39 protein-coding genes (1 of these 39 running past the window's edge) are annotated in these 44,387 nt (G+C 68.4%); 8 read left to right on the forward strand and 31 right to left on the reverse strand.

The window, feature by feature from the left end; translation table 11 throughout:
* Both hrpB and ABE546_RS09165 read left to right on the forward strand, forming a co-directional pair.
* Nucleotides 1-1,815: the 3' portion of an ATP-dependent helicase HrpB gene (gene hrpB, locus ABE546_RS09160; RefSeq protein WP_346463406.1), read on the forward strand. It extends 690 nt beyond the left edge of the window; 1,815 of the gene's 2,505 nt are visible here — the last part of the coding sequence; its start codon lies beyond the left edge, outside the window; its stop codon occupies nt 1,813-1,815.
* 182 nt (nt 1,816-1,997) lie between these two features.
* Nucleotides 1,998-2,387: a hypothetical protein gene (locus ABE546_RS09165; RefSeq protein ID WP_102788673.1), complete on the forward strand. Its 390-nt coding sequence runs from the start codon at nt 1,998-2,000 to the stop codon at nt 2,385-2,387.
* A gap of 59 nt (nt 2,388-2,446) precedes the next feature.
* Here ABE546_RS09165 and ABE546_RS09170 read toward each other — a convergent pair whose 3' ends face one another.
* Both ABE546_RS09170 and ABE546_RS09175 read right to left on the reverse strand, forming a co-directional pair.
* On the reverse strand, nt 2,447-2,986 hold the full coding sequence (locus ABE546_RS09170; protein WP_102788674.1) for a pseudouridine synthase: 540 nt from the start codon (nt 2,984-2,986) through the stop codon (nt 2,447-2,449).
* Between the two features lie 139 nt (nt 2,987-3,125).
* Nucleotides 3,126-3,935, reverse strand: coding sequence for a methyltransferase (locus ABE546_RS09175; RefSeq protein ID WP_346463445.1), 810 nt, complete (start codon nt 3,933-3,935; stop codon nt 3,126-3,128).
* 225 nt (nt 3,936-4,160) lie between these two features.
* On the opposite strand from ABE546_RS09175, the gene ABE546_RS09180 reads away from it, so the two are divergent.
* A complete protein-coding gene (locus ABE546_RS09180) occupies nt 4,161-5,120 on the forward strand; it encodes an aldo/keto reductase (RefSeq protein WP_346463408.1) in 960 nt (319 codons plus the stop codon).
* A gap of 93 nt (nt 5,121-5,213) precedes the next feature.
* Here the strand turns inward: ABE546_RS09180 and ABE546_RS09185 are convergent, their stop codons facing one another.
* Both ABE546_RS09185 and ABE546_RS09190 read right to left on the reverse strand, forming a co-directional pair.
* Entirely contained in the window at nt 5,214-6,122 is a 909-nt protein-coding gene (locus ABE546_RS09185; protein WP_346463410.1) for an NAD(P)/FAD-dependent oxidoreductase, read from the reverse strand.
* Nucleotides 6,112-6,564 (reverse strand): Rrf2 family transcriptional regulator, encoded by a 453-nt coding sequence (locus ABE546_RS09190; RefSeq protein ID WP_313209459.1) that lies wholly within the window; start codon nt 6,562-6,564, stop codon nt 6,112-6,114. Before ABE546_RS09190 ends, ABE546_RS09185 begins: the two co-directional genes overlap by 11 nt.
* Nucleotides 6,565-6,745: 181 nt before the next feature.
* Between ABE546_RS09190 and ABE546_RS09195 the strand changes: the two genes are divergently transcribed.
* Nucleotides 6,746-8,878: a methyl-accepting chemotaxis protein gene (locus tag ABE546_RS09195; protein WP_346463412.1), complete on the forward strand. Its 2,133-nt coding sequence runs from the start codon at nt 6,746-6,748 to the stop codon at nt 8,876-8,878.
* 75 nt (nt 8,879-8,953) lie between these two features.
* On the opposite strand, the gene ABE546_RS09200 is transcribed toward ABE546_RS09195, so the two are convergent.
* Nucleotides 8,954-9,856: a LysR family transcriptional regulator gene (locus ABE546_RS09200; RefSeq protein ID WP_102788681.1), complete on the reverse strand. Its 903-nt coding sequence runs from the start codon at nt 9,854-9,856 to the stop codon at nt 8,954-8,956.
* A gap of 126 nt (nt 9,857-9,982) precedes the next feature.
* Between ABE546_RS09200 and ABE546_RS09205 the strand changes: the two genes are divergently transcribed.
* Both ABE546_RS09205 and dkgB read left to right on the forward strand, forming a co-directional pair.
* Nucleotides 9,983-11,197, forward strand: a complete 1,215-nt coding sequence (locus tag ABE546_RS09205; protein ID WP_313219325.1) for an MFS transporter — start codon at nt 9,983-9,985, stop codon at nt 11,195-11,197.
* Between the two features lie 192 nt (nt 11,198-11,389).
* Nucleotides 11,390-12,193, forward strand: a complete 804-nt coding sequence (gene dkgB, locus ABE546_RS09210) for a 2,5-didehydrogluconate reductase DkgB (protein WP_346463414.1) — start codon at nt 11,390-11,392, stop codon at nt 12,191-12,193.
* A gap of 57 nt (nt 12,194-12,250) precedes the next feature.
* On the opposite strand, the gene ABE546_RS09215 is transcribed toward dkgB, so the two are convergent.
* The 3 genes from ABE546_RS09215 to mgtE are packed head-to-tail and all read right to left on the reverse strand — an operon-like array spanning nt 12,251 to nt 17,150.
* On the reverse strand, nt 12,251-12,949 hold the full coding sequence (locus tag ABE546_RS09215; protein WP_313209471.1) for an alpha/beta hydrolase: 699 nt from the start codon (nt 12,947-12,949) through the stop codon (nt 12,251-12,253).
* 47 nt (nt 12,950-12,996) lie between these two features.
* Nucleotides 12,997-15,726, reverse strand: coding sequence for a bifunctional acetate--CoA ligase family protein/GNAT family N-acetyltransferase (locus tag ABE546_RS09220; protein ID WP_346463416.1), 2,730 nt, complete (start codon nt 15,724-15,726; stop codon nt 12,997-12,999).
* A 53-nt stretch (nt 15,727-15,779) separates the two neighbouring features.
* Nucleotides 15,780-17,150 carry a magnesium transporter gene (mgtE, locus tag ABE546_RS09225; RefSeq protein WP_070469987.1) on the reverse strand — a complete coding sequence of 457 codons (1,371 nt, stop codon included), beginning with the start codon at nt 17,148-17,150 and terminating at the stop codon, nt 15,780-15,782.
* A 345-nt stretch (nt 17,151-17,495) separates the two neighbouring features.
* Here mgtE and ABE546_RS09230 point away from each other — a divergent pair, with 345 nt between their 5' ends.
* Nucleotides 17,496-19,301, forward strand: a complete 1,806-nt coding sequence (locus ABE546_RS09230) for a monovalent cation:proton antiporter-2 (CPA2) family protein (protein WP_313209476.1) — start codon at nt 17,496-17,498, stop codon at nt 19,299-19,301.
* 72 nt (nt 19,302-19,373) lie between these two features.
* Here ABE546_RS09230 and ABE546_RS09235 read toward each other — a convergent pair whose 3' ends face one another.
* From ABE546_RS09235 to ABE546_RS09335, 21 genes are all read right to left on the reverse strand, one after another.
* The gene (locus ABE546_RS09235; RefSeq protein ID WP_346463418.1) at nt 19,374-22,709 is read right to left on the reverse strand and encodes an ankyrin repeat domain-containing protein; all 3,336 of its coding nucleotides are present in this window, start codon (nt 22,707-22,709) and stop codon (nt 19,374-19,376) included.
* On the reverse strand, nt 22,702-22,968 hold the full coding sequence (locus tag ABE546_RS09240) for a YcgL domain-containing protein (protein WP_019185480.1): 267 nt from the start codon (nt 22,966-22,968) through the stop codon (nt 22,702-22,704). Before ABE546_RS09240 ends, ABE546_RS09235 begins: the two co-directional genes overlap by 8 nt.
* Before the next feature lie 246 nt (nt 22,969-23,214).
* Entirely contained in the window at nt 23,215-23,652 is a 438-nt protein-coding gene (locus tag ABE546_RS09245; RefSeq protein WP_346463420.1) for an excinuclease ATPase subunit, read from the reverse strand.
* 75 nt (nt 23,653-23,727) lie between these two features.
* A complete protein-coding gene (locus ABE546_RS09250; protein WP_346463422.1) occupies nt 23,728-24,969 on the reverse strand; it encodes a beta-ketoacyl-ACP synthase in 1,242 nt (413 codons plus the stop codon).
* Nucleotides 24,969-25,700: a 3-ketoacyl-ACP reductase FabG2 gene (locus ABE546_RS09255; protein ID WP_313209486.1), complete on the reverse strand. Its 732-nt coding sequence runs from the start codon at nt 25,698-25,700 to the stop codon at nt 24,969-24,971. The genes ABE546_RS09250 and ABE546_RS09255 overlap by 1 nt, the downstream gene beginning before the upstream one ends.
* The gene (locus ABE546_RS09260; protein WP_313209488.1) at nt 25,697-26,152 is read right to left on the reverse strand and encodes a hotdog family protein; all 456 of its coding nucleotides are present in this window, start codon (nt 26,150-26,152) and stop codon (nt 25,697-25,699) included. The genes ABE546_RS09255 and ABE546_RS09260 overlap by 4 nt, the downstream gene beginning before the upstream one ends.
* A 2-nt stretch (nt 26,153-26,154) precedes the next feature.
* Nucleotides 26,155-27,342 carry a beta-ketoacyl-[acyl-carrier-protein] synthase family protein gene (locus ABE546_RS09265; RefSeq protein WP_346463424.1) on the reverse strand — a complete coding sequence of 396 codons (1,188 nt, stop codon included), beginning with the start codon at nt 27,340-27,342 and terminating at the stop codon, nt 26,155-26,157.
* On the reverse strand, nt 27,339-27,890 hold the full coding sequence (locus ABE546_RS09270) for a DUF3261 domain-containing protein (protein WP_313219313.1): 552 nt from the start codon (nt 27,888-27,890) through the stop codon (nt 27,339-27,341). Before ABE546_RS09270 ends, ABE546_RS09265 begins: the two co-directional genes overlap by 4 nt.
* Nucleotides 27,878-29,119, reverse strand: a complete 1,242-nt coding sequence (locus ABE546_RS09275; protein WP_313209496.1) for an NAD(P)/FAD-dependent oxidoreductase — start codon at nt 29,117-29,119, stop codon at nt 27,878-27,880. Before ABE546_RS09275 ends, ABE546_RS09270 begins: the two co-directional genes overlap by 13 nt.
* Before the next feature lie 43 nt (nt 29,120-29,162).
* Complete coding sequence (locus ABE546_RS09280) at nt 29,163-31,508, reverse strand: MMPL family transporter (protein WP_346463426.1); 2,346 nt, start codon at nt 31,506-31,508, stop codon at nt 29,163-29,165.
* A complete protein-coding gene (locus tag ABE546_RS09285) occupies nt 31,501-32,121 on the reverse strand; it encodes an outer membrane lipoprotein carrier protein LolA (protein WP_346463428.1) in 621 nt (206 codons plus the stop codon). Before ABE546_RS09285 ends, ABE546_RS09280 begins: the two co-directional genes overlap by 8 nt.
* Nucleotides 32,118-32,540: a thioesterase family protein gene (locus tag ABE546_RS09290; RefSeq protein ID WP_313209502.1), complete on the reverse strand. Its 423-nt coding sequence runs from the start codon at nt 32,538-32,540 to the stop codon at nt 32,118-32,120. Before ABE546_RS09290 ends, ABE546_RS09285 begins: the two co-directional genes overlap by 4 nt.
* Nucleotides 32,527-34,083 (reverse strand): aromatic amino acid ammonia-lyase, encoded by a 1,557-nt coding sequence (locus ABE546_RS09295; protein WP_346463430.1) that lies wholly within the window; start codon nt 34,081-34,083, stop codon nt 32,527-32,529. The genes ABE546_RS09290 and ABE546_RS09295 overlap by 14 nt, the downstream gene beginning before the upstream one ends.
* Nucleotides 34,073-35,020: an acyltransferase gene (locus tag ABE546_RS09300; RefSeq protein ID WP_346463432.1), complete on the reverse strand. Its 948-nt coding sequence runs from the start codon at nt 35,018-35,020 to the stop codon at nt 34,073-34,075. The genes ABE546_RS09295 and ABE546_RS09300 overlap by 11 nt, the downstream gene beginning before the upstream one ends.
* The gene (locus ABE546_RS09305; protein WP_346463435.1) at nt 35,017-35,802 is read right to left on the reverse strand and encodes a glycosyltransferase family 2 protein; all 786 of its coding nucleotides are present in this window, start codon (nt 35,800-35,802) and stop codon (nt 35,017-35,019) included. Before ABE546_RS09305 ends, ABE546_RS09300 begins: the two co-directional genes overlap by 4 nt.
* Nucleotides 35,795-37,480, reverse strand: coding sequence for an AMP-binding protein (locus ABE546_RS09310; RefSeq protein WP_346463437.1), 1,686 nt, complete (start codon nt 37,478-37,480; stop codon nt 35,795-35,797). The genes ABE546_RS09305 and ABE546_RS09310 overlap by 8 nt, the downstream gene beginning before the upstream one ends.
* Nucleotides 37,473-38,024, reverse strand: coding sequence for a hypothetical protein (locus ABE546_RS09315; protein ID WP_088433443.1), 552 nt, complete (start codon nt 38,022-38,024; stop codon nt 37,473-37,475). The genes ABE546_RS09310 and ABE546_RS09315 overlap by 8 nt, the downstream gene beginning before the upstream one ends.
* Nucleotides 38,025-38,046: 22 nt before the next feature.
* The gene (locus tag ABE546_RS09320; protein WP_019185496.1) at nt 38,047-38,304 is read right to left on the reverse strand and encodes an acyl carrier protein; all 258 of its coding nucleotides are present in this window, start codon (nt 38,302-38,304) and stop codon (nt 38,047-38,049) included.
* Between the two features lie 20 nt (nt 38,305-38,324).
* Nucleotides 38,325-38,585: a phosphopantetheine-binding protein gene (locus ABE546_RS09325; RefSeq protein ID WP_019185497.1), complete on the reverse strand. Its 261-nt coding sequence runs from the start codon at nt 38,583-38,585 to the stop codon at nt 38,325-38,327.
* Nucleotides 38,572-39,375 carry a lysophospholipid acyltransferase family protein gene (locus ABE546_RS09330; protein WP_346463439.1) on the reverse strand — a complete coding sequence of 268 codons (804 nt, stop codon included), beginning with the start codon at nt 39,373-39,375 and terminating at the stop codon, nt 38,572-38,574. Before ABE546_RS09330 ends, ABE546_RS09325 begins: the two co-directional genes overlap by 14 nt.
* The gene (locus ABE546_RS09335; RefSeq protein WP_313209528.1) at nt 39,368-40,102 is read right to left on the reverse strand and encodes a beta-ketoacyl synthase chain length factor; all 735 of its coding nucleotides are present in this window, start codon (nt 40,100-40,102) and stop codon (nt 39,368-39,370) included. Before ABE546_RS09335 ends, ABE546_RS09330 begins: the two co-directional genes overlap by 8 nt.
* 180 nt (nt 40,103-40,282) lie before the next feature.
* On the opposite strand from ABE546_RS09335, the gene ABE546_RS09340 reads away from it, so the two are divergent.
* Complete coding sequence (locus ABE546_RS09340; RefSeq protein ID WP_313219298.1) at nt 40,283-41,305, forward strand: pteridine-dependent deoxygenase; 1,023 nt, start codon at nt 40,283-40,285, stop codon at nt 41,303-41,305.
* Nucleotides 41,306-41,767: 462 nt separating this feature from the next.
* On the opposite strand, the gene cydB is transcribed toward ABE546_RS09340, so the two are convergent.
* Nucleotides 41,768-42,781 carry a cytochrome d ubiquinol oxidase subunit II gene (cydB, locus tag ABE546_RS09345; RefSeq protein ID WP_313212568.1) on the reverse strand — a complete coding sequence of 338 codons (1,014 nt, stop codon included), beginning with the start codon at nt 42,779-42,781 and terminating at the stop codon, nt 41,768-41,770.
* Between the two features lies 1 nt (nt 42,782).
* The gene (locus ABE546_RS09350; RefSeq protein ID WP_313212569.1) at nt 42,783-44,180 is read right to left on the reverse strand and encodes a cytochrome ubiquinol oxidase subunit I; all 1,398 of its coding nucleotides are present in this window, start codon (nt 44,178-44,180) and stop codon (nt 42,783-42,785) included.
* Nucleotides 44,181-44,387: the final 207 nt, after the last annotated feature.

The following is a 44,387-nucleotide window of genomic DNA, read 5'->3' on the forward strand; positions in this document are numbered from 1 at the left end:
CAGACCGCGCTGCAGGCCGTGCTGGATTCGGCCGTGCAGGTACTGCCGCTGCATGGCGAACTGCCGGTGGACCAGCAATCGCAGGTGCTGCAGCCCGATCCCGGCGGTCGCCGCCGCGTGGTGCTGGCCACCAACGTGGCCGAGTCATCGGTGACCCTGCCCGGCGTGCGGGTGGTGATCGACGCGGGTCTGGCACGCGAGCCGCGCTACGACCCCAACAGCGGCTTTGCGCGCCTGGATGTGGTGAACATCGCGCAGGCCTCGGCCGATCAGCGTGCCGGCCGCGCCGGCCGCGTTGCGGAGGGTTGGGCATGGCGGCTGTGGCCACAGTCGCAACGCCTGGAGGCGCAGCGGCGGCCCGAGATCGCGCAGGTGGAACTGGCTTCGCTGGCATTGGAACTGGCCGCCTGGGGCAGTGACGACCTGCGCTTCGTCGATACCCCGCCGGCCGGTGCATTGGCCGCCGCCCGTGAACTGCTGCAGCGCCTGGGCGCGCTCAGCGACAGCGGCACGCTGACCCCGCTGGGCCGGCGCATGCTGACCCTCGGTACGCACCCGCGGCTGGCCGCGATGCTGATGGCGGCCGCCGGGGGTGTCGAACAGGCGTTGGCCTGCGATCTGGCCGCGCTGGTGGAAGCGCGCGACCCGCTGCGGCAAGGGGGGGATGCACTCGCTGCGCGGTGGCGTGCGCTGGCGGCGTTCCGCCAGGGGCGCGTGCCGCACGATGCCAGCCGCGGGGGCCTGGCTGCGATCGATGCGGCCAGCAAGCAATGGCGGCGACGCCTGAGCTGTGAGGCCGCGCCCCCTGCGTCGGTCGAGGCGCATCAACTCGGTGACCTGCTCGCCCATGCATTTCCGGACCGGATTGCTGCCCGCCATCCGACCGATCCGCTGCGCTATCTGCTGGCCAATGGCCGCAGCGCGCGCCTGTTCGATCCCAGCGATCTGCGTGGCGAGCCGTGGCTGGTCGCGGTGGAGCTGCGCTACGAAGCACGCGACGCGTTGCTGCTGCGCGCCGCGCCGGTGGACGAGAACCGCCTGCGCCGTGATTTCGCCGATCGCTTCAAACAGGAAGACGTGGTTCGCTGGGATGCTGAGAAGCGTGCGCTGGTCGCGCGACGCGAGACTCGATTCGATCGCATCGTGCTGGACAGCCGCTCGGCCGGTCGCGTGGATCCTGCGCACGCCGCGCAGGCGCTGACCGATGCGGTTGCCGAACTGGGGCTGGACGCATTGCCGTGGACCGAAGGGCTGCGCCAGTGGCAGGCCCGTGCACTGGCGGTGCGCGCATGGATGCCGGCGCTGGAACTGCCGGATGTCTCCGACGCAGCGCTGTTGGCGACGCTGCCGACCTGGCTGACCCCCGCATTCAACGGCAGGACCCGCCTGGACGCGCTCGACGAATCCAGCTTGGGTGAAGCGCTGAAGTCACCGCTGCCGTGGGCGCAACGCCAGCTGATCGATCGCCATGCCCCGGTCCGCATCACCGTGCCTTCGGGGATGGAGCGCCCGATCCACTACACGCTCGATGCCGATGGCGTCACGCCGCAGGCGCCGGTGCTGGCGGTCAAGCTGCAGGAACTGTTCGGCCTGAGCGACACCCCGCGCATCGCCGATGGCCGCATCCCGCTGACGCTGCATCTGCTCTCCCCGGGCGGCCGCCCGCTGCAGGTCACCCAGGACCTGCGCAATTTCTGGGCGAACACCTACGCCGAGGTGAAGAAGGAAATGAAGGGGCGGTATCCCCGGCATCCGTGGCCGGACGATCCTTGGACGGCGAACGCAACACACCGCGCCAAGCCGCGCGGCACGTGAGCAGGCCGCCCATTCCTCACCCGATGCGCGCATTCATGGCTGTCACCTGACCATCGCCCGGCACGTGGCGCGCGCAGCGCGGGGAACCGGCTACAGTCGTGATCCGGCCGTAGCAAATGGATAACACGCCCTACACGGCCACCGCGCGACACTGGATCAGAACCTTTAGGCAAGGACCCCCCATGAGCAGATTGACTGTGATTACCGACCGCGCCCTCGAGCGTGCCCTGGACATTGCCAGCAGCGCTGGTGACGGCCTCAAGCATGCCGGCAGCAACCTGCGTCACTTCGGGCCGCAGGCGACCGATTGGATCAAGACCGGTGCCGCACTCGGCGCGGTCAAGACCGGCAGCAAGGTCGCCGCCAAGGTGGTGCGCCGCAATCCGGCCGTGACCATCGCCGCCGCCGCTGTCGGCGTGGGCCTGCTGGGCTATGCGCTGTACCGCAAGCAGCAGAAGAAGAAGCTCGCCAACGGTGGGGTGGTGAACGGCCAGGCGCAGCGCATCAGCGCCCGCAACCGCCGCAACGACACCGTGGTGGACGAAACCAGCGATATCGGCAGCGACGCCTGATCCGCTGACGCGTTACCGCACGTGCATCGAAACCGCCGGTCTCTGCCGGCGGTTTTTTATTATCCGATCTGCCGCCACTGGCCGGGTTGCAGATCGCCGATCGCATGCGCGCCCATCGAGATACGCACCAGGCGCAACGTGGGCAGGCCGACCGCCGCGGTCATGCGTCGCACCTGCCGGTTGCGGCCCTCGCGCAGCGTGATCGCCAGCCACGCATCGGGCACCGTCTTGCGGAAGCGCACCGGCGGCGTGCGCGGCCACAGTTCAGGTGGCGGCTCCAGGCGCTCGACACCGGCCGGCAATGTGGGGCCATCGTTGAGCAGCACGCCACGGCGCAGCGCCTGGAGCTGAGCATCGGTCACTGTGCCTTCCACCTGCACCCAATAGGTCTTGTCCGCCTTGTGACGCGGATCGGTCAACTGGTGTGCCAGGCCGCCGTCATCAGTGAGCAACAGCAGGCCTTCGCTGTCGTAATCCAGCCGGCCAGCCGCGTATACCGCCGGTGGCAGCCCGAAACCGGCCAGGGTCGCGCGCGGCGGCTGGCTGCGGTCGGTGAACTGGCACAGCACGTTGAACGGTTTGTTGAAGGCGATCAGCATCGGGGCAACAGCGGCAGTGGGATGGACCATTGTCCCATCCCCATGCCGTCGCCGCGATCCAGACGGCGTCAGCCGATGGTCTTCATCTCGACCAGGACGCGCAGGCCATGGCCCGCGCGCCGTGTCTTATGCGGGTCGCTTACTTGCCCGGCTTCACGAAGCGCAGGGTCATGCGGTCGCTTTCGCCGATCGCCTGGTACTTGGCCTCATCGGCCGCGTCATGCTGGTTGGTCGGCGGCAGCGTCCACACACCGTTCGGGTAATCCTTGGTGTCGCGCGGATTGGTGTTGATCTCGCTGCTGCCGGCCAGTTCGAAACCGGCGGCCTTGGCCATCGCGATCACCTGCTGCTGGCCCACGTAACCGGTCTTGTCGTCTGCCGGTACATCGGCCTTGGCCCGGTGTTCCACCACGCCGAGCACGCCACCCGGCTTGAGCACCGAGAAGAAGCCCTTGAACATGCCTTCGGCCTGGCCGCTGCTGCGCCAGTTGTGCACGTTGCGGAAGGTCAGCACCACGTCTGCCGAGTTGGCCGGGCCAAAGACCGGGGCCTTCGGGTCATAGGCGACCACGCGGCTCTTGCCGAACACAGCAGCGTTGCCGGCGAACTTCTTGTCCAGCCCATCTCGGCTGCGCTGCTGGTAGTCGCGGCCACGTCCCTCCGCCACGGCCATCGGGTCGACCACGGCGGCGACGTACCGGCCCTTGTCGTGCAGCAGCGGCGCGAGGATTTCCGAATACCAGCCGCTGCCCGGAGTGACTTCGATGACGGTCTGGCCCGGCGCGACACCGAAGAACGACAGCGTCTGCGCCGGATGGCGGTAGGCATCGCGTTTGACGTTGGCCGGATCGCGGCGATTGTCCTGCACGGCCTTCTGCACGGCCGGGGTGATCGCGACCTGCGCGTTCGGGCCGGCGGGCTTGATCGCCATCGCGGGCGCGGCAAGCATCAGGGTGGAGACAGTGAACAGGCAGGCACAGGTCAACGAACGGGCTTTCATCGGCGGGGCTTCCAGTAACGGGATGCGGCGAGACTAGCAGCCAAGCGTGCACAGGTGTTCACAAAGCGTTAGTGCGACGCAGCAATCCAGAACACTGTTTTGTGCCTGCTGCCGCAACGCTGTCACCCCCCCGGCCGTATCCTGTGGAAACGATTCCCAGGGAGAACATCACCCATGACTGCTACGCGCGAACTCGGTCGTTCCGGCCTCCATGTCGCCCCCATCGCCTTCGGCGGCAATGTCTTCGGCTGGAGTGCGGACGAGAAGACCTCCTTCGCCCTGCTCGATGCCTTCGTCGAGGCCGGCTTCAACCTGGTCGATACCGCCGATGTCTATTCGGCATGGGTGCCCGGTAACCAGGGGGGCGAGTCGGAAACCATTCTGGGCCGCTGGTTCAAGCACAGCGGCAAGCGTGACAAGGTGGTGCTGGCGACCAAGGTGGCCAAGTGGTCCGAACACCCGGGCCTGTCGGCCGACAACATCACCGCCGCCGTGGAGGATTCGCTGCGCCGCCTGCAGACCGACGTGATCGATCTGTACCAGGCGCACGAAGATGATGAATCCACCCCGCTGGAATCCACGCTGGCCGCCTTCGGTCGCCTGATCGAACAGGGCAAGGTGCGCGCGATCGGTGCCTCCAACTACAGCGCCGAGCGCCTGCGCGATGCCTTGAGGGTCTCGACCGACTACAAACTGCCGCGCTATGAAACGCTGCAGCCGGAGTACAACCTGTACGACCGCGCCGGTTACGAAGCCGGGCTGGAAGCGGTAGTGCGCGAAGCGCAGCTCGGCGTGATCAGCTACTACTCGCTGGCCAGCGGCTTCCTCAGCGGCAAGTACCGCAGTGCCGCCGATGCGGGCAAGAGCAGCGCGCGCGGCCAGAGCGTGGTGGACAAGTACGTCAATCCGCGTGGCCTGCGCATCCTGGGCGCACTGGACGACATCGCCAGCACGCATGGCGTGAGCCCGTCGCAGATCGCGATCGCGTGGTTGATCGCCCGTCCAGGCATCACCGCGCCGATCGTCAGCGCCACCAGTGTCGAGCAGTTGCACGATGTGCTGGCCGCCGCGAAGGTCGCGCTGTCGGCGCAGGATGTGCAGCAGCTGGATGCGGCGAGCGCCGAACAGGCCTGAGCCCACCGCCATGTATGACGGACAGCCGCCGCAGGGCGGCTGTTTCCGTGTGGGGTGGGCGCTCGGTTTCCGGCCCGGCCGAGCGCCCTGGCCTTATCGGCTGGCCCGGCTGTCTTCGGCGACCAGCGCGTGGTGCAGGCTGACGCCGGCGCGCACGCCTTCGGCACTGGCCAGGCTGATGTTGCCGACCAGCGTTGCATCGCCTGCGGCATAGATGCCGGGCACGCTGGTCTGCTTGCCCGGGTCGACCTGGACCAGCACGCCGATCGGGCTGTTCTCCAGCACGCAGCCCAGCTGTTCCACCAGGGGTGTCGCCATGTGCTGGCGCGCGGTGACGAACAGCGCGCGCAGTTCAAGCCGGCGGCCATCGGCGAGCACGGCAGCGCTCAGCGCCGGTGCCTCGCCTTCGAGACCGATCACGGCCTCGTGCTCGATGCTGACCCCGCGGTGCTGCAGGGCAGCGCGTTCTTCCGGTGCCAGTGTCATGCCGTGCGCGAACAGGGTGACGTTGCCCCAGTCCGCGAGCAACGCGGCCATCGTCGCGGATTTCTCATGCCCGCCCAGCAGGCCGATCGCGCCGCCGCCGATTTCATAGCCATGGCAGTACGGGCAGTGCACCACGCTGTGGCCCCAGCGCTCGGCCAGGCCGGGCAGTTCGGGCAGTTCATCGGCGATGCCGGTGGCCAGCAGCAGCTTGCGCGTGGCCCAGGTGTCACCGTTCGCGGTGCCGACCACGAAACCATCCACGGTCGGCTCGGCCGTGCTGACCGTATCGTTGACCCAGCGCACCGTCGGGTAGTCCAACAGCTGCGCCTTGGCGTTGCGCAGCAGCTCGGCACCGGCGATGCCATCCTGGCCCAGCACGCCCTGGGAATGGGCGGCGAAGCGGTTGCGGGGCAGGCCGCTGTCGATCACCAGGATCTCGCGGCGCGCACGCGCCAGGATCAGGGCAGCGGACAGGCCGGCGAAGCTGCCGCCGACGACAATCGCATCAAACCTCATGGGGAACTCCTGCAGCATGGTGGGCCAGGTGGCGGGCGAATGCCTCGCCCAGCGTGGCCAGGGTGGTGTCACGCAGGCGGGCCTCGAGCAGCGCCTGGGCCTGGCGGTAACTGTCGTCCAGCGCCTCGTTGACCACGCGCTGCACCGGGCAGCCGCGCCCGGTCTCGCGCGCGCCGGTGTGCAGCAGGGCGGGCGCACCGATGGCGACATACACGTCGTGCAGGGTGATCTGCGCCGGCTCCCGGGCGAGTTGGGCGCCGCCCCCGTGGCCACGCACGGTGGTCACCAGGCCGCCTTTGTTCAGGGCCGACAGCAGACGGCGGATCACCACGGGATGGGTCGGCAGGCAGGTGGCGAGCTGCTCGGAGGTGCGCGGACCGTCCTGGCCGACCAGATGGGCCATCACGTGCAAGGCGTCTGAGAACTGGTTGCTGGATTTCATGTAACTACATTAGTTACATATTGGTTGCGTGTCCAGTCCTGTTTCGTTCCATATGCGACCAAAATTAATCTACACGCCATCGTCACAACGTTTAATGGAACGGCAACCGTGATTGGCGTCGCACTTCAGCCTGCTTTAGGCAGACCGATACCGCATTGCCCTTCCCCACTTTTCATTTCCCATGACGTCCTCCGCACCGGCGCGTCCACGCGCCCTGAGTCTTCAATTCAAACTGCTGGGCGCGCTGTCGCTCGGCCTGGTCATCATCGTGCTGGCGGCCCTGGCCGGGCTGGGGTCGGCCTGGCGGAACCTGTCGGCCGAGGTGCCCGTCGAGGTCGCCCGCAAAGCGCAGGCCGAGCTGCTGCAGCGCGAGTTCCGGCTGCAGGTGCAGGAGTGGAAGAACGTGTTGATCCGGGGCGCCGATGAGGCGCTGCGCGAGCGCCACCTGGCGGCGTTCGATGCGGAAGGACGCCGCATTGAAGCCCTGGCCGGCACGCTGGCGACCAGCCGCGATGAACAGACACGCACGCTGGCCAACCGGTTCCTGGCCGAGCACCGCGCATTGGAGGCCCGCTACCGCGGCGCGTTGGAGGCATTCGCGGCCAGTGGCTATGACACCCAGGCCGGCGACGCGCTGGTGCGCGGCGCCGACCGCGCCGTGGGCGCCACGCTGGATGCCTTGGCCGCGCGCGCCAGCGAACGAGCCGAGTACGAGACCGGTGCAACGGCCGAGCGCGCCCGCGCCGCGCTGGTCGCCTCGGCCATGGTCACGGCGCTGGCGGCGCTGGTGCTGCTGGCCGTGCTCACCCTGTGGCTGCGGCGCGCGGTGATCGCCCCGGTGGTCGCGGTCGAAGCCGCAGCCCGCGCGGTGGCACGCGGCGATCTGGAGCATGTGGTGGTGGTGCGCAGCGGCGATGAGATCGGTCGCCTTGGCACCGCGATGCGCGAGGTTACCCAGACCCTGAAGGGCGTGCTGGCCGCGCAGGCGACGATGGCGCAGCGCCACGACGCCGGTGAGATCAGCTACCGCATGGACGCCACGGCATTCCCGGGCGGCTATGGGCAGATGGTCAGCGACACCAACACCCTGGTCGCCAACCACATCCAGGTGAAGCTGCGGGCGATCGAGATCATGGGCCACTACGCGGTCGGTGATCTATCGGTGGACATGGAACGCCTGCCCGGCGAGAAGGCGGTGATCACCCAGGCGCTGGATACCGCCAAGGCCAACCTCGGTGCCATCAATGCCGAGATCAAACGATTGGCGGCGGCAGCGGCCGTGGGCGATTTCAGCCAGCGCGGCGATGAGGCACGCTACCAGCACGACTTCGGCGAGATGGTCGGCGGTCTCAACCGCCTGATGCAGACCACCGAGCAGGATCTGGGCGAGGTCTCGCGCGTGCTGCAGGCGATCGCCGGGGGTGATCTCAGCGCGCGCATGCGCGGCGACTTCCACGGGGTGTTCGCGCGCATGCGCGATGACATGGCGCGTACCACCGGTCAGCTGACCACCATCGTCGGCGACATCAAGCACGCCGCGCAATCGATCCAGACCGCCGCCGGCGAGATCGCCGCGGGCAACAGCGACCTGTCGCGCCGTACCGAACAGCAGGCCGCCAACCTGGAAGAAACCGCCGCCTCGATGGAGGAACTCACCTCCACCGTGCGCCAGAACGCCGAGCACGCGCGCCAGGCCAACCAGCTTTCGCTCAACGCCGCCTCGGTCGCCTCGCAAGGCGGTGAGGTGGTCGGCCAGGTGGTCACGACGATGGGGGCGATCCAGGCCTCGTCGCGGCAGATCGCCGAGATCATCAGCGTCATCGACGGCATCGCGTTCCAGACCAACATCCTGGCGCTCAACGCTGCCGTGGAAGCGGCGCGCGCCGGCGAGCAGGGCCGCGGCTTTGCGGTGGTCGCCAGCGAAGTGCGCACGCTGGCGCAGCGCTCGGCCAGCGCGGCCAAGGAGATCAAGGGGCTGATCGATCAATCCGTCGCCGATGTCGACAGCGGTGCCGCGCTGGTGCAGCAGGCCGGGCAGACCATGGGCGAGATCGTCGGCAGTGTGCAGCGCGTCACCGACATCATGGCCGACATCGCAGCGGCCTCGCAGGAACAGTCCGCCGGGATCGAGCAGGTCAACCAGACCGTGGTGCAGATGGACGAGACCACGCAGCAGAACGCAGCGCTGGTGGAAGAAGCTTCGGCGGCAGCGCGCAGCATGGAAGAGCAGGCCGTCGCCTTGAATGCGGCGGTGGATGTGTTCGTGCTGGATGCCGGGCGCGGTGTGGTGAGCGGATTGGCCCGCGCGGCGTGATGCAGCGGTAGTGCCGGCCGCTGGCCGGCAACCGCACGCAGCACGCATCGGAATGGCGCCGGCCAGCGGCCGGCACTACCGGACGTAGGGGGTACCCACCATGGCCTCGGCCAGGTGATCGAGGAAGGAGCTGATCCGCGCCGAGACCGCCGTGTTGCGGTAGTACACGGCGTGGATCGGCTGGCGGACCTCCACGGTGATATCCGGCAGCACCTGCACCAGGGCGCCGGCTTCGCGGTCGCGGTGGGTCATGAAATCAGACAGGCTGACGATCCCGACCCCTTCCAGCGCCAGCCGGCGCAGTGTTTCGCCGCTGGAGACCGCCACCGCCGGGCGCACGTGCAGCAGCGCGTCGGTCGCGCCGGGCAGCGGCCAGTGGTTGAGCGAGTCAGGCTCGTTGAAGCCGAGCAGGGTGTGCTCGGTCAGTGCCGCCACGTCGCGCGGGGTGCCGTGCTGCTCCAGATACGCCGGGCTGGCCATCACGCGCAGCCGGCTGTGGGCCAGCGGCCGCGCATGCAGGGTGGAATCGGCCAATGGCCCGATACGGATGGCCACATCGGTGCGCCGCTCCAGCAGATCGATGTAGCGCTCGCTGCTGTTGAGCTCCAGCGCCACCTCGGGATAGCGCGCGCGGTAGCTGGCCACCAGCGGGGCGATCACGTGCAGGACGAACGGCATCGCCGCATCCACGCGCAGGCGCCCGGCCGGTCGCTGACGGCGTGCGGCGATCTGCTCTTCGGCCGCTTCCACCGAGGCCACGATCGCGCGGGCCTGGGCCAGGAAAGCGTCGCCCTCCTCGGTCAGCTGCAGGCGACGGGTCGTCCGCGTGAGCAGGGTGGTGCCGAGCTTTTCTTCCAGCCGACCCAGCGCGCGGCTGACCCCGGAGGTGGTCTGGCCCAGCTGTTCGGCGGCGGCGGTGATCGACCCGCTGTCGATCACGGCGATGAAGGCCTGCATCTCATCGAGGGTGGTTTTCATGGCGGCGGCCCGGCGGAGAGGCTCCATTATTGACCATGGAGCAACAGTGATTGGCGTGAAGGCCGCTTTTTCCGCAAGAGTGCGGCGCGCAGACTGCGCAGCCTCACTCCCCACCGGTATCCGTCCATGTCCCGCGGTATCCCCTTGGCCTTGTTGGCGTTGACGCTGGGTGCGTACGCCATCGGCACGACTGAATTCGTCATCGTCGGCCTGATCCCGACGATCGCCGCCGACCTCGGCGTCACCCTGCCCTCGGCCGGCCTGCTGGTGTCGCTGTATGCGCTTGGCGTGGCGGTCGGTGCGCCGGTGCTCACCGCGCTGACCGGCCGGGTGCCACGCAAGACCCTGCTGGTCGCGCTGATGCTGCTGTTCACCCTCGGCAATGTGATCGCCTGGATGGCTCCGGGCTACGGCTCGCTGATCGTGGCGCGCGTGCTGACCGGCCTGGCGCACGGTGTGTTCTTCTCGATCGGCTCGATCATCGCCACCTCGGTGGTGCCCAAGGAAAAGGCCGCCAGCGCGATCGCGATCATGTTCACCGGCCTCACCGTGGCGCTGGTCACCGGCGTGCCGCTGGGCACCTTCATCGGCCAGCACCTGGGCTGGCGGGCCACCTTCCTGGCCGTGGCCGCGCTCGGCGTGATCGCGCTGATCGGCAGCCTGCTGTTCGTGCCGCGCAACCTGCAGCGCAGCGCGCCGGCCACGTTCGGCCAGCAGCTCGCCGTGCTCGCACAGCCGCGCCTGCTGCTGGTGTATGCGATCACCGCACTCGGCTACGGCGGCACCTTCCTCTCCTTCACCTACCTGGCCTCGATCCTGCAGGACGTGACCGGCTTCTCGGCCAATGCGGTCAGTGGCGTGCTGCTGGTCTACGGCGTGTCGGTGGCGATCGGCAACCTGTGGGGCGGCCGCCTGGCCGACCGCCGCGGCCCGATCCCGGCCCTGAAGCTGATCTTCGCGTTGCTGGCCGCCGTGCTGTTCTTGCTTACCTTCACCGCCTACAACACCTGGTTGGTGCTGCTGACCGTGCTCGCGCTGGGTGCGGTGGCGTTCGGCAACGTGCCGGGCCTGCAGGTGTACGTGGTCAAGCAGGCACAGCGGTTCGCCCCGCAGGCCGCCGACGTGGCGTCGGGCCTGAACATCGCCGCCTTCAACGTCGGCATCGCGCTCGGTGCTTCGCTGGGGGGCCTGGTGGTCGATCACTTCGGCCTGATGCACACCCCGTGGCTGGGCGCGCTGGTGGTGATGGGCGCCTTTGGCCTGACCGCGTTGAGCGGCCGCCTGGACCGCCGCGATGGCGTGGCCGACCGCGCCGAAGGCATCGCCGTGAGCGCGCATTGAGGGATCCCGGTCGCGGACCCGTGACAGCAGCCGACCAACGGTCGGCTCTACCTGACAGCCGACCAACGGTCGGCTCTACCTGACAGCCGAGCAACGATTCGTTCCACGCAACCACAGCCGACCAACGGTCGGCTCTACCGTCGCTTTACGGTGCACGGCGTAGCCTGCACCTCACCCCATGAAGGAGTTTCCATGAGCATTCCCGCCTTCGGCCTCGGCACCTTCCGCCTGAAGGGCCAGACCGTGATCGACTCGGTGCGCAACGCACTGGACGTCGGCTACCGCGCCATCGATACCGCACAGATCTACGAGAACGAAGCCGAGGTCGGCCAGGCCATCGCCGAGTCCGGCGTGGCCCGCGAAGCTCTGTTCCTGACCACCAAGATCTGGATCGCCAACTTCCACCACGACGCGCTGCTGGAGAGCCTGCGCGAGAGCCTGCGCAAGCTGCGCACCGACCACGTCGAGCTGACCTTGATCCACTGGCCGTCGCCGAAGGATGCGGTGCCGATGGCCGAGTATCTCGGTGCACTGGCCGAGGCCAAGTCGCAGGGCCTGACCCGCCAGATCGGCATCTCCAACTTCACCATCGCCCAGACCCGCCAGGCCATCGAGATCCTCGGTGCCGATGCGATCGCGACCAACCAGATCGAAGTCCACCCCTACCTGCAGAACCGCGCGCTGATCGCGTTCCTGAAGGAACAGGGCATCGCTGTCACCGCCTACATGAGCCTGGCCTACGGCGAAGTGCTCAAGGACCCGGTGATCCAGGCCATCGCCGCGCGCCACCAGGCCACCCCGGCCCAGATCGCGTTGGCGTGGGCGTTGCAGCAGGGCTTTGCGGTGATTCCGTCCTCGACCAAGCGCGACAACCTGGCCGGCAACCTGTTGGCCGCCGATCTGCGCTTGAGCGATGAGGACATGGCGCAGATCGCCACGCTGGATCGGGGGCATCGCCTGGCGAACCCTGAGGCGATTGCGCCAGCCTGGGATTGACCGGTAGCGCCCGACCGTTGGTCGGGCGTGGTGGGCATGCCGACCAACGGTCGGCACCTACCCCTGCAACCACGCGCGCAGTGCCGCGCTGACCTCGTCGGGCTTCTCCATCGGGGCCAGATGGCCACAATCGGGCAGCACCACCAGGGTTGAATCCGGCACCAGCGCATGCATCGCCTCGCTGATCGCCAGCGGGGTGATGCGGTCGTTCGCACCGCATACGATCAACAGCGGATCGCGGTATCCGGCCAGCACGTCATGGCCATCCACCCGGTCCAGTGCGCTCTGGCGCAGGAACACCTCCGCGCCCAGCCGCGCGGTCATGTCGCGTACGCGCTGCACCAGCACATCGTCATCCAGCCGCGAGGCATCGATGTAGCTGCGCATCAACGTGTCACCGAAGCCGTGGAATTTTCCGGGCAGCCGCACGCTTGCCTGCTGCGTCCTCCGTTGCGCGGCGCGCTCGGGCGAGTCGGCATGGATCGAGGTATCGATCAGGGCCAGGCGCAGCACCCGCTCCGGCGCGGTGCGCAGAATCTGCTGGGCGACGAAACCGCCGAGGGAGAACCCGGCCAGGGCAAAGCGCGCCGGTGCCTGCGCCAGCACGTCATCGACCACGGCCTGCATCGTCTCGCCGCGGGTCTGGTCGCCCACGATGCAGTCGGCGATATCGGACAGGTCGGCGATCTGCGCACGCCAGAGTTCAGCGTCGTTGAGCAGGCCGGGGAGCAGCAGCAGGGGGAGGCGGTCGGTCATCCCGTATTGTCGCCCCGCCCACGTGCACGCGCCGTACCGCGATCGGCTCAGTGCGTTGCAGGATCGGGCGCCTGCGGCACCTGTACGTCCTGCACCGGCAGGGTCACCACCATCACCGTCGAATCGTCCGGGTCGAGCCGGGTCTTGAAGCCCAGGCTCTGGCACATCGCCAGCATGGTGCTGTTCTCGCGCAGCACCTGGCCTTCGATGATGTTCAGGCCCAGCCATTGCGCGTACTCGATCATGATCGCCATCAACCGCCAACCGATGCCGTGGCCCTTGAGGTCGGAGCGGATCAGGATGCCGTACTCGCCACGGTCGTAGTCCGCATCGGCGTGCAGGCGCACCGCGCCGAGCATGTCGCCGCTGCGCGGGTCGATGGCCACCAGCGCGATGGAACGCGCGTAGTCGAGCTGGGTCAGGCGCGCGATGAACTCGTGGCTGAAGTGCTTCACCGACTGGAAGAAGCGCAGCCGCAGGTCGTCATCGGTGACGCGCGCGAAGAAGGCACGGAACAGCGCGTCGTCCTCGGGGCGGACCGGGCGTACAAAGGCGGGGGCGCCGTCGGACAGGGTGATGGTGCGCTCCCACTCCTTCGGGTACGGAAACACCGCGAAACGGGGGTGGCCGCGGCCCTTGTGCAGCTTGCGCGACGGTTCGATCGCCACGCGCGCATCGAGTGCAATCACCCCGTCGCGGTCGGCCAGCAGCGGATTGATGTCGAGCGTGCGGATCTCGGGGATGTCGGCGGCAAGCTGGGCGAGCTTGACCAGGATCAGCGCAACCGCGCGTTCGTCGGCGGCCGGAACATCGCGGTACGCCTTGAGGATGCGTGAGACCCGCGTGCGGCCGATCAGTTCATGCGACAGGCGCAGGTCCAGCGGTGGCAGGGCGATCGCCTTGTCGTCGATCACTTCGACCGCAGTGCCGCCACGGCCGAATACGATCACCGGGCCGAAGGTCGGGTCATCGGCAATACCCGCGATCAACTCGCGCGCCTTGGGCCGCACGATGGTCGGCTGCACCAGCACGCCATCGATACGCGCATCGGGCCGCTTTTCATGCGCGCGCGCGATGATCGAGGTCGCCGCCGCATGCACGGATTGCAGGGTACCGAGGTTCAGACGCACGCCGTCGACATCGGACTTGTGCGGGATGTCGGCCGAGAACACCTTGATCGCCACCGTGGCGCCCTGCTCCAGCAATGGCTGGGCCAGGTCCATCGCCTCGTGGGCATCACTGGCCTGCATCACCGGCGCGGACGGAATGCCGTAGGCGCTGAGCAGCTGGTGGGTGGCGATCGGGTCCAGCCACTGCTGGCCGGCGGCCAGTGCGGTCTCCACCAGCGCGCGCGCGCCGGCGGTATCGACCACGAAATCCTCGGGCAGGCTGGGCGGGGTTTCCATCAACGCGGCCTGCGCGTCGCGGTAGCGCACCAGATGCTGGAAGCCGCGCACGGCCTCGGCTTCGGTCGGGTAGGTCGGCACGCGCGCGGCATTGAGCGTGGCGGTGGCACGATCGTCGTTGCCCAGCCACACCGCGAACACCGGCTTGTCGCGGTGGTGGCGCGGGCGCAGGCCGAGCGTGCGGGTCAGGGCCTGCGCGGCATCGGCCGAGGAGGTGAACGCGGTCGGCACGTTGACCACCAGCACGGCGTCGTTCTCGGTATCGGACATCAGCGCTTCGATCGCCGCGGCGTAGCGGTCGCCATCGGCATCGACCACGATGTCGACCGGATTGCTGCGCGACCAGCCTTGCGGCAGCACCGCATCGAGCTGGGCGACGGTGGCCGGCGACAGCTCGGCCAGGCTGCCGCGCAGGGCCAGCAGCTGGTCCACCGCCAGCCGCCCCACCCCACCGCCGTTGCTCAGGATCGCCAGGCGACGGCCCGGGAAGGTGCCGAGCCGGCCCAGTGTTTCGGCCGCGGTGAACAGCTCATCCAGCGCGCTGACGCGCAGCAGGCCCGCACGGTTGAATGCCGCACCGTACACCGCATCGGCGCTGGCCAGCGCCTGCACGTGGGTATCGGCATCGGGATTGATGCGGATGTGGCGGCCGGATTTGACCACCACCACCGGCTTGGCGCGCGCAGCGGCACGCGCGGCGGACATGAACTTGCGCGCATCGCGGATGTGCTCGACGTACAGCAGGATCGCGCGGGTGCGGTAATCGGTGGCGAAGTAATCGAGCAGATCGCCGAAGTCGACATCCAGGGTGTCGCCGAGCGAGACCACGGCGGAGAAACCGACCGAGCGCGCCACGCCCCACTCCACCAGGGCCGCGGCAATCGCACTGGATTCGGAGATCAGGGCCAGATCGCCGGCCTGCGGGAAGTGCGCGGCGATGCTGGCGTTCAAGCGTGCATGCGGCGCGATCACGCCCAGGCAGTGCGGGCCGAGAATACGCAGGCCCTTGGGCCGGGCGGCGGCCTCCACCTGCGCGGCCAGCGAGCCCGGGCCTTCGCCCAGGTTGGCCGTCAGAATGATCGCCGCGCTGACACCGCGCTCGGCGGCCGTGGCCACCACCTGCGGCACGATGCTGGCCGGGGCGGTGATCACCACCAGCTCGGGCACCCAGTCCAGATCCTTGAGCCGCTTCACGGTGCGGATGCCGTCGATCTCGCTGTAACGCGGATTGATCCAGGCCACCTTGCCGGTGAAGCCGGTGCCGCGCAGATTGCGCATCACTGCGCGGCCAGCGGAGCGTTCACGTGGGCTGCCGCCGATCACGGCGACCGACTGCGGGCGGAAGACGGCTTGCAGGTGGTAGGTGCTCATGCGATCAGACAGTAACAGGGACGGGGGTGGTTATTAACCACCCCCCGTCCCTGTCAAAGGAGGGTGCCGCGCAGGATCATCGCGGCGATGCTGAAGTAGATGACCAGGCCGGTAACATCGACCAGCGTGGCCACGAACGGGGCCGAGGCGCTGGCCGGGTCGAAGCCCAGGCGCTTGAGGATGAAGGGCAGCATCGAGCCGGACAGCGAGCCGAAGGTGACGATGCCGACCAGGGCCGCGCCGATGGTCAGTGCCAGCAGCTGCCAGTGCTCGCCGTAGTCGTGCAGGCCCAGCAGCTGCCAGGACACGATGCGGATGATCGCCAGCACGCCCAGGATCGCGCCCAGGGTGATGCCGGTCGGCACCTCGCGCAGCGCCACCTTCCACCAGTCACGCAGGCGCAGCTCGCGCAGGGCCAGGCTGCGGATCAGCAGCGAAGTGGCCTGCGAGCCGGAGTTGCCGCCCGAGCTCATTATCAGCGGGATGAACAGCGTCAGCACCACCGCGCGTGCCAGCTCGTCCTCGTAGTGCTGCATCGCGCTGGCGGTCAACATTTCGCCGAGGAACAGCACGCTCAGCCAGCCGGCCCGCTTGCGCAGCATCTCGAAGAAGCCGATCTGCATGTACGGCTTTTCCAGCGCCTCCATACCGCCGAACTTGTGCACGTCCTCGGTGGATTCTTCGATCAGGGCATCGAGGATGTCATCCACCGTAACGATGCCAAGCACATGGTGCTGCGCGTCGACCACCGGAATCGCGAGCAGGTCGTGGCGGCGGATCAGCTGCGCCACCTCTTCCTGATCCAGCTGCACCTCCACCGTTACCGGCGGGTTGACCTGGGCAACGTCGAGGATGGGTTCCTCGGGCAGCCCGGTGATCAGCCGGCGCATGGTCACCACCTGCACCAGCGCGCGGGTGTGCGGGTCCAGCACATAGATCGCGTAGACGGTCTCGCGGGTGCGCTCGACCTCGCGGATGTGCTGCAGGGTGCGGCCGACCGTCCAGTCCGAGGGCACGCTGACGAACTCGGTGGTCATCAGCGCGCCGGCGGTGTGCGCCGGGTAGCTCAGCAACTGCTGGATCGCCTTGCGCGCCTCCGGGCTGAGCAGCGGGATCAGGCGCGCGCGCTCGTCCTCGTCCAGCTCGTGGACGATATCGGTGGCGCGGTCATCGGCCATCAGCCCGAGCAGGGCGGCGGCGCGGGCCACCGGCATGGCCGCCACGAGATCGCCGCCGCGGTTGAGCTCGGGCTGCTCGAGCATCTTCACCGCGCGCGGCAACGGCAACGCGGCCAGCGTGTCGGCGGCGCGCGACAGGCTCAGCGTGTTGAGGAATTCCACCGCATCGGCGGTGTTGAAATTATCGAGGGGTGCGCTCAACGAGGCGGCATCGGCCACCGGGCGCAGCAGGTCTTTCTGGTTCATCGTATTCGCCTGTGGGTATCGCATTGCGCGACGCCAACGCTGGCGAACCGACCCGTGTCAGGCGGTGGCCATCGCTGGCGTCGAGCAAGGTCGACTTCTACTGTCGCTGGACATGGGTTGGGGACTCCGGAAGGGTTTACTGCCGACGGCGGACGCCAGCAGCGGCGGGCAGTCTGGACCCGGGTGTGACGCAGGTCAACCCTTGTGCGGGACGCCGTTCCGGTGGGAGTCGCCTTCCGCACCCATCGCGGTCGCATAATGGCGCGTGGCCCCGGCCACAGGCCCCGGTCCGCCCGGGGAGGCTTTCCACCCGCACGGCACACGACCCCATGAGCAGGTTCCCCCATGCATAGCGGCGCGCTCGAGCTGGCCCTGGTGCTGCTGCTGGCCGCGGTGATCGCGGTGCCGGTGTTCAAAAAACTCGGCCTGGGCGCGGTGCTTGGCTATCTGGCGGCTGGCGTGGTGCTCGGCCCGGATGGCCTGGGTTTCGTGCAGGACGCCGACCGCATCCTCAGCGCCGCCGAGATCGGCGTGGTGATGCTGCTGTTCGTGATCGGCCTGGAGCTGTCGCCCGCCCGCCTGAAGGTGATGCGCCGCTCGGTGTTCGGTGCCGGCGCACTGCAGGTCGCGCTGAGTGCCCTCGTGCTGGGCAGCCTGCTGATGCTGGATCACTTCCAGTGGAAGAGCGCGTTGATCGTCGGCATCGCGCTGGCACTGTCCTCCACGGCGGTCGGGCTGCAGCTGCTGTCCGAACACAAAGCGATCAACAGCGATTACGGGCGCCTGGGCTTCGCCATCCTGCTCTTCCAGGATCTGATCGCGATCCCGTTGCTGGCGGCGATTCCGCTGCTCGGCGGTGCGCGCAACGACACTCTGCAGTGGAACGACGTGGCGATCGCGATCGGCGCGCTGGCGGTGGTGATCCTGTGCGGACGGCCGGTGCTGCGCCGGCTGTTCAACATCATCGCGCGCACGCGCAGCCCGGAGGTGTTCACCGCCACCGCGCTGCTGGTCGTGCTCGGCACCGCATGGTTCATGCAGGAGGCCGGGCTGAGCCCGAGCCTGGGCGCGTTCCTGGCCGGTGTGCTGTTGTCCGATTCGGAATTCCGCCACGAGCTGGAATCGCAGATCGAACCGTTCAAGGGCCTGCTGCTCGGCCTGTTCTTCATCGCCGTGGGCATGGGCATCGACCTGGACCGCATCGTCGCCGAGCCGATGATGATCGCCGCCGGCGTGGCGATCCTGCTGGTGGTCAAGTTCGGCCTGCTGTTCGGCATCGGCAAGCTGGCCAAGCTGCGCACGCGCCACGCGGTGCTGCTGGGCAGCGTGCTGTGGCTGGGCGGCGAGTTCGCCTTCGTGGTGTTCAACGAAGCCCAGCGCGCGCACCTGCTTGGCAGTGCCAACCATGATCGGCTGGTGGCGATCGTCGGCCTGTCGATGGCGATCACGCCGCTGTTGATGATCGGCCTGATCCGCCTGCTGGGCCGCGATGACGGTCCCAAGGCGCCGGCCCAGCCCGCCGACAAGGTCGACATCACCGATGTACAGCCGCAGGTGATGATCGCCGGCATGGGCCGCTTCGGCCAGGTGGTGGCGCGCCTGCTGACCGCGCAGAAGATCCCGTTCGTGGCGCTGGAGTCCAATCCGGATACGGTCTCGGACCTGCGCCGCTTCGGCAACAAACTCTATTACGGCGACCCCACCCGGCCGGAGATGCTGCGCGCCGCCGGCGGCGAGCACATCCGCGTATACGTGGTCACACTGGATGATCCGGACGCCAACATGCGGGCCACGCGGCTTATCCGGCGCATGTATCCCGATGCGGTGGTGCTGGTGCGCGCACGCAACCGCCAGCATGCGTGGCGGCTGATGGACATGTCCGCCGAGCCGTTCCGCGAGGTGTTCGGCACCAGCCTGGAACTGAGCGAACGGATGCTGATCGCGCTCGGCATGTCGGTGGAGACCGCACGCAGCCATGTGCAGCGCTTCCGCGAGCATGACGAGAAGCTGCTGCGCGATCAGTACCTGGTCTACGACGACGAAGCGGCGGTGATCCAGACCTCGCGCGATGCGCGCGCGGACCTGATGCATCTGTTCGAGGCGGATGCGGAGAGTGATGGGAAGGGTGTGGACGGCAACCCGCCGCGTTGATGAACCTGCAGGTGCACCTGCCCGTGCCTCATTGAGCGCTGCCGGCCAGCGGCCGGCACTACCAGGCGGGGCTCAGCCGTTATCGCGCAGGAACCGGGCCATCGAGGACACGCCCGGTACCAGCGGTTCGAATTCGCCGGCGACGTCGATGAAACCACGCATCACCGCGATCTCGCGCGGGCTGCGGTTGAGTGCGTCGCGCACGTCCGGGTCGGCGCCGGCACGCAGCAGGCGCTGCACCAGCAGCGGCAGGCCGTGCAGGGCCGCCAGATGCAGCGGGCCGAAGCCACGCGGATCCCGCACGTCCAGCGAGACCTCTTCGTCCAGCAGGCGCTCCACCGCGGCGAGCACGATCTGCTCGTCGCAGGCGGTGCCCGGTTCGGCGCGGGCGCCGAGCAGCAGCAGCAACGGCGTGACCGAGCCGGCGGCGGCCTGGTCCGGTTCGGCGCCGGCCAGCAGCAGGGTGTCGAGCAGGGCCAGCAGACGCGAGCGGTCGCGCGCACTGAAACCGTATAGCGCGGCGCAGTGCAGCGGGCCGAGCTGCTGGGCATCGCCCGCATGGACGTTGGCACCGGCGGTGAGCAGACGCGAAACAATGTCCGGCAGGCCCAGCGCCGAGGCCAGCATCAGCACGGTGACCCCGCCCGGCAGGCGGTATTCCAGTTCGGCACCGGCATCGAGCAGGGCCGAGACGATATCGATCTGGCGCATGCTGACCGCCGCCGACAGCGGCGTCGCACCGCTGGCCGCGGCGTGCTGCGGATTCGCACCACGGGTGAGCAGCAGGTCGACCACGGCCAGGTGCCCGCCACCGGCGGCACGCAGCAGCGCGGTGCAGCCTTGGGCGTCGACCACATCCACGGCGAAACCGAGATCGATCAGGCGACGCACGGCATCGGCGTCACCGGCCATCGCGGCCGCCGGCAGGTCGCCGTCGCGCAACGCGCGGCGCGGCAGCGGCCACACCCGCCAGTCCAGCCAGTCGGCCAGATCGCGGCGGCCGATCGACAGCGCCACGCCCAGCGGGGTCTGGCCGTCGGCGGCGCGGGCTTCGGGTGAGGCGCCCTGCTGCACCAGCAGCTTGATCGAGCCTTCGCGCGCGAGCGCGGTGGCCAGATGCAGGGCGGTCATGCCATGGCTGTCGCGCGCTTCGCGGTCCACGCCTTGAGTGAGCAGCGCCTGCTGCAGCCGCAGCCAGCCCAGCCGCACGGCCAGCGACAGCGGCGGATCGCCGGCCGGCGATGGCGCGAACGGATCCGCGCCGCGTTCCAGCAGTTCAAGTGCAAGCTGTTCCAGCCCGCGTGAGGCGTGGTCGTGCTGGGCGCAGGCGCTCAGCAGACGCGCCAGGCCACCGCGACCGGCCGGGGACACGCCACGGCGCAGCAGCACCTGCAGCGCCGGCACCGCGTCGATGCCCCGCGCCAGCAGCGCGAACATCGGGGTATCACCGCACGCATCCAGCACTTCCGGCGCCGCGCCGTGCGCGAGCAGCCAGTCCAGCGCCTGCGGATCCAGCGCCAGTTCGGCGTCGTGCAGCAGCGCACCCAGTTCCTCCGGCGCGCACAGGCGGGCCAGCGCGGCCATGCCCTCCACGTTGCCGAAGCTCAGCGCTTCACGCAGCAGTTCCAGTGGCGGACGGTCCGGCAGCGAGGGCGAGGCTGTGTCCCCGTCGCCGGACATCACCAGCCCATCGCTGACCGCGGACGGCAGCGGATAGGCGGGATCCAGCAGCGAGACGATCGCCCAGCGCCCGGCACCGGCGGCGATATCCACGGCACGGCGGCCCTGCGGGTCGGCCACGTCCACGGCGATGCCCAGATCACGCAGGCGGCGCACCAGCAGTGGCGAGACGTTGTCGGCCATGCAGGCCAGCAGCACCGCGTTGCGGCCTTCGCCATCAACCGCATTGAGATCGGGGTGGTGCGGCAGCAGGTGTTCGACCACGCCGGCCCGACCACCGCGCGCGGCTTCCAGCCACGGCGTGCGCGCCAGTCCGTCGCGGGCTTCCAGATTGGCGCCGGCGGCGAGCAGCACATCGATGATGTCGACATGGCCGGCCAACGCGGCTTCGTGCAGCGCGCTGCGGCGCTGGCGGTCGCGCGCATCGGCGCGGGCCTTGTGCTTGAGCAGCAGCTGCACACCGGCGGGATCGTCTTCTTCGGTGCCCGCGGCCGCCAGCAGCACGGGCGTTCCCTCGGCCGGCTCGGTCTTGGCCCCGCGTTCCAGCAGGAACTTGGCCAGGCGCCAGTTGCCCACCTGGCAGGCCACCGCCAGCGGTGACCAGCCATCGTCGTTCAGCGCGTCCACTTCGGCAGCGGCGTCGCGCAGCAACGCGGCGACGCCGGGATCGGAGCTGCGCGCGGCGTGGTGCAGGGGGGTGTTGCCTTCGCTGTCCACTGCACGCGGGTCGGCGCCGTTGGCGAGCAGGGTCATCACCGCCTCGGGGCGGCCATGCCAGCTGTCGCGGGTGGCGGCCAGCAGCGGGGTCATGCCGCGGTGCGGCGCATTGACCCCGACGCCGCGGGCAATCAGTTCACGCAGCAGCCGCAGGTCAGGCAGCACCGCGGCGAGCACCGCCAGGCTGCGCTGGTCGCGCCAGGCCGGGTCGGGCAGGCCGTGCGGATCGGCGCCGGCCTGCAGCAGCTGCAGGGCGCGGTCGACCCGGCCGCTGCGCGCGGCGTCATACAGCGCCGGCTGTTGTTCGTGCAGGCCGATCGATTCGAGCGGCTTGGGCTCGGGGTATGGCTCGGCAAAGGGATCGGCGCGGTCGCCGCGCGTCTCGGCCGGCACCGGCGCACCCAGGCTCGTCGCCGGCGCGATCGTCTGCAGCAGCACGTGCGCCAAGGGCGAGAGCAGCACGACCGCAGCGGCGATCGGCCAATGCAGCGCGTCCGACACCAGGCCCGGCCACGCCGGCAGCACCACCAGCGCGCACACCAGCACCACCAGTGCGGCCACGGCCAAGCCGCGCCAGGCGGTCAGGTCGCGTCCGGCCAGGGTCTGCCAATGCCGGGCCAGACTGCCCTCGCTGCGTTCCACGTCATTCCACAACGGCCAGGTTCGCCAGACCCCGAGCAGCGCGGCACTGACCGCCACGCTCAGGCCAAGCACGGCGGCCAGGCTGCCGCTGTCGTGCAGTGCGCTCAGCGGCCAGGCCACCAGCAGGGTCAGCAGCAGCGGGCCAAGGGACCACAGCGCCAACAGCGCGGGCGCGTCGTGGCGGGCCACTTGGGGCAATGGCTGCAGCGGGCGCGTCCGGCGCCACCACGATACCGCCAGCGCGAACGCCGGCTGGGCCAGCGCGGCGCACACCGCACCGGGCACGCCACCGACGGCCGCGGCCAGGGCCAGCAGCACACCGAGCGCGGCAGCGGAGGCAACAGCGCGAGGGCGTTGGGAGTCAGTCATTGCGTCGCGGGAACCGGACCGGCGCCAACGGGGGCGGCGGCAGCTGCAGGTGGAATCCACGCTCGGTCAGGTTCTGGCGCACTTGTGCGGCATCGACCTGGGCAAGGCGACGGTCGGGAGTCAGGGCCACTTCGAGAACGAACTGGAACGGCGCCAGCGAGGCCTTTACCGCGTCAGGGATGACCGAGAAGTCATCACGAACGGCGAGATAGACGAAGCTGTCCTGCTTGCGTTGGCTTTTATAGACGTAGGCTTGCATGCCGCAGGGCTTTGCCCAGGGTAGTGAATGACAATGATTGTGGAGGAAAGCCGGCACAGGTGAAAGCCGCGTGCACTGTCCACCGTCGGTTTTCCGTCGCGCGACAGCGTCAGGTTCATCAATGTCGCGATGTCGTTCAGCTGGGCACCGCTGCAGTCTGCCCGCGCCGCCGTGATGAATGCGTATCTGCGGCGGCCTGGGCAGGGGCAGCCGACCACCGCCGGGGGAGGCGGTGGCCGTGTCTGCTTACTTCACCTTGGCGTAGGTGCCCTTCAGTGCCACGCCGGCCAGGATCGCGCCCGCATAGCATTCGTAGTTGGTGGTGCTCTTGAACTCGTTCTTCTTGTAATAGCTGACGATGTCGACCACCGCATTGGCACCGCGCGACTTGGCACCGTCCTGCAGCGCGCGCAGCGCCGACAGGGCCACCCAGCGGCAAGCTTCGGCGTCGCTCTTGTTGGCGGCGTTGGTCTTCTTGTTGGTCACATCCTCGCCCAGGCGCTGCAGCACGCTGACTTTCTCGCCGGCCAGATAGAACTTCACGCTGCCGTCGATGCCGACGTTGCGGGCTTCGGCGGAATTGACCAGCTCATGCAGCGACTGCTCCACGCGGGTATCGCGGGCCTGGGCGGTGCTGGCGACAGCCAGCAGGGCGGTGGCGGCCATCAGGGCAAAACGACGCATTCAACTTTCTCCTTGTTGGTGGGACGCGGGGGGCTACGGAAACGGCCGGCCCGCACGGCAGGCCGGAAACAGCGGTCAGTCCTGCCAGCGGCGGAAGATCAACGAAGTGTTGATGCCGCCGAAGGCGAAGTTGTTGCTCATGACGTAGTCGGTCTGCAATGCGCGGCCTTCGCCATCGATGTAATCCAGCGCGCCGCAGCGCGGATCGACCTCGTGCAGGTTCAGGGTCGGGGCGAACCAGCCGTCACGCATCATCTCGATGCTCAGCCAGGCCTCGAACGCGCCGCAGGCCCCGAGCATGTGCCCGACGTAGCTCTTGAGCGAGCTGATCGGCATGCCCGGGCCGAACACCTGGTGGGTGGCCTGGGTTTCGGCGATGTCGCCGTGCTCGGTGGCGGTACCGTGCGCGTTGACGTAGCCGATCCGATCGGCGGCCAGGTCGGCGTCTTCCAATGCCAGCCGCATCGCCTGGGCCATGGTGCCGGCGCTGGGCTGGGTGACGTGCTGGCCGTCGCTGTTGGTGCCGTAGCCGACCACTTCGGCCAGGATCGTGGCACCACGCGCCTGTGCATGCTCCAGCTCTTCCAGGATCAGCGTGCAGGCGCCCTCGCCCAGCACCAGGCCATCGCGGTGCGCATCGAACGGGCTGGGCGTGGTCTGCGGCGCGTCATTGCGTACGCTGGTGGCGAACAGGGTGTCGAACACCGCCGCGGCGGTGGCATCAAGCTGCTCGGCACCACCGGTGACCATCACCGTCTGCTTGCCGCCGCGGATCGCTTCATAGCCCGAACCCACGCCCTGGCTGCCCGAGGTACAGGCGCTGGAGGTGGTGTAGACGCGGCCGGACAAGCCGAAGAACACGCCGATGTTCACCGGCGAGGTGTGGCTCATCATCTTCAGGTAGGTGGTGGCGCTGATGCCTTCGGTGGTGTGCTCATGGAGCATGCGGCCGAACTCGGCGGTGGCCTCGTGGCTGCCCGAGGACGAGCCGTAGGCCACGCCGGCCATGCCACTGCGCAGCACAGGGTGGCCGAGCAGACCGGCTGCCTCCAGCGCCAGCTCGGTGGCACGCACCGACATCACCGCCACCTTGCCCATGCTGCGGGTGGTCTTGCGGTTGTAGTTGGCCGGGAGCTCGAAATCCTCGGCTGGCGCGGCCAGGCGGGTATTGAGGCCATCAAACACTTCCCACTCGGGGATGTAGCGCACCGCGTTGGTCCGCGCCTGCAGGCGCGCGCGGATGCTCGCCCAATCCTGCCCGAGCGGGCTGATGGCAGCGGCGCCGGTCACCACCACGCGACGATCGGAGCCGGCCATCAGACCATGCCTCCGTTGACCGAGATCACCTGGCGGGTGATGTAGCCGGCCGACTCGGAGAGCAGGAAGGACACGGCCGCAGCGACCTCTTCCGGCTGGCCCAGGCGGTTGGCGGGAATCAGCTTGAGCGCGTGCTCGACGACTTCTTCATTGACCATCTCGGTCTCGATCAGCCCGGGGGCCACGCAGTTGACGGTGATCGCGCGGCTGGCCAGCTCCAGCGCCAGCGCCTTGGTGGCGCCGATGATGCCGGCTTTGGCCGCACTGTAGTTGGTCTGGCCGCGGTTGCCGACCAGGCCGGACACCGAGGACAAGGTCACGATGCGGCCCGGTTTGCGCCGGCGCACCAACGGCATCACCAGTGGGTGCAGCACGTTGTAGAAGCTGTCCAGGTTGGTGTGGATGACCGCATCCCAATCCTCGGCCGGCATCGCCGGGAAGGCACCGTCGCGGGCGATGCCGGCATTGCAGACCACCCCGTAATAGGTGCCGTGCTCGGCGATGTCCGCTTCCAGCGCGGTGCGCGCGGCATCGCGGTCGGCCACATCGAACATCAGCACCCGGGCCTGCCGGCCCAGCGCCTGGATCTCGGTCACCACGGCCTGTGCGTCTTCGATGCGGCTGCGGCAATGCACCACCACGTCGAAGCCGTCGCGCGCGCAACGCAGCGCCACGGCACGGCCGATGCCACGGCTGGCGCCGGTCACCAGCACGGTCAAATTCCCTGTCATGCCTCTCCACTCTCCAGATAAGCCGCTGCATCCGTGGGTTGGAACACGGAAACGTTGGCAACTGCCACTTCGATATCGTCCGCCAGGATCCGGCAGGCGAACATGCCCAGGCCATTCTCGCCCAACAGCTCGCAGTTCGCCTCCACCCGCAGGCAGCTGCCGGCGGCAAAGTATGGCCGGTGGGCGGTGTAACGACGGCTGCCGAGCAGGAAGCCGATCGAGGGTTCCGCACCGGTCTGCCAGGCGCGGCACCCGGCCCAGGCGGCGATCGCCTGGGCCATGTATTCAACCCCGACCCAGGCGGGCACGCCGTCGGGGGTGCAGAACAGACCCTGCGTCGGGACGTCCACCTCGACCGCGATGGATTCGTCCTGCCAGGCCACCACGCGGTGGATCAGGCGCATGCTGTCGCGGTGCGGAAGCACGGCGTCGATGTCGGGGGGCAGCGGCATGCTCATCCCTTGGCCAGTGCCAGGACGGCATTGCTGCCGCCAAAGGCAAATGAGTGACTGAGCACGTGCTGCAGCGGCTGCGCGGCACGCGTCCCGGGCGCCACCAGCGCCAGTGCCGGCAAGGCGTCATCGGCCTGTCCATCCCACCAGTGGGTGGGCAACTGCTGGTCGGGGTTGTCGGCCAGCGTCATCCAGCACAGCGCCGCTTCGATCGCGCCGGAGGCACCCAGCGTGTGCCCGGTCAGCGGCTTGGTTGAGCTGGCCGGCACCTGCGTGCCAAGCACAGCGGCGACCGCCTGGCTTTCCATCGCATCGTTGTGGCCGGTGGCGGTGCCGTGCAGGTTCACGTAGTCGATCTGCGCGGGCGTCAGGCCGGCCCGGTCCAGCGCCTGCTGCATCGCATCGATCGCCCCGCGTGCCTGCGGATCCGGCGCGGACATGTGGTGCGCATCGGAGGATTCCCCCCAGCCGGAGAGCCGCACCGGGCCCGGCTCGCGGGTCATCAGGAACAGCGCCGCGCCCTCACCGATGTTGATGCCGTTGCGGTTGACGGAGAACGGATTGCAGCGCGCCGCCGAGACCGACTCCAATGCGCTGAACCCGGCCACGGTGAACCGGCACATCGAATCGGCGCCACCGGCCACCACCGCATCGACCGCGCCGGCCTGCAGCAGGCGCGCGGCCGACATCAGCGCCTTGGCGCTGGACGAGCATGCGGTGGAGATCGTCCACGCCGGGCCGGTGCTGCCGATCCGCTCGCGCACGAAGCGCGCGGCGGTGCCCATTTCCTGCTGGGCGTAATGGAAATCGGCCGGCCACACACCATCGCGGTGATGCGTACGCAGTGCATTCTCCGATTCGCCGATGCCCGAGGTGCTGGTGCCGATGATCACCGCCACGCGATCGGCACCGAAACGGGCCACGGCGGCAGCGATGCCCTCGCGGATCTGCTCCAGTGCGGCCTCCAGCAGGCCGTTGTTGCGGCCACGCAGGGCCACCGGCAAGGCGGCCAGGTCCGGCAGCGGCGCATGCACTTCGCCCAGCGCCAGCGTGCGCCCGGGGAGGATCTCAGCGTTGTCGCGCAAACCACCGGGCTGCGCCGCGAACAGGCCGTCGCGTACCTGGGCGCGGTCGGCACCCAGCGCGCAGATCACCCCCAGCTCGTTCAGATAGACCGCGCTACTGCTCACTCTTGGCCCTGCCCCATGTCCATCGATTCGATCACCAGTTCATAGCCCTCGGCCAGGTTGCGCAGGCGCACGCGGCCGTCGGGGAGGCTGTCGCGCACCAGCCAGGGTTTGCCGCCCTGCTCCAGGCTGCGCACGCCATCGGTCTCCTGCAGGGTCCAGCCGGCGGGCAGCGCGGCACGGATCGCCGCCGCCGGCCACAACGCGAACTGCAGGTCGTCCAGCACGCGCTCGCCGCGCACCTGCGGCGGCAGCCATGGGGCACGGGTCTGTTCAAGATGCTGCCCGTCCCAGACCATGCGCACGCCGGTCTGGCCCATCGCCTGCACCGCCAGCCGCACCTGCTCGGCATCCACTTCCAGCAGCGCATCCAGCTCTCGCTGGTGGCTGCCGAAGCGGAACTGCAGGCGCTGCTGCAGCTGCACCGGTTGCGGCAATGCCGACGGCGCCAGCTGCAGCGTGGGCAGCTGCACCAGCGGTGTGGGCATGCGGGTGCTGGCACACGCGGCCAGCAGCAGGCTCAGCAACAGGGTCAGGATCAGGCGCTGCACAGTTCCTCCAGCACGCGCAGGCGCCGGCCGCTGGCATCGGCAACATACGGGTTCTGCGTGTCCCAGGCGTAGCCGGCCAGGATCGAGGAGATCATGCGGCGTACCTCCGGCTGCGGATCGGGATGGTAGATGATCTTCTGGAAGCCACCGGCGTACCAGGCTTCGACAAAGCGACGGAAGGTCTTCACCCCGGCGCGCAGCGGCACCGAGAACGCCTGCTCCCAATCCACCGTCTCACCGGCATGCTCGCGCGCCAGGCACTCGCTGGCCAGCTGCGCCGACTTGAAGGCAATGGTCACGCCCGAGGAGAACACCGGGTCCAGGAACTCGCCGGCATTGCCCAGCAGCGCATAGCCCTCGCCCCACAACGAGGAGACGTTGGCCGAGTACCCGGTGATGGTGCGCACCGGCAGCACCGCCCATTCGGCGTTGCTGAGCAGGCGGGTCAGGTTCGGGTCTTCGCCGACGATGGCCTGCAGCTTCTCCAGATCGGTACCGGGGTAGCGCTCGAAGAAACTCGGCTCGGCGACCACGCCCAGCGAGCAGCACCCATTGGAGAACGGAATCGTCCAGTACCACACGTCCACGTGCTCGGGATGGGTGGTGATCAGGATCTTGTTGCGGTCAAACCCCGCGCCGGCCGGAATGTGGTCACGCACGTGGCAGAAGATCGCGCCGCGCACCGGGAAGTTCGACGGCGACTCCAGCTTCAGCAGGCGCGGCAGCAGCCGGGCGAAACCGCTGGCGTCGAGGATGAAACCGGCCTCGATGGTGTACTCGCTGCCATCCGGGCGGCGCACCTGCACCTGTGCCGGGCGGCCGGGCTGCACCGAGAGCACTTCATCGCCGAAGCGCAGCGTGGCACCCATGCGCTCGGCACCGCGCGCCAGCACATCATCGAAGTCGGCGCGCTGCACCTGGTAGGTGGTGCCCCAGCCCGGCGAGAACTTGTCGCGGAAGTCGAACTCGGTGGTCGCTTCGCCGCGCACGAACGCGGCGCCGTTCTTGTACTGGAACCCGGCCTGCACCACATCCTGCAGCAGCCCGGCGGCCTCGATGTACTCCATGCTCTGCGGCAGCAGGCTCTCGCCGATCGAGAAGCGCGGAAACTGCTGGCGCTCCAGGATCAGCACCTGGCGGCCCTGCCTGCGCAGCATCGCGGCGGCCACGGAGCCGGCCGGGCCGGCGCCGATGACCAGGATTTCAGTACGTTCCACCTGCGGGTTCATCGATACATCCTTGATCAGTGCATGAAAGGAAAAACGCGGTCGCTCAGTGCGGGGCGTCGTGCGGTGGTGGGCGGAACAGCGGCGAAATCAGCCAGACCAGGCCGATGCCGAACAACAGGGTCAGACCGAACGCGCGCAGCGCCGGCGTGGCCGACAGCCCGAGCAGGCCGAACGACAGCCAGGTACTGGCCGCGCCGACGCACACGGCCAGCCAGGCACTGGCATCGCCGCGGTGCTCGATCAGGAAGATGCCGTAGTCGATGCCCATGCCCAGCAGCAGCATGAGCGCGAGCACGTTGAACAGCTGCAGCGGTTGCCCGAACAGGCCCAGCAGGGCCAGCGTCAGCGCACCGGCAACCAGGGTCGGGGCGAGCACGCGCCAGGCCTGCCCGCGGTAGCGCCAGTACAGCACCGCGAACACCAGCGCGATGCCGATCAGCAGCAAGCCGCTCATCAGCTTGCGATAGTGCTTGAGCAGCTGCGAGAAATCGGCGGTACGGTCGACCCAGCGCACCCCATCAATGCCCTTGGCCTGTGCTTCCAGCACAGCCAGTGCATCGGCGCGGGAGAGGTCATCGACCATCACCACCGAGGCCACGCCCTGCCCGACCGTCCCCAGCCACAGGTGGCGGAACGGCATCGCCGCCGGCGATGCGAGGAAGGCCTCGGCCTGCAGATCCTGCGCGGCATAGGCCGGGCGCAGCAATGGCTCGCCCACGGCCTCTCCGACCCGGGCCAGCACCTGCGGCTCGACCTTGGCCGTCAGCGCGGCATCAGCATGCTGGCGCTTCTGCGAAGGCAGCCAATCGCTGATCGCGCGGTAGCCGCCGATCTGCTTGTCTGCTTCCAGCACGCGCAGGCGGTCGATCAGCGCTTCTTCGCGCTCGAGCACCTGCTCGGCGGTATCACCCTGGACCAGATAGAACTGCGCCGGGCTGGGCATGCCCAGCATCTGGCTGATGCGGATCTGCTGGGCGATCAGCTCCGGTGGCGACGACTGCAGGCTGCGCAGGTCATCGTTGGTCTGCAGGCGCGCGATGCCGATCGCCGAGAGCAGCGTCACCACGCCCAGGAACATCGCCGCCTTGCGCCCATGCAGGCGCGGCCAGCGCTCCAGCGTGGCGCCGAGCCAGCGGGCGAAGCCGGTACGACGGATTTCGCCGCCATCCAGCCACGGGAACCAGAAGATCACGGTCAGGAAGGCGGCGGCCAGGCCCACCACCGAGAACAGCGCCATCTGGCGCAGCCCCGGGAACGGGGCCAGCCCCAGCGCGAGATACGCCAGCGCGCTGGTCAGCAACGCCAGCCACAGGCTCGGCAGCAGATGCCGCAGCAGCTTCCAGCGACGGTCAGCCGGCTCCGCCTGGCGCGAGGCGAACCAGTGGATGCCGTAGTCCTCGGCAACACCGACCAGTGACGCACCAAACACCAGCGTCAGCACATGCACCTTGCCGAACACCAGCACCGTCACCGCCAGCGCGACACCGCAGCCGATCAGCAGCGAGGCGGCCACCAGCAGGATCGGGCGCAGCGAGCGGAATGCCAGCCACACCAGCAGCAGCACCGCGGCCAGCGAGCCCCAGCCGATCGTGTTGATTTCCCAATTGGCCTGCACCGCAGCCGCCTCGGCATGCAGCGGCACACCGGCACGCAGCACCTCCAACCCCGGCGCCTGCCTGGCGGCGGCCTCGGCGGCGGTGTCCAGCAGCAGATCGATATGGCGCTCGCCATCGAGCTGGAACGCCGAACCGACCGTGTCGTACTGCACGATCGACCAGTGCTTGCCATCGGCCTCCAGCAGGCCGTCGTCGCCCATCTGCAGACCCGAGCCCAGCGCGCGTTCCTGCCACCACTGCGGCCACAGCGACAGCGGATCCTGGCGCCACTCGGTCAGCCGCGGTGCGCCCATCGGACCGTACAGCGCCGCCAGTGCCGACTCGGCCAGGCCTTGGGTGGGCTCGTTCTGCAGCCGCTCGCGCTGTGCGCTGGTCAGCAGGCGGTCGCGATACGGTGCGTAGAACGCACGCGCCTGATCGAACCAGCCTTCGATCGAGCCGCTCTCCTGGAGCAGCGGGGCAGCGCCCCGCTCTGCCTTGATGGCATCGCGGAAGGCCGCCTCGGCCGCCTTGGTCTGCACCGCATCGGTACTGCCCAGCAGCACCACGATCTGGCGCGCATTGGCATCGGCGATGCGCCGGGTGACATCGGACAGCAGGCGATCATGCGCGTCCTGCGGCAGCAGCGCGAGGATGTCGGTGTCGATCCGCGATTCGCTCTTCCACAGCTGCCACTGCTGCACGCCCAGGCCGACCAGCACCAGCAGCCAGACGATGGCCAGCCAGCGCCAGAGGCGCTGCAGGCGGCCGTTCGAGGTCAGCACGTCATTCAAACCTGCGACCCTCGTCGGTGCTCAGCGTGGCCGGCGTATCGCTCATGCCGGCAAAATGGATGCGGGTGACATCCTGGTTGGCCTCGTTGATCTGGACCTCGCGCACGTAACGGTCGCCGCTCAGGGTGAGCTGCGCGAACACCTTGCCGAGCATCGCCGAGCGCGGGGTCAGCTGCATTTTCCAGGCGTTGCCAGGCAGCACCTCGACCTTGACCGTGAACTGCGCCGACAGCGCCTGCGCATCGCCGCTCATTAGCGCGAACATGATCGCGTTGACCGAGCGCATCGCCGGTTGCTGGCGGCCATCGAGTTCGACCCGGCTGCTGCCATCGCTTTGCCGGCTGAGGATGCGGTCACGGGTGACCACCACCTCGGACGGGAACGGCTTGAGCGTGGTCCAGATCACCCCGTGGTCCTGGGCCAGCACGAAGCGGCCCTGCGAGCGCAGCGGATTCTTGAAGCCGGCGACCTGTTTCTCCTGGGTGAACTCGCCACGCAGCACGTCGACCTTGGCCACGCGCTGTTTGACGGCCTCCACATCGGTGGCGGCAAGCGCCGGGGCGACCACGGCCAGCATCACCAGCACGCACAGCGTGCGCAGCAAACGGTTCATTGCGGTTGCACTCCCAGACGCTCCCACAGCACCGGCGGGCACAGGTAGAGCATTTCATTGGTGGCCGCGTCGACCGCGACCTGGATGGTGTGGGCGCGGGTCAGCGTGGCACCGCTGCCTGCATCCAAGATTTCGTAGGCGATCTTCAGGCGATTTTCCCACTCGGTGATCGTGGCGCGCACGCGCAGCGCCTGGCCGTACAACAACGGCCGGATGTACTTCACCCGCGCATCCACCACCGGCCACAGGTAGCCGGAATCGCGCATCTGCGGGTAGTCGTAGTCGTGGCGCTGCAGCAGTGCGCAGCGCGCGATTTCGAAGTACTTGAAGTAGTTGCCGTGCCAGACCACTTCCATGGCGTCGCAGTCATGGAAGGCCGGCGACAGCGTCACCTCGAAGCTCAGATCAGGCGTGGACATACAACTCCCAGCGCTGTGCGCGGATATCGTCCAGCAGGGCGCGCAACTCGCCATCCAGCGCGCGGTCTTCCTCGATCAGCGCGATGCGCTCGGACAGGTCCTGGTACATCGCGGCCAGATCGCCGTGCAACGTCGCTTTCATGCCGACACGCTCGCGCAGGGCCACGCCCTGGCGGGCAGTGATCAGCAGCGCGGCGACGACCTGTTCGGTCAGTTCGATCACGCGCAGGCAATCGCGCGCGGCGATGGTGCCCATGCTGACCTTGTCCTGGTTGTGGCATTCGGTGGAACGCGAGAACACCGAGGCCGGCATGGTCTGCTTGAGCGCTTCGGCGGTCCACGCCGAGACACTGATCTGCAGCGCCTTCAGGCCATGGTTGATCGCGGCACGCTCACCGGTGGCGGCCGACAGGTTGGCCGGCAGACCGTGGTTGAAGCGCGCATCCACCACCAGCGCCATCTGCCGATCAAGCAGATCGGCCAGGTTGGCGATGGTGTTCTTCAGCGCATCCATGGCGAAGGCGATGTGGCCGCCATAGAAATGGCCGCCGTGCAGGATGCGCTCGCCCTCGACATCGATCAGCGGGTTGTCGTTGGCGCTGTTGAGTTCGGTTTCGATCAGCTGGCGGAAGAACGGCAGCGCGTCCTGCACCACCCCGATCACGTGCGGGGCGCAGCGCAGCGAGTAACGGTCCTGCAGCCGCTGTTCGTTGCGCGGCGGGCGATCGCTGTGCAGGTCCTGGCGCAGGCGCGCCGCGATCTGCGTCTGCCCCGGGTGCGGCTTGGCGGCGAACAGCATTTCATCGAAGTGGTGCGCGTTGCCGTCGCTGGCCAGCACGTTGAACGCGGTCAGGCGCGTCGCCAGCCTGGTCAGGTAATCGGCACGGTCATAGGCCAGGCAGGCCAGCGCGGTCATCACGGCGGTGCCGTTCATGATCGCCAGGCCTTCCTTGGGGCGCAGCCGCAGCGGGGTCATGCCGATCTCGGCCAGCACCTCGGCCGCCGCGCGGCGCGCGCCCTGGTACATCACCTCGCGCTCGCCACACAGCACCGCAGCCACGTAGGACAGCGGGGTCAGATCGCCACTGGCACCGACCGAACCCTCGGCCGGGATCAGCGGCAGCACGTCGTGGCGCAGCAGCGTGGCCAGGCCCTGCAGCAGCGGATGGCTGACGCCGGACATGCCACGCACCAGCGAGGCCAGGCGTGCAGCGATCACCGCACGGGTCTCCTGCGGATCCAGGAAACGGCCCAGGCCACAGCCGTGGTAGGTGAACAGGTGGTGCGGCAGCTCGGCCACCAGCGCCGGCGGAATGTTCACCGTGCACGAATCGCCGTAGCCGGTGGTCACCCCGTAGATGACGCCATCCTCGCGCAGCAGGCGATCAAGGAAATCCGCGCCGCGCTGGATGCGCGCGGTGAATGCCGCATCGTCGGTGACGACGGCCTGGGCCTGGCGCTGCGACAGCGCGACCACGTCTTCGATGGTCAGCGGCGCATCGCCGAAGCGGACGGAGGGTGCCTGATCGGCCTTACTTGCCATGAGATGCCTGATCCCAGAAGGGGAAGAAATTGAACCAGTCCAAGGGTGCCTGGGTGACCTGAACTTCCAGCCACCGGGCGAAATGTTCAGCCTGCGCGGTCAGCGCGGCGTCACGCGAACCGCGCGGCAATACGATGCGATCGGTGAACTGTTCAAAGCGCACCTGGTAGCCGCGGCCATGATGCAGGCAGGCCATGGTGTAGACCGGACAGGCCAGCGCCGCAGCGAGCACATAGGCGCCGATCGGGAACTGCGCGGTGTGGCCGAGGAACGAGGCCGGTACCGTGCGCCCGCCGCGCAGCGGCACGCGATCGCCGACGATGGCCACAAAGCCCCCCGCCTCGACCCGGCGCTGCAGCTCGACGGCGGTGGCCGGGCCCATGTCGGTCACCTGCAGCAGTTCCACCGAGGCCAGCGGATCGAGCCGCTGCATCAGCCGGTTGAAACGCTGCGCGTGCGCGGTGTGCACCAGCACGGTGATGTGGAAGCCGGGCACCTGCTCGGCCAGCACCTGGCATAACTCCAGGCAGCCGATATGCGCGGTGAGGATCAGGCCACCTTCGCGGCGCGCGATCCTGTCCAGCACCAGGTCACGCTGCAGATAGATGCGCTCGGGCGGATAGCGGCCGCCCAGGCCCAGCAGCTTGTCGAGCATGGTGTCGGCAAACAGCGCGAAGTGCTTCAGGCTCTGCCAGCGGCCCGGCGCTGTGGAAAACACGCCGGTATGCGCCTGCAGACGTTGCAGATACTGCAGCGAGGATTCGCGCGCGACCCGGTTGGTCAGCCAGTGGCAGAGCACCACCGGATACACGCACAGGCGGAACGGCCACCGGCCGAACCAGCGGTGTACCCAGCACAGGAACAGGACGCCGGCGGCCGAGGTCGACTCGCCGATGTCGGCCCAGTGCGGGGCGCCCTCAGGTGCAGGCGTGGTCATGGGCGAGAACCTGCGAGGCGCTGCCACAGCAGCCGCGGCGCACGCCACAGCATCCCGAAGAACAGGCGCGCATGCATGCGGCTGATGCGCACGTTGTCGCGCCACACATCGAAGTGCGAGACACCATCGCTGGGATAGGTGACGGCGGTCGGCACATTGATCACCTTGACCCCGCGCCAGAACAAGCGCACCAGGATCTCGCTGTCGAAATCCATGCGGCGGCCGATGGTTTCCTCGCCGATCAAGCGTGTCACCGGCGCCAGCGGATACAGGCGGAAGCCGCACATCGAGTCGCGGATCTGCAGCGACAGCGTGTTGATCCAGACCCAGATATGCGTGGCATAGCGACCGTACAGTCGCGCCTTGGGCACGCTGGCATCGTAGGCGGGCGTGCCGCAGATCACCGCGTCCGGCTGCGCCTGCGAGAGCGCGACGAAACGCGGGATGTCGGCGGTGTTGTGCTGACCATCGGCATCGATCTGCAGCACGTGGCTGTACTCCAGGCGCGCGGCTTCCGCGAAGCCGGCCAGCATCGCGCCGCCCTTGCCCTGGTTGACCGGCAATCGCAGCAGCGTCACCTGCGGCGCGTGCGCACGCGCCAGTGCATCGAGCACCTGCGCGCAGTCCAGATGCGAACCATCGTCGACCAGCAGACACGGCAGGCCACTGGCAAGCACGCCTTGGACCACCGCGCCGATCGCATGGGCGTGGTCGTACACGGGAATCACCACCAGCGGGGCGAAGGCGGGCCCGCTCACGTCACCACCGGTGTCATCATGCATCGCCGAACACCACCCGGCCGCTGGCATGCACGCCATGGTCGGAGACATAGCGGAAGCTCATTGCCGATTTGGCCGCATCCCAGCCCAGGCTCAGCTGCAGGCAGTCGCCCGGCCGCGCCACATGCTGGAACTTCACCGCATCCATCCGTACGAACCGCGGCGGCATCGTGAAGGCGCTACGGCCGTAGTGGATTGCCCAGTCCAGCTGGACCACGCCGGGCAGGATCTTCGCCTGCGGGAAATGCCCGTCGAACGCGACCAGGTCAGGATCCAGAACGAACTGCAGCGACGCGGTGGTGTCATCGCGCTGCTGCCACTCGGCCATCGGCATCAACGGGCGGAACAGCGCCGCCAGTGCCGCGGCGGTGACCTTGCCCTGCGCATTGAAGGGAAGTTCGTCGATGAAGCGCCAGCGGCGCGGCCGGGTCACCGCGTCATGGCTGCGGGCCAGATGCGCGCTGAGCTGCTGCGCCTGGCGGCGGCGCTCGGCGTCATCCCACTGCGCGGCGCCCGTCGCCTGCGGCACCACCACGGCGGCCAGCTGTTCGCGCGCGCCCGGCAACACCAGCACGCGCACCTCCTGCACGGCCGGGTGCGCGCGCAGCTGCTGCTCGAGGGCATCCAGCGAGACGCGCCGCTCTTCGATCTTGACGATGCGATCGGCGCGGCCGAGCAGGCGGAAGCTGTGGCCGTCATCGGCCACGGCACGGTCCTGGGTCAGCCACCAGTCTTCGCTCGCCAGGTGCGGCGAGCGGACCGCCAGGCAGCCCTCGTCGATCCGCCAGGCGACGCCGGGCAACGGATGCCACTGCGGCCGCGCTGCACTCCAGCGCCGCCACGCAACGCCACCGGTTTCGCTGCTGCCGAAGACTTCGGTCGGGGCCACGCCCATCAAGGCGCGCACCTGCAGCGCCGCCTCGGTCGGCAGCGGACCGCCGGAGGAGAACACCGCGCGCAGCTGACCGCCCAGCGAGGACCAGTCCAGCTGCTCGGGCAGGCGTTTGAGATGGGCCGGGGTGGCCACCAGCACCGACGGCTGGCCGCCCAGCGCGCTGACCAGGTCTTCGTGGAAGAACCGGCGCGGCTGGATCGCGCGTCCGGCCACCAGCGGCCACAGCACCCGGAACAGCAGCCCGTAGATGTGCTGGTGCGAGACCGTGCCCTGCACCTGGGCGCCGTCGAACTGCTCGCCGAAGGCGGCCTGCAGCGCATCCACCTCGCGGGTCAGCTGGCGCATGCGTTTGACGATGGCGCTCGGCGCGCCGGTGCTGCCGGAGGTGAACACCACCAGTTCCAGCGCCGCGTCGTCCAACGGCTGCAGCACCTGCTCCGGATCGGCCGCCGCATCGGGCTGCAGCGGCGCATACCGGGCCGGCACGTCGCCGGCGAACCCGGCCACGCGCGGGCTCAGTCCTTCCAGCGTGGCCGGCAGGTTGTCACCGCCCAGGAACACACGCTTGCCGGCATGCCAGGCCCCCAACAGGGCGGCGGCGAAGGTCAGCGTGTCATCGAAATACAGCGCCCAGTCGGTGCCGGGGGCACGCGCGAACGCCTGCTGCCAGCACAGTACCTGCGCGCGGAACTGCGGGTGCTCCACCACGGTGTCGCCGGCGATGCCGACGATGCGGCCCGGGCGCGGGGCCAGCGCCAACCGGTCCAGTGCGATCCACTCAGCCATGGGCATGCGCCGCCTTGACCCGTCGCCGGACCAGCCATTCCCCGCCAAACAGAGCACCCATCATCACGTAGGCCAACAATCCGTTGTAGAACGCCCAGACCTGGTTGGACGCCCACAGCGCCGTGGCCAGGGCCAGACTTCCGTTGAGAACAAAGAAGCCGCACCAGATCCACGTGACGCGACGGGTATAGATCACGGCGAACGGCGGCAGGTCCGGCTCACTCAGCCGCGCCAGGCGCTCCACGGCACTGGGCCCGAAGCGCAGGCTGGTGGCGAAGATGACCAGCATCACCGCGTTCACCAGCGCCGGGTACAGCTTCAGCGGCAGGGCCTCGTTGAAGGCCGTAGCCACCAGGGCGAGCACACCGGTGCCGAGTGCGGCCACCCACCACACCGCCTGGCGGGTGGTCAGCGCGCGCAGCGCGGCCAGGGTGAACAGCAGCAGCGACAACCAGCGCGGCTCGAACCGGCCCAGCGACAGGTAGACCACCAGCGGGTATGCCAGCGACAGCAACGCAAACGCCGCGACGCGTACCCGGACCATGGTCAGTCTTCAGCGATGGCCGTCAGGCGGCCGCTTGACCAGGCAACAGCCCGTGCACCACATCCACGATGTCCTGCACGGTGCGCACCTGCTTGAACGCTTCCGGCTGCAGATTGCGGCCGAGCAGCGGCTTGAGCTGCACGATCAGGTCGACCGCGTCGATGCTGTCGATGTCCAGGTCGTCATACAGCCGCGCGGCGGGCGTGATACGGCTCGGCTCGATCTCAAAGCTGTCCTTGAGGATCTTGACGATGCGCTCGAAAAGTTCGTTCTTGGTCATGGGTAAATCCTGACGCGCCGTTAGGACGGCTGGCGTGCGGCGACAAACTCGCTCAGGGCACGCACGCTGGAGAAATGGCGACGGGTCTCTTCCGAATCGGCTGACAGGCTGACACCGTACTTTTTCTGCAGGGCCAATCCAAGTTCCAGCGCGTCGATCGAATCCAGGCCCAACCCCTCTACAAACAAGGGCGCGGCGGAATCGATGTCTTCGGGAGTGATGTCTTCCAGTGAAAGCGATGAAATGATCAATTCCTTGATCTCGTGCTCAAGTGCCTGCACGGGTCGGGTCTCCAGCGAAGTCGAAGTAATGGGCAAGATGATCGGTCACACGCCTGGCCGCCAAGGCATCCCCCCTGGGCGCATCGCCGGTCTCGTTCAGAAACGGGGCAATCGGGAGATCCTCCCCGACTTCCAGCTGAACGTGAAATCGCCGTGATGGCACACGATACCATTTCTGGCCCTTGGTCAGGGTCAGCGGGGTGCAGGTGATCCGCACCGGGGTGATGTCCAGCCGGCCCCGCACCGCGATGTTGGCCGCCCCGCGCTGCAGGCGCAGCGGCTGTCCCGGCACGGTGCGGGTGCCCTCCGGGAAGATGACCAGGTTGCCGCCGGCCTGGACCGCCGCGATGCAGTCATCGATCAGGCCCGCTCCGTCGTCGTTGGAGACATAGCCGGCCGCGCGGACCGGGCCGCGCATGAACGGGTTGCACGCCACGGCCTGCTTGACCACGCAATCGGCATTGGGCAGCTGGGCGATCAGCAGCACCACGTCGATCAGGGTCGGGTGGTTGGCCAGGATCAGCAGGCCGTTGCGTTGCAGGCGCTCCCCCCCGCGGATCTCATAGGTCATCAGCCCGAGCCGGCGCATCAGGCCGACGTGCGTGGCGAAGCTGCCCTGGACCAGGCGCCGCGCCAGCACGCGCCGGCGCACCGGGTCGCGGATCAGCAGCAGCGACAGGAACAGCAGCCCGCCCAGCACCAGCCCGCCGAGCCCGAAGGCGGCAAAGCTCAGCCCCGTGCCCAGCACCCGCCAGGCATGGTTGATCCGGGCCGGCCAGCGCTCAGCCATGGCGTTGCCAGGTCCAGCGTTGGCCATCGGCCTCCAGCCCCAGCGAAGGCGCACCGGCCAGCAGGAAACGCAAGGCTTCCAGGCCATGCGGCAGACCGTCGGAGGGGCGATCCTCGCCGCCTGCCCCCCAACCCAGCGACAGCCGGGTGCCCGGACCGTCGGCCGGTCCCAGCCGCCAGCACCAGGCGAAGAACGGATCGGGCTCGTCGGCGAAGCCGGCGTAGATCGGTGGCAAGGGCGATTCATAGACCACCAGTCGCACCTCGGGCGCGCCATCGGCGAGCAGGCCGAAGGCCTCCATGCAGGCGGTCTCGACCGTGGCCCGGCCAGCCGCGAGGGCCAGATAGTTGCCGCGATGGCCGCGGGCAATCGAATACAGCGCGGCGATCGCGTTGTGCACCGACAGGCCGAAGCCGGTTGGCGACATCGGCTGGTCTGCGCTCAGGGTATTGAGCAGTTCCATCGAACGGGCCACGTCGCCATGCCGCGAGGCGAACACCAGCGGCACCTGGCCACCGTCGTCGGGCTGCTCGCACCAGCACGCGGTCTGGATCGCCATGCGCCCCAGCCGCTCGATCCGGCGGCGCTGCATGGCCGGCACTTCGGACAGTGCCGGCGTGTCCTCACCGGTCGGCAGCCAAGGGGCCTCTGCCCACGCCTGCCACTGCTCCCGGGTGGTGATGCCTGGCGCCCAGGCCGACCAATCCACTACTGAAAACTCGATCATTCACGCCAACATGATGGATGGGTACCAGGACGGGCACGAGCCAGGGTGGCCACGCGGATCGGCTCCCCATGCCAGCCGGACCGCGCCTGTCATCGACATCGTCCGGCGCCGGACGCGGTGCCGAGAAAGGAGCGCACGCTATCATGACACTCTCGGCACTGGCAGCATTCACATTCTGAAATGAGCAACACGATCGACCACGCAACGTCCCCGGCAATCGCTTTCCCTTCCTCCGGACCTGCGTGGTTCCATGTCGCCTACGCCCCGGCGGCGCACCGTGATGCCGCGCTGGCCGACCCGCAGACGCTGGCGGTGTTCGGCTTCGGCCTGCGTCACGCCGCGCTGGACGACCCGCGCTGGCTGCAGGTCCCGCTGGCCGAACAGGGTCCGGCGCAGATCGAGGTCTGGCGTGGCGGCACGCCGGTCGCGCACGGCACCACCGATGGGGTGCGCTGGTCGCACACCGACAGCCTGCTGTTCGGGGTGCTGGAGATTGACGAGGTCGACAGCGATATCGAGTCCGCCGCAGCCGAGGCCTATGCGCGGATGAGCGCGTTCCTGTCGCGCTGCGGCTATCCGCATCTGCTGCGCACCTGGAACTATCTGGACGCAGTGACCGAGGGCGATGGCGACGATGAACGCTACCGACGTTTCTGCGTGGGCCGCGTGCGGGGCCTGCGGGAACTGGATGAAGCCGCACTGCCGGCGGCAACCTGCATTGGCCGCTTCGACGGTGAGCGCCGGCTGCAGGTGTATTGGCTGGCAGCCCGCGAGCCGGGCCTGCCGCTGGAGAATCCGCGTCAGGTGAGCGCGTTCCGTTATCCACGCCAGTACGGGCCGCAGTCGCCGAGTTTTTCGCGGGCGCTGTTGCCGCCGTTGGCAACGGGGTTGCCGTTGCTGCAGTCCGGGACGGCGGCGATCGTGGGGCATGTGTCGCAGCACACGGGGGCGGTGGATGAGCAGTTGCGGGAGACGTTGACGAATCTGCAGAGTCTGGTGGATACGGCGCGCGGTCAGCGGCCGTCGCTGTCACCGGCGTTGGGGTCGACGTCGGTGCTGAAGGTGTATGTGCGGCGCGCGGAGGATATGGCGGCGGTGGCGGCGCAGATGGCGGCGCTGCCGACGGCCCCGCCGTTCGTGGTGTTGCATGCAGAGGTGTGCCGGGCGGAGTTGCTGGTGGAGATCGAGGGGCTGCACGGCTGAGTCAACAGCCTTGGTTTGCCGGGCGCGCCTGGCCTGGGTCGGTGTGGGTGGGGTGTCGGGACCCGCTGCAAGTACGTCCCTGTAAGCTCATGTGTTGCCATCCATGGCAACACATGGTCCCGCCACCCCACCCACACCGCCCCTTCGACAGTTGGCTGGTGCGCATCGGAAAGATCAACAGCAGGTCGAATCGGCCGCCTGACGTTTCTTCTTGATCAATCAAGCAGCTTTCATGCTGGGGTAGAGCCGACCGTTGGTCGGCTGCTCTTGACCCGTTTTATGCGGTTGACTCTTCCCACCGACGACGCAGACCTTTCAGGGCGAGGGCGGTCGGACCCTGCCGGGACCGACGGGCGCCATGGATGGCGCCCGTCGAGCCCCCAGGGATGGGTTTACGGCACGTCCCGGCAGGGTCTGACCGCCCTCGCGCACACGGAACCGGGAATAGCCACCGTGCTTTCCTCAGTGATACCCCACATCCGCCCGCACCTTGCCGCGGAACACCCGGTACGACCAGGCCGTATAGCCCAGGATCACCGGCAGCAGGATCACCAGCCCGACCAGGCTGAAGCTCAGCGACGAGGCCGGCGCCGCGGCCTGCCACAACGTCATGCTCGGCGGCAGCAGGTACGGCCACATGCCCAGCACCAGGCCGATGAAGCCGAGGATGAACAGGGCCAGCGTCAACAGGAACGGCGGCAGATCGCGCTTGGGATGCATCGCGCTGCGCCACAGCGCGGTGGCGACCGCCAACGTCAGCAACGGCACCGGCGAGAGCCACCAGAAGTTGCCATCGCTGAACCAGCGCGCCATCAGGCGCGAATCCAGGAACGGCAGCCACGCGCTCACCAAGCCCATGAACACGATCACCGCCACCACCAGCGGGCGGGTCAAGGTGCGTGCAAAGGTCTGCTCGCGACCTTCGGTCTTGAGGATCAACCAGGTGCTGCCGAGCAGCGCGTAACCGAACACCACGGCTGCGCCGGTCAGCATCGAGAACGGGCTGAACCAGCTGAAGGCGCCGCCGACATAGCGGCCATCCACGACCTGCAGGCCCTGCACGAGTGCGCCGAGAATCACGCCCTGCGCGAAGGCGGCCAGCAGCGAGCCCAGGCCGAATGCCACGCTCCACAGCTTGCGCGAGCGGTGCGCCTTGAAGCGGAATTCGAAGGCCACGCCGCGGAACACCAGCGCGACCACCAGCAACAGGACCGGCAGGTACAGCGCCGACAGCAGCGCCGCGTAGGCCTTCGGGAAGGCCGCCATCAGCCCGGCCCCGCCCAGCACCAGCCAGGTTTCGTTGCCGTCCCAGATCGGGGCGGCGGTGTTCATCATGATGTCGAGCTGTTCTTCATCCTCGGCCATCGGCGCGAGGATCCCGATGCCAAGCACGAAGCCATCCAGCACCACGTACATCAGCACACCAAAGCCGATCACCGCGAACCATGCCACCGGCAGCCAGGTCGTCATCTCCATCTCAGCGCTCCTCCAGCGGTTCATCGGCACCGGACAGCGGCCGCGCCGGGGTGTGGCTGCCGGCATCCAGGGCCGGGGCCGGGTCATGCGGCTTGGGACCGGTGCGGATGATCTTCACCAGGTACCAGACACCCCAGCCGAACACGAACGCATAGCCGACGATGTACACGCCCAGCGAGAGCGCCGTCATCCATGCGCTCTGCGGACCCACGGCATCGGCGGTGCGAAGCACGCCATAGACCACCCACGGTTGCCGCCCCATCTCGGTCACGAACCAGCCGGAGATCAGCGCGATGAAGCCACTGGGCAGCATCCAGTTCCAGCCGCGGATCAGCCAACGCGACTGCAGCAGTTTGCCGCGCCACCACTGGAACGCCGAGACCCAGGCCAGCAGCAGCATCAGCGTGCCCAGCCCGACCATCACCCGGAACGCAAAGAACACCGGCACCACCGGCGGCCGGTCGCTGGCTGGCACCGAGGTCAGCGGATCGAACGTGCCCTCCAGCGAATGGGTGAGGATCAGGCTGCCCAGGCGCGGGATCGCGATTTCGTAATCGTTGCGCTCTGCCTTTTCATTGGGCACCGCGAACACCACCAGCGGCACGCCCTTGCCCTCGCCTTCGGAATGCCAGTGCGCCTCCATCGCCGCGATCTTCATCGGCTGGTGCTTGAGGGTATTCAGGCCATGCATGTCGCCGACGAAGATCTGTACCGGCACCGTCAGCGCGGCGAAGCCCACCGCCGCCAGCAGCATCTTGCGGCCGGCTTCGCGGTGCACGTCCTTGCGCAGGTACCACGCCCCCACGCCGCCGATCACGAAGCACGTGGTGATGAACGAGCCCAGGGCCATGTGCGCCAAGCGGTACGGGAACGACGGGTTGAAGACGATCTGCCACCAGTTCTGCGGGTGCACGATGCCATCGACCATCGCGTAACCGGCCGGCGTCTGCAGCCAGCTGTTGGAGGACAGGATCCAGAACGTGGAGACCAGCGTGCCCAGCGCCACCATGCAGGTGGAGAAGAAATGCAGGCGCGGCGAGACCTTGCCCCAGCCGAACATCATCACGCCCAGGAAGCTGGCTTCCAGGAAGAACGCCGTGAGCACTTCATAGGTCAGCAGCGGGCCGATCACCGTGCCGGCGACCTCGCTCAGCCGGGGCCAGTTGGTGCCGAACTGGAAGGCCATGACGATGCCGCTGACCACCCCCATGCCGAAGGAGACCGCGAAGATCTTCTGCCAGAAGAAATACAGCTCGCGCCAGACCGGATTGCCGGTGCGCAGCCAGCGCGATTCGACAAAGGCCAGCCAGCTGGCGGTACCGATCGTGAAGGCCGGGAACAGCACGTGGAAACTGATGACGAACCCGAACTGGATCCGGGACAACAACAACGCGTCCAAGAGACGCCTCCGACTGGCTTCTGAAATCCGCACCAGTCTGGGCCTGTATCCGTGAAAGGCACATGCGACCGGGTGACGCGCTGCTTCACTTTGTCGCAGGTGGGTCGGGCGCTGGGCCCCCATACCCTTTCCGGCGAATGTCCCCCGGCGTCGGCCTGCGGCCGCCCCCTCCTCCTTTATTTCGCCTCCAAGGGTATGGGGGCCCAG

The sequence above is a fragment of the Stenotrophomonas sp. TWI377 genome (genome assembly GCF_039674525.1).
In the GTDB taxonomy this organism is placed as follows: Bacteria; Pseudomonadota; Gammaproteobacteria; order Xanthomonadales; family Xanthomonadaceae; genus Stenotrophomonas.

Excerpts from the sequence above, each read along its gene's own strand:
- ABE546_RS09295 (WP_346463430.1), bottom strand. The coding sequence starts at position 34,083 with ATGGCAAGTAAGGCCGATCAGGCACCCTCCGTCCGCTTCGGCGATGCG.
- ABE546_RS09245 (WP_346463420.1), bottom strand. The coding sequence starts at position 23,652 with ATGCGTCGTTTTGCCCTGATGGCCGCCACCGCCCTGCTGGCTGTCGCC.
- ABE546_RS09215 (WP_313209471.1), bottom strand. The coding sequence starts at position 12,949 with ATGACCGACCGCCTCCCCCTGCTGCTGCTCCCCGGCCTGCTCAACGAC.
- ABE546_RS09340 (WP_313219298.1), top strand. The coding sequence starts at position 40,283 with ATGAGCAACACGATCGACCACGCAACGTCCCCGGCAATCGCTTTCCCT.
- ABE546_RS09240 (WP_019185480.1), bottom strand. The coding sequence starts at position 22,968 with ATGCAAGCCTACGTCTATAAAAGCCAACGCAAGCAGGACAGCTTCGTC.
- ABE546_RS09180 (WP_346463408.1), top strand. The coding sequence starts at position 4,161 with ATGACTGCTACGCGCGAACTCGGTCGTTCCGGCCTCCATGTCGCCCCC.
- ABE546_RS09290 (WP_313209502.1), bottom strand. The coding sequence starts at position 32,540 with ATGTCCACGCCTGATCTGAGCTTCGAGGTGACGCTGTCGCCGGCCTTC.
- ABE546_RS09275 (WP_313209496.1), bottom strand. The coding sequence starts at position 29,119 with ATGAACCCGCAGGTGGAACGTACTGAAATCCTGGTCATCGGCGCCGGC.
- ABE546_RS09205 (WP_313219325.1), top strand. The coding sequence starts at position 9,983 with ATGTCCCGCGGTATCCCCTTGGCCTTGTTGGCGTTGACGCTGGGTGCG.
- ABE546_RS09190 (WP_313209459.1), bottom strand. The coding sequence starts at position 6,564 with ATGAAATCCAGCAACCAGTTCTCAGACGCCTTGCACGTGATGGCCCAT.
- ABE546_RS09235 (WP_346463418.1), bottom strand. The coding sequence starts at position 22,709 with ATGACTGACTCCCAACGCCCTCGCGCTGTTGCCTCCGCTGCCGCGCTC.
- ABE546_RS09305 (WP_346463435.1), bottom strand. The coding sequence starts at position 35,802 with ATGCATGATGACACCGGTGGTGACGTGAGCGGGCCCGCCTTCGCCCCG.
- ABE546_RS09195 (WP_346463412.1), top strand. The coding sequence starts at position 6,746 with ATGACGTCCTCCGCACCGGCGCGTCCACGCGCCCTGAGTCTTCAATTC.
- cydB (WP_313212568.1), bottom strand. The coding sequence starts at position 42,781 with ATGGAGATGACGACCTGGCTGCCGGTGGCATGGTTCGCGGTGATCGGC.
- ABE546_RS09200 (WP_102788681.1), bottom strand. The coding sequence starts at position 9,856 with ATGAAAACCACCCTCGATGAGATGCAGGCCTTCATCGCCGTGATCGAC.
- ABE546_RS09255 (WP_313209486.1), bottom strand. The coding sequence starts at position 25,700 with ATGACAGGGAATTTGACCGTGCTGGTGACCGGCGCCAGCCGTGGCATC.
- ABE546_RS09250 (WP_346463422.1), bottom strand. The coding sequence starts at position 24,969 with ATGGCCGGCTCCGATCGTCGCGTGGTGGTGACCGGCGCCGCTGCCATC.
- ABE546_RS09285 (WP_346463428.1), bottom strand. The coding sequence starts at position 32,121 with ATGAACCGTTTGCTGCGCACGCTGTGCGTGCTGGTGATGCTGGCCGTG.
- mgtE (WP_070469987.1), bottom strand. The coding sequence starts at position 17,150 with ATGAACCAGAAAGACCTGCTGCGCCCGGTGGCCGATGCCGCCTCGTTG.
- ABE546_RS09260 (WP_313209488.1), bottom strand. The coding sequence starts at position 26,152 with ATGCCGCTGCCCCCCGACATCGACGCCGTGCTTCCGCACCGCGACAGC.
- ABE546_RS09335 (WP_313209528.1), bottom strand. The coding sequence starts at position 40,102 with ATGATCGAGTTTTCAGTAGTGGATTGGTCGGCCTGGGCGCCAGGCATC.
- ABE546_RS09220 (WP_346463416.1), bottom strand. The coding sequence starts at position 15,726 with ATGAGCACCTACCACCTGCAAGCCGTCTTCCGCCCGCAGTCGGTCGCC.
- ABE546_RS09165 (WP_102788673.1), top strand. The coding sequence starts at position 1,998 with ATGAGCAGATTGACTGTGATTACCGACCGCGCCCTCGAGCGTGCCCTG.
- ABE546_RS09300 (WP_346463432.1), bottom strand. The coding sequence starts at position 35,020 with ATGACCACGCCTGCACCTGAGGGCGCCCCGCACTGGGCCGACATCGGC.
- ABE546_RS09310 (WP_346463437.1), bottom strand. The coding sequence starts at position 37,480 with ATGGCTGAGTGGATCGCACTGGACCGGTTGGCGCTGGCCCCGCGCCCG.
- ABE546_RS09175 (WP_346463445.1), bottom strand. The coding sequence starts at position 3,935 with ATGCTTGCCGCGCCCGCGATGGCGATCAAGCCCGCCGGCCCGAACGCG.
- ABE546_RS09185 (WP_346463410.1), bottom strand. The coding sequence starts at position 6,122 with ATGAGGTTTGATGCGATTGTCGTCGGCGGCAGCTTCGCCGGCCTGTCC.
- ABE546_RS09170 (WP_102788674.1), bottom strand. The coding sequence starts at position 2,986 with ATGCTGATCGCCTTCAACAAACCGTTCAACGTGCTGTGCCAGTTCACC.
- ABE546_RS09320 (WP_019185496.1), bottom strand. The coding sequence starts at position 38,304 with ATGACCAAGAACGAACTTTTCGAGCGCATCGTCAAGATCCTCAAGGAC.
- ABE546_RS09315 (WP_088433443.1), bottom strand. The coding sequence starts at position 38,024 with ATGGTCCGGGTACGCGTCGCGGCGTTTGCGTTGCTGTCGCTGGCATAC.
- ABE546_RS09330 (WP_346463439.1), bottom strand. The coding sequence starts at position 39,375 with ATGGCTGAGCGCTGGCCGGCCCGGATCAACCATGCCTGGCGGGTGCTG.
- ABE546_RS09230 (WP_313209476.1), top strand. The coding sequence starts at position 17,496 with ATGCATAGCGGCGCGCTCGAGCTGGCCCTGGTGCTGCTGCTGGCCGCG.
- dkgB (WP_346463414.1), top strand. The coding sequence starts at position 11,390 with ATGAGCATTCCCGCCTTCGGCCTCGGCACCTTCCGCCTGAAGGGCCAG.